Origin of the sequence: Bradyrhizobium sp. CER78 (genome assembly GCF_029846235.1) — a bacterium.
Lineage (GTDB): Bacteria > Pseudomonadota > Alphaproteobacteria > Rhizobiales > Xanthobacteraceae > Bradyrhizobium.
Map to the genome: position 1 here is coordinate 54499 of NZ_JARVWP010000007.1, position 55362 is coordinate 109860.

The window sequence follows — 55362 nt, forward strand, 5'->3', positions numbered from 1 at the left end:
TGCCGGCGACATCCTCGATCGGCACCGCGGGATCGACCCGGTGCTGATAGAACAGGTCGATCACATCGACGTTCAGCCGTTTCAGCGAGGCGTCCGCGACCGCCCTGATGTGCTCGGGCCGGCTGTTCAGCGAGCGGTGGCGCTCGGCCATGGTTCCAATGTCGAAACCGAATTTGGTGGCGATCACGACCTCGCTCCGGACCGGCGCCAGCGCCTCGCCGACGAGTTCCTCGTTGACGAAGGGGCCGTAAACCTCGGCGGTGTCGAAGAAAGTAACGCCGCGCTCGACGGCGGCGCGGAGCATGGCAATGCCCGCGGTCTTCTCCACCGCCGGACCGTAGGCGAAGCTCAAGCCCATACAGCCAAGGCCGATCGCCGAGACTTCGAGATTGCTGTGACCGAGTTTGCGTTTCTGCATGATGTCTCTCCGCATCGATGGCTGGATTTTCGTCGCAGCGGGATTTAGGGCGTGCACCGCCATGCCATTAGACGTAGAAATCGGGATGAACTTATGAACAGGGTTCATGAATGCCGCGGCCTGACGTCAATGACCTGATCGCCTTCCTCGCCGTCGCGCGCGAGCGCAGCTTCACCCGCGCCGCGGCGCGGCTCGGTGTGTCGCAATCGGCGCTCAGCCACACCATGCGCGCGCTGGAGGAACGGCTGGGCGTGCGGCTCTTGACCCGCACCACGCGCAGCGTCGCGCCGACCGAAGCCGGCGAACGGCTGCTGCATGGCATCGGTCCGCGCTTCGAGGAGATCGAGGCCGAGCTCGCCGCGCTGAGCGCGCTGCGCGAGAAGCCCGCCGGCACCATCCGCATCAACGCCGGCGAGCACGCCGCCGAGACGATCCTGTGGCCGGCGCTGGCCGAGTTCCTGCCGCGCTATCCCGACATCAAGGTGGAGATCACCGTCGACAACGGGCTCGCGAACATCGTCGCGGAGCGCTTCGATGCCGGCGTTCGCCTTGGCGAACAGCTTGCGAAGGACATGATCGCGGTGCGGATCGGTCCGGATTTCCGCATGGTCGTGGTCGGCGCGCCGTCCTACTTCAAGCGGCGCGAGCGCCCGAAACGGCCGCAGGATCTGACGCAGCATGCCTGCATCAACATCCGCTTGCCGACGCATGGCGGCATCTATGCCTGGGAGTTCGAGAGACGTGGCCGCCCGCTCAAGGTCCGCGTGGACGGACAATTGGTGTTCAACAGCACCACGTTGCGGATCAAGGCGGCGTTGGCCGGCCTGGGGCTCGCCTATATCGCCGAGGATCAGGTGCGCGCGCAGCTCGCCAAGGGACAATTGATCCAGGTGCTCGACGACTGGTGCGCGCCGTTTCCCGGCTATCACCTCTACTACCCGAGCCGCCGGCAATCCGCTCCGGCGTTCGCGCTGCTAGTCGACGCGCTGCGTTATCGCGGCTGATCGCGAATGCTTTAGATCGCGCCGACCGGCTCCGCGGCCGGTTTGTCCGGCTCCGCCTCCGCGGTCACGAATTTGAGTCCGAAGGTCTTGCCGCGGCGCCAGACCACCTCGCAGGGGTAGCGCTTGGCGTGATCGGCGAGCAGCGTCAGTGCAAGGCGGTCCTTCACCTCGAACTCGACCTCGGTGGTGATCTTGGCGCCGCCGGGCGAGATGTCGACCACGGCGCAGGCGTTCTCGGTCACGCCGTCGTCAACCGTGATCCACGCCGCACGGTTGTTGAGCTGGCGCCGCGGCTCGCGACTGACCTTGATCCGTGCTCCATTGCTCGCCATCGTCGTCGTCCTTGAAGACATTGGTCATTGAAAACTTGCAAGACCGCGCAGGTCGATCGACGCGCCCGGCACATAACCGCAGCGGCCACAATGCCGTCCCCCCCGTAAAGTCCGGCTTAGCGCGATCGCTTGAACTTTACCGGAATCTTGACCTGGCTTTTAGCAAACGGGGATTCTGCAATTCCCTCAGCGGGATACCGGCCGCATTGGCGTTCCGGACCTTGACACCGCGACCGCACTGTTGGTGAAGTGGCGGCCGTGGCTTCGGCCACATCCCTGCAACAAGAGCGCTTCAAGCCGCCATTTCCGACGGAAACGACCCATGCTGATCCCCCTCGCCGACGTGCCGCGCTGGTATGCCGAACGCAAACCCACGGATGCGATCGCCGTCAGTCACGGCGCGGATACGCTGACCTGGCATGAGCTCGAGCGCCGCGCCAATGCGCGGGCGCGGGCCTTTGCCGCCAAGGGCGTCAAGCCCGGCGACTTCGTCGCGATCGGGTTGCCGAACAGCAACGCGTTCTTCGAGACCACATTCGCGGTGTGGAAATGCGGCGCGACGCCGACCTCACTGTCATGGCGGCTGCCGCGCGGCGAGGCCGCCGCGGTGCTCGAAATCCTGAAGCCGTCGCTGGTGGTCGGCGGCGAGGCCGACTGGAACGCGCCGAATTCGCTGCCGGCGAATTTCGTGCCGGAGGGATTTTCCGGGGAGCCGCTCGATGCGCCGGTCGCGCGCTACTGGAAGGCGATGACGAGCGGCGGCTCGACTGGGCGGCCGAAGGTGATCCTCGATCACAACCCCGCGGTGATCGAAACCACAACGCCGCTGATGCTCGGGATTCCACATCAGGCCTCGCTGCTCAACCCGGGCCCGCTCTATCACAACGCGCCGTTCATCCTGTCGCACTCCGCGCTGTTCGGCGGCGGCAAGCTGACCGGCATGGTGAAGTTCGACGCCGAGGAAACGCTGCGGCTGATCGAGCGCGAACGTGTGCAATGGGTCAACTTCGTGCCGACGATGATGCACCGGATCTGGGCGCTGCCCGAGGAGGTGCGCAACCGCTACGACGTCTCCAGCCTGCAGATCGTGTTTCACATGGCAGCCCCGATGCCGCCCTGGCTGAAGGAGAAGTGGATCGAATGGCTCGGGCCGGAGCGGGTCTGGGAGCTCTATGGCGGCACCGAGCGGCAAGGCGCCTGCGTGATCTCGGGCGTCGAATGGATGGCGCATAAGGGCTCGGTCGGCAAGATCGGCGAGACCGCGAAGCTGCGCATCATCGGCGAGGACGGCAACGACGTCGCGCCCGGCGAGACCGGCGAGATCTATTTCCTGCCCAATGACGGCGCCGGCTCCACCTATCATTATCTCGGCGCAACGCCGAAGCGGCGGCCGGACGGTTGGGAATCGCTCGGCGATATCGGACGTCTGGATGAAGAGGGCTATCTCTATCTCGGCGACCGGCTCGCCGACATGGTGCTGCGCGGCGGCGCCAACATCTATCCGGCCGAGGTCGAGGCCGCGGTCAGCGAACATCCTGATGTGCGCTCCTGCGTCGTGGTCGGATTGCCCGATCCGGAATTCGGCCAGCGCGTGCATGCGATCCTCGAGCTCGCCGATGATGCCGATGCGCAGAAGATCGCCGACGGCATGGGCGATTTCCTGAAGGACCGGCTCAGCCGCTACAAGCACCCGGAAAGTTTCGAGCGCGTCGGCACCGCGCCGCGCGATGATTCCGGAAAGGTCCGCCGCACCATGCTGCGCGACGAGCGCGCCGCGTGGATCAAGGACAACCGCGCCTTCCGGATCATGCCGGCGCGCGCGAAGGCATGATCCGGAAAAGCGCGACGCGGTTTTCCCTCGCGACAAACCCGGAACGGGTTTGCGCGGAGATCATGCCCGAACAAGAAGCTAAGGCGCGATGACATATCTCATCGCACTCTAGAAGCGAATAGATTCATCTATCTTGCGAGGGGCCGGTCTGCACGCCAGATGAGCTGTGCAGGCCGCCGCGCAGGGTATATCATTCCATCTTCCCTGCCGGCAGAACCTCGGACTACCTTGAGGTTCCAGCGCGCCCTGCACGCCAGGAGATCCCAGATGACTTCCACGACCGAACCGAAAGTGCCGGCGGCCTTTCAGCCCCGCCCCGAAGATTATCGCTATGACCTCGATCGTGCGCTGATGAGCGTGGTTGGGCTGCATTCGATCATTCCGCCTGATGCTTTCAGCGCCGAGACGCTCGGCACCGAACGCGCGGGCAACGGCGTGCTGATCGACGACGGGCTCGTGCTGACGATCGGCTATCTGATCACCGAAGCCGCCACGGTGTGGTTGCATCTCGGCGACGGCCGCGCGGTCGAGGGTCACGCACTCGGCTTCGATTTCGAATCCGGCTTCGGCCTGGTGCAGGCGCTGGGCAAGCTCGACATCGATCCGCTGCGGATCGGCTCGTCCGCGGCAACGCAGGTCGGCGACAATGTCGTGCTCGGCGGTGCCGGCGGCCGCACGCGCTCGGTCGCAAGCCAGATCGCGGCGAAGCAGGAATTCGCGGGCTACTGGGAATATCTGCTCGACGAAGCGATCTTCACCTATCCGTCGCACCCGAACTGGGGCGGCACCGGACTGATCAACAATGCCGGCGAGCTGATCGGCATCGGATCATTGCAGCTCGAGCGTGAACGCTCGGGCCGCGCCGAGCACGTCAACATGATCGTGCCGATCGATCTGCTGAACCCGGTGCTGAGCGACCTGCGCAGGTTCGGCCGTGTCGACAAGCCGGCGCGGCCGTGGCTCGGCATGTACACGACCGAGATCGACAACCGCCTCGTGGTGGTCGGCGTGGCCAGCAAGGGTCCGGCGGCGCGCGCCGAGCTGAAGACCGGCGACGTGATCCTCGCGGTCGACGGCGACAAGGTAACGAGCCAGACCGGCTTCTACCGCAAGCTCTGGTCGCTCGGCGCGGCCGGCGTCGACGTGCCGCTGACGGTCTATCACGAGGGCGTCACCTTCGACGTCACGCTGACCTCGATCGACCGCATGAAGCTGCTGAAGGCGCCGCGGCTGCACTAAGCAAGAAAGAGGGGCAGTTGCGATGAGCGAGGCCGTGGTTGACGACATCGTGGCCGTGCTGCCGCCGCTGCTGCAGACGCTGGAATCGCTGTCCTTTGTCGCGCGCAACCTGAATCCGCCGGACTTCGATCGCGTGATGCAGATCGCGGGCGAGCCCGAGGAAGCACTGCAGGCCGTGCGCCCGCGGCTGGCCGATTGGCCGGAGAACTTCGCGCACATCAAGACTGCACTTGAGGCTGCGATCGAACCGGCGCTGGCCGGTTATGCGGGGCTGCGCGCGGTGCAGAACGGTGAAGGCGATCTCGTCAGCGTGTTCCGCGCGCTGCGCTATCTGCCGCGCGCGCAGGAAGCGCTCTATCCCTTGACCGAACTGCCGCCAGTCAGCGGCTTCTTCATCGCGCCCGACTTGCGCGAGGATGCCGGTCTGCAGGCAAAACTCGCGGCGACGCCGAACGACGACACCGGCATCTTCCATGAGCGAAACGAGCCGGGCAGCCGCGGCGGCTTCTCGATGTACGTGCCGGAATACTACACGCCAGATCGCACCTGGCCGCTGGTGATGGCGCTGCATGGCGGCAGCGGCAATGGCCGCGGCTTCCTGTGGAGCTGGCTGCGCGACGCGCGCAGCCGCGGCGCCATCCTGGTGGCGCCGACCGCAACCGGCCAGACCTGGGCGCTGATGGGCGACGACACCGACACGCCGAACCTCAACCGCATTCTCGACCAGGTGTGCGCGCGCTGGAATATCGACGGGACGCGGATGCTGCTGACCGGCATGAGCGACGGCGGCACGTTCAGCTATGTGACCGGGCTCGACGGCGCCTCGCGCTTCACGCATCTGGCCCCGGTCGCGGCGACGTTCCATCCGCTGATGGCCGAAATGGCCGATGCGGAGCGGCTGCGCGGCTTGCCGATCTTCATCACCCACGGCCGGCTCGACTGGATGTTCCCGGTGCAGACCGCGCGGCAGACCCAGGGCCTGCTGTCGGCCGCCGGCGCCAGGGTCGTCTATCGCGAGATCGACGATCTCAGCCACACCTATCCGCGCGAGATCAATGCGGAGATTTTTCAGTGGCTGAACGGCGAGTGAGCCCGCGGGGCTTAAGCGCGGCTCTCGCCCCGTCACCCTGAGGAGCGCGAAGCGCGTCTCGAAGGGTCGACGGCCGGACCGTAGCCGCGCGGCTGCATCGGGGCCGTGCACCCTTCGAGGCTCGCTCCGCTCGCGCCTCCAGCGACAAAGGCGAAGCCTTTGCGCAGGGATGACGGTGATGGACGGTGCGCGCGGCACTATCCTCGTCGTTGCCGTGGACAGAACGGCACAAGCTACTTATTCGCCCGCGGCTTGAGCAGGTCTGAAAAGCCGACCCGGTGCAGCATCTCGTTGCGGACGCGGTCGATTACGCCGAAGGCGACCTCGGCGCCGTCCTGGGTCGGATCGATGTGGACGCGGAACGGCCGCTTGCCGAACGGCGTCTCGATGACTTTGACGATCGCGTCCGCGACCAGCGACGCGTCGGCATCCTCGGGCACGATCGCCGCGAATGCCTTCATGATCTCCTCGCCGAAGCCGGCATAGGGACCGGCTTCATATTCGGCGACGCGCGCTTCGTCGGCAGGACGGCCGGAATGCGCGAAGTGGTTGGTGCCGCCGGTGAAGGCGCCGGGCACGATGATCGAGGTCTCGATGCCCCAGCGCGCCAGTTCGCGGGCATAGATCACGGCCATCGCGTCCATGCCGGCCTTCGCCGCGAAATACGGTGCGAGATAGGGCGGCGTGCCGCCGGCCGACGAGCTGCTCGACACCCAGACCACGAGCCCCCTGCCCTGCTTGCGCAGCTGCGGCAGCGCCGCGCGGTTGACGCGCTGGGTCGAAAGCACGTTGACGTCGTAGAGCTCGGCAAGCTGCTCTGGCGTGAACGCCTCCGCCGGGCCGAACACCATGTGGCCGGCATTGTGCATGACGACGTCGAGGCGGCCTTCCTCTGCAACAATCTGCGCAATGGCCTTGTCGACCGAAGCCTGCGAGCCGACGTCGAGCTCGAGCGAGCGCAGGTCGACCTTGTTGTCCCTCGCGAACTCCTCGATATCGGCGACCGCGGCGGCGTTGCGGCCGGTGGTGTGGCGCATCGAGGCGTAGACAATGTGGCCGGCCTTGGCGAGCGCGTTGGCGGTGAGGCGGCCGAAGCCGCTCGAGGCGCCGGTGATGACGATGACCTGTTTCATGACACGTGTCCTTGTGATGACGGATTGAACGGGAGCTGGGTTGAAGGCGCGAGGGGATCAGACCAGGCCGCCATTGGCGCGCAGGGTCTGGCCGTTGATCCAGGAGCCGTCGGGGCCGGCGAGGAACGACACGGCATTGGCGATGTCGTCCGGCGTGCCGAGCCGCTCCAGCGGGACCATCTTGGCGAAGCGCTCGATCAGCTCGTCCGACTTGCCGTTGAGGAACAGATCGGTCGCGGTCGGGCCCGGCGCCACGGCGTTCACGGTGATGCCGCGGCCGCGCAACTCCTTGGACAGGATCGCAGTCAGCGGCTCGATCGCCGCCTTGGTCGCGACGTAGATGCCGTAGGTTTCGAGCCTGGTGCCGACGACGCTGGTCGAGAAGTTGACGATGCGTCCGCCGTTGCGCAGCCGGCGTGCTGCCTCGCGCATGGTGTTGAAGCTGCCCTTCAGATTGACCGCGACCTGCTGGTCGAACGACGCATCGTCGCTGTCGGCGATCCTGCCGAGCTTCATGATGCCGGCATTGTTGACCAGCACGTCGACGCCGCCGAACGCCGCTTCCGCCGCGTCGAACATGCCGCGCACGGCGCTGGGATCGCTGACATCGGCTTTCGCCGTCAGCGCCCGGCCGCCGGCGGCCTCGATCCGGTCGGCCACCGCCTGGGCCGGCTTGGCATCGCCGGAATAGTTGATGACGACGGTGAAGCCATCCCTGGCGAGGCGCTCGGCAACTGCCGCGCCGATCCCGCGCGAGGCGCCCGTAATCAGAGCTACCTTGTTGGTTTGATTGGTCATTTTTGATCTCCCTTCAGTTGAGCGGCAATGGCCGCGTTCGATAGGAGGACGCTACGCCTTGGCATCAACCGGATAATCCGGCATCTTTTGGCATCACTATTCGCAGATTTCGGACAATAGATGGACCGCTTCGATGCGATGCGCGTGTTCACCCGGGTGGTCGAGCGGCGCAGCTTTTCGCTGGCCGCCGACGATCTTGGCCTGCCGCGCTCGACGGTGACGGACGCGGTGAAGGGGCTGGAGGCGCGGCTCGGCGTGCGGCTGCTCGAACGCACCACGCGCACGGTGCGCCCGACGCTCGATGGCGAGGCGCACTACCGGCGCTGCCTGTCGCTGATCTCCGATCTCGAAGACGCCGAAGGCGCGTTCGGCGGCGCGCGGCCGAAGGGGCTGCTGCGGCTCGAAGTGCAGGGCACCTTGGCGCGGCACTTCCTGCTGCCGAACCTGCCGGGCTTCCTCACCGAGTATCCCGACATCGAGATCAACATGAGCGAGAGCGATCGCTTCATCGATCTGATCCGCGAAGGCGTCGACTGCGTGCTGCGCTTCGGCAAGCTGCCTGACAGCGACATGATCGCGCGCCAGGTGACGATGCTGGAGCGATTGACCTGCGCTACGCCTGACTATTTCGCGCGCTTCGGCACGCCGACCGATCCGTTCGCGCTCGACGGCCATCGCATGATCGGCATCCGCTCGCTGACGACGGGACGCCTGCGGCCGATGGAGTTCGTGATCGACGGTGAACTCAAACAGTTTCCGCTGCCGGCGCCGATGTCGGTGACTGGGCCCGAGAGCTATCTGGCGAGCGCCAAGCTCGGCCTCGGCCTCGTGCAGGTGCCGCGCTTCCATGCCGAAACCGATCTCGCCAACGGCACGCTGGTGGCGGTGCTGCAGCAATGGCCGCCACCAATGGTGCCGGTCAACCTGCTCTATCCGCGCAACCGCCAGCTTTCACCGCGCGTCCGCGTGTTCATCGATTATGTCATGCGCGTGTTCGCGCGCAGTTGATCAGCCGCCGGAACCACTGCGAACCCAGCGACGTTATCCCTTCGACACCGGAGGGATTAAGCGATGCGGACGTTTTTTGGCATGATTTTAGGCGCGCTGCTGCTGATTTGCGGCGTCTATGTTTATGACTCGGTGCGAACATCGAGCGCGGCCAATGGCGAGGCGGCGCAAAACACGCGCACCATCGTCAATTGGGACGTCGCAGCCCACGACTGGAACCTGCTGAAGACGCGCACCCGCGAGCAGTGGGACAAGATCGCGTCGAAGTGACGGCTGACGTCACAGCCCGATCGCAGACGCCGCCAAGGCCGCGCCGAATCCGGCTCCCAGCGCGGCCCATTCCCTCGCCGTGATCGCCATGGTCACGAGCGCGACCAATGTCCCAACGAAGCCTGCCAGCCCGCCCGACAGGCAACCGCCGACAATGAATGCAATGAACAGATTGCCGGGCGCGAGCCGGAGAAAGCGCGCGGCAATGCCGTCGTCGCGCATCGATGCGGCGAGAACGTATCCGCCGGCGCGCATGACATAGCAGGTGACGCCGAGGATGCAGATGACGCCGAGTACCGTAAGGTCATGCATCCTTCGGCTCCATCATGCTCACCAGCGTGCCGCATCCACCTCCGATCAGCATCGACCAGCTCGGATCCACGAACCGGGCCACGAGAAGTGCTGCGACGGCCGAGGTCAGCCACGGCCAAAGCGATCTCACATTCTTCCACTGGCTGGGCAGCAGGGTCGCGATGAACATCGTCGGCAGCAATGCGGCGGCGAGCCTGAGCGGCTCGTTTGCCGTGAGCGGAGCGGCATAGGCAAGCGCGGTGCCGCCGACCCAGCCGATCGCCATCGGGATGCTCGATCCGAGCAGATAGCCTGCGTCAGGTCCGTTGCGGTCGGCGTCCGAGTTCGTCATCAGCCACGATGCATCCGCCAGCAGGAACAGCGTGGGCAGCATCTTCCGGGGTGCCAGTCCGCCAAACAGCTGGCGCAGATGGGCGCCCATCAGTAAGTATCGCGAATTCGTGGCGATGCAGGCAACGACCATGGCGACGACCGGCAACGGATGAGCCCACATGCTCAGCGTGATCGCTTGCGCCGTGGCGGAGTAGACCAGCAGACTGAACAGAATGGCGTGCTCTGCCCCCAGCCCGAGTCCCTTGTAGGTCAGTCCCATCACGAGGCCGGCGGCGCCATTGCTGAGCAGGAAGGGCAGCGCCGCGACCAGGCCGCGCCTGAAACCTGCGGCAGTCATCGTTGAGGCTGGCGGCGAGACGCTTGTAATGGTCATGACCATTAGATTAGACTTGGTGAGAGGCCGTGATGTCAAGAGATCCCGCGCGGGCAGCGACGCAGTTCTTCGGCGGACGGGTCTGCCTTGACTTCGCGAACACGCTGGACTGGCGCACCTCGAAAGATCCGCAGGAGCTGATTCCGGATTATGCGGCGCTGTTGTCCTGGAGCGAACGCCGCGGGACCTTGCCGCTTGCCGCGACCAGGAAGCTGAAGGCGCGTTCGGCAGGCAGCGAGGCCGCGGCTGCGATGCAGAAGGCATATGATTTGCGCCGCGACATCTGGACCATTTCGGACGCGCTGCGCGGCGGCCGCGGTGCGGACCTTCGTCTCGTCAATCGGATGCTCTCGGCGGCGCCGCGGCAACCCGACCTCGTGCGGCAGGATCGAGCATATCGCCACGCCTTCGCGGGGACCGACGTGACCGAGCCGTTATGGCCGGTGCTGTGGTCGCTGACGGCGCTGCTGGCGTCCGACGACGCCAGGCGGATCGGATGCTGCGAAGCTGATGGCTGCGGCTGGTTCTTTGTCGACGAGAGCCCGAACCGAACCCGCAGATGGTGCTCGAGCGAAGTCTGCGGCAATCGCGAGCGGGCGCGGCGCGCCTATGCCAAGCGCAAGGGCTCCGCGTAAGTGCGGGCTGAAGCGCGCTGAGATCAGGTTCGGCTGCATCCGCAAACTCGGTCCGCCCCCTCTCCCGCTTGCGGGGGAGGGCTGGGGTTGGGGTATCTCCGCAACCGAGATACTCCCTGTGTTGAGAGACCCCCACCCGGCGCTTCGCGCCGACCTCCCCCGCAAGCGGGAGAGGTGGACTGCGACCTTGGCTCACACTGATTCAATAATCTTGCTTTGGCGTACGCTAGTTCTGCTCGGTCTTGCGGCCCATATTGGCCTTGCGGGCGTCGGCGATCACCTGCTCGAACTGATCCATGCTGAGCACGCCCGGCACGCGATACTTGCCGACGATGAATGACGGCGTGCCGTTGAAGCCGAACGCCTGCGCCTGCTCGTCGTTGCGCGCGAGGATCGCGTCGATCGCCTTGGCGTTGGCGTCGAGATCCTTCTTCAGCCGGTCGATGTCGAGGCCGGCGCCCGCGAGCAGCTCGGCGATGCGCGGCTCGGTGATGCGCGAATTGACCGAGATCATCGCCTCATGCGCGGTGTCGAACTTGCCCTGGTACTTCGCCGCCAGCGCCATCCGCGCCGCGACCTTGGAGACCGGCCCGAGGATCGGCCAGTCCTTCAGCACCAGGCGGACCTTGCCGTCGTCCTGCACCACCTGGCGGAGCTCCGGCGCCAGCTTGCGGCAATACGGACAGTTGTAATCAAACCATTCGACGATCGTGATGTCGCCCTTGGCATTGCCGATGACAGGAATATCCGGATCGCGCAGCACCTGCTCCTCGGTCAGGACCTTGTCGTCCTCGGCGCGCGCGCCTCCCGCGGCCAGCAGCGCGATCCCGGCACCGATAAGGCCGAGCGCGTCGCGGCGGGTCGCGCCGGCATTGTCGAGCGGTGATTTCGTCAGATGGTTCATAGCTGGCTTCCGGAAGGGCTCCTCGCCCTTCTACGTTCAGGACACATTGATGTTACGCAGCAGCATATAGATCGCCACGACGATAATCACAGCCGCGAACACGATATTGAGCGCGCCGCGGCGTTCCGACAGGTGCCGGGCGCTCCTTGTACCCAGGAGGCCGCCCGCGATGCCGCCGGCGACGAATAGCCCCGCCAGGCCCCATGACACCAGCCCTGACCACGCATAGCTCAACGCCGTGGTCACGCCGAAAGCGCTGACCGCGACCAGCGAGGAACTGACCGCGTTCATGATCGGCATCCCGGTCGCCAGCATCAGGGCCGGCACGATCAGAAAGCCGCCGCCGATGCCGAAGAAGCCGGACATGGTTCCGGTGGCAAGCCCGAGACCGATGATCGCGGGCATGTTGGACATCGAGATCTTGACGTCGGTCAGCCCGACCCGCGCGCGGGTCTTCAGCATCAGGCCCGCGATCACAAGCATCACCACCGAGAACAGCGCCAGCAGCTTCTGCCCGTCCAGCATCTTGCCGAGGATCGAGCCGCCGAAGGCGCCGAACATGCCCGACAGCGCGAACACCAGCGCGCAGGACCACATCACGGTGCCGCCGCGGGCGTGGTTGGACAGGTTGATCGCGGCGTTGGCGGCGACCGCGATCGCCGAGGTGCCGATCGCGACATGCGGCTGGGGTACCCCGACCACATAGACCATCAGCGGCACGGCCAGGATCGACCCGCCGCCGCCCACCAGGCCCAGCGAAAAGCCGACCAGCATGCCCGATGCCAGCCCAAGCACGCTCTGGGTTGCGGAGAAGATCAAGGGGAACAGACTCGCGTTTGCGGCGGCAACCCTAGAAGGATTTACTGCCCAGCGCCATACCAATAGCACAAAACTGCCCTGCAAGGGGTGTCAGCGCAGCAGATATGTCACGGCCAGTGGCACCAGCAGCGAGGTGACCAGCGCGTTCAGGCTCATCGCGATGCCGGCAAAGACGCCGGCGACCTCGTCGACCTGGAAGGCGCGCGCGGTGCCGATGCCATGGGCGGCGATGCCGGCGGCAAAGCCACGACCGCGGAAGTCGGTAATCCCGGTGAAGTTCATCAGCGGCGTGACGATGATCGCCCCCATGATGCCGGTGAGGATCACCGACACCGCGGTCAGCGAGGGATCGGCATGCAGGGATTCGCTGATGCCCATCGCGACGCCGGCCGTCACCGATTTCGGCGCCAGCGACAGGATGATCTCGCGCGGCAGGCCGAAGGCCCGCGCCAGCAGCACCACCGAGACGATCGCCGTGAGCGAGCCGACCGCGAGCGCAACCAGCATCGGCAGGACCGCCGCGGCGACCCGCTTGCGGTTCTCGTAGAGCGGCACCGCGAGCGCGACCGTCGCCGGCCCGAGCAGGAAGTGCACGAACTGCGCACCGGCAAAATAGGTGGTGTAGGAGGTCCCCGTCAGCAGCAGGAACAGGCCGATGATCCACAGCGAATGCAGCACCGGATTGGCGAGCGGATGCCGCCTTGTCTTCAGCGACACCGCATCGGTCGCGGCATAGGTCACGAGCGTCACCGTCAGCCAGAGCAGCGGCGACTGCGAGAGATAGACCCAGAGCGAGAACGGATTGTCGTTCACGGCGTCTCGTCCTCGCGCGAGAAGAGACTGCTCGCCGCGACAAAGGTCGCGACCGTCGCCAGCAGTGTGACGATGACCGACACCGCGAGGATCACCAGGATCGCGATGCCGTGCTCGGCGAGCAGATCGAGCTTCTGCACCACGCCGACACCGGCCGGAATGAACAGCAGCGAGAGATTGGCCAGCATGCCGCGGCTTGCGCTCTCGACGCCGTCATTGCCGAGCGGCCCGCGCGCCAGCGCAGGATAGCGGTCGCGCGCAAGCAGCAGCAACAGCAGGAGCACGAGACCAACCACCGGGCCCGGCACCGGCACGGCGAGCGCGCGCACGGCGACCTCACCGACGAGCTGACAAAGCAGGATCAGGCTGAGGCTGGCGATCATGACAAGGCGCTCACGCGAAACATCCGCCTATCAGGTCGGTGCGACAGTGGCTTGTCAATGCACGGGACTCATACGCGTGCGCAGATGTTGGGCACCGCTGCTCTCGGATCCGTCATCCTGAGGAGCGCGAAGCGCGTCTCGAAGGATGCACGGCCCGGCTATTTCTGCGCGTTGCTCTCCGCTCGCCGAGAGCGTGGGGCCGTCGACCCTTCGAGACGCGCTGCGCGCTCCTCAGGGTGACGGGGACGAAGTTTCGCTCGACCCCACGCTACGACCGCCGCTGCAGCGCCATCAGTGTGCCGCTCATGGTCGCGACCAGCGTCTCAACGCCGTCCTGCACGGCGTAGGCACGGCCGTCGCAGACGGTCAGGGTGCGGCCGGGCTTCACCACGACGCCGCGGAACACGAACCGCTCGCCGCGGGCCGGCGCCAGCAGGTTGGTCTTGAACTCCACGGTGAGGATGTCGGAACCTTCGGGCATCAGCGTGAAAGCGGCGATCCCGCAGGCATTGTCGAGGCCCGCGGTGATGATTCCGGCATGTACAAAGCCGTTCTGCTGGCTGTACTCAGGCGCATAGGGCATCGCGAGATCGACTTCGCCCGGCTCGATGCGCGCGATCGAGATACCAAGCGTCTGCATCGCGCGCTGGCGCGCGAACGTTTCGGCTGCAACTGCGCGATAGTCGGGATTCTTCGGCTCGAAACGGGGCATGGCGGTCATGCGATCGCGGGTTCTGACGGGACGAGATGCGGCATCGCCGCGTAGCGGATCGCCGGCGCAAACGGCGCCGATCTGCGCGCGGCGCGGTCGATGTGCACGGCCGTGATCTCGCAGCTCGCGGCGACCTCGCCGGTCTCGGCGTTGCGCATCTCGTGCAGGATGCGGATCGACTTGTCGCGGAACTCGACCAGCCGGCTCTTGACCTCGACGAGGTCGCCGGCGAGCAGTTCGCGCTTGTAGGCGATGTTCTGCTGCACGGCGGCCATGCCGCGGCCGGACTCGCGCAGATAGGTGGGCGTCAGGCCGAGCCGCGCGAACATGTTCCAGCTCGCCTCGTCGAACTTGCCGACATACCACATGACGTTCATGTGGCCGATGTGGTCGCAGTGCCAGGGATAGACCGTGCCGCGGTAGGTCGCCTCGCCTTCCATTCTGCTCCTCCCCGATTGTGATACGGTAGCGTATCAAGCGCCAAGCGGGCTAGCAATACGGTACCGTATCACGCACGATCGGGACCCGCAGGGCCGCGTTAGCGCAAACTGCACAGCGGTTTTCCGAAAAGATCGTGCTCAAACAAGAGACTAATGCGCGATGCCCCGATCGCGCATTGGGATCCGCGGAGATCACATGACTGAGAGCAAGGGCGATGTCTGGGTCGCCGCCGGCTTTGCCGAACTCGCCCATAGCGGCGTCGACGGCGTGCGGGTCGAGGTGCTGGCGAAGAGTCTCGGCGTCACCAAGGGCGGCTTCTACCGCCGCTTCAAGGATCGCGCCGCGCTGCTCGAGGCCATGCTGACACGCTGGCGCGACGGCCGCATCGCGTCGATCGAGAAGCACACCGCGCTCGACGGTGCGAGCGCGCGTGAACGGCTGAAGGCGATCATCACGCTCTATTCGGAGCGCATGAACACCGAGGCGATGGCTGTCGAGCTCGCGATCCGGCAATGGGCGCGCACCGACGAGGCCGCGGCGACCGCTGCCGCGAGTGTCGATGCGGCGCGGCTGAAGCAGGTCGGCCAGCTCTATCGCGCCACGGGGCTGCCGACTGAAGAGGCCGATGCGCAGGCCTTCCTGTTCTACTGCTTCATCTTCGGCCAGAGCCTGCTGTTTCTCGAGCGCGGCCCGCGCAGGCGCGCGCAACTGCTGGCGCAATCGGCGGACAAGCTGCTTGCGGGAGGCCCGTAGAGCCTCGGCCAAAAGAAAGCGGCCGGCTTGCGCCGGCCGCCTCCTCGAAAACGCATCGCGAAAGGGCTCAGGCGCCCTTCAGGTGCTTGTTGCATTCGCTGTAGTAGCCGCCGCCCTTCTGGATCCACTTCATGCCGCCATTGCCGCCGGTGGTCTTGTTGGCGTTGTACTGGTCGAGGCAGCTGTGCATGCGCTGCTTGCCCTCAGTTTCCTTGGCGTATTTGGGATCGACCGCGTTCGGAAACACGGCGGGCCCTGCCGGCGCGGCGGGTGCTGCCGCGGGAGCGGCTTCCCGCTTGGCTTCCTTCGGCGCGGCCGGAGCAGGCGCGGCGGCAGCGGGCGGCGGCGCGGCGGGCGCCGCGGCCGGGGTCGCGTCGGCGCCGCATTGCGCCTTGCGGAAATCATTCCACTTCTGGCCGTTGAGGGTGCCGGCCGTCTTGGCCGCCTGGTACTTGGCGCTGCATTCCTGCGCGGTCAGGGCCTGCGCCGGCGCGCTCGCCGCAAAGGCTGCAAAGCCCGACACCGCAATCGCACACAACAATCTGGTCTGAATGGTCATCCCTGGTCTCCCGTCATCCCTGGTTTCCCGTTGGTTTCCCTTGGGGGGCATTGGCGTAAGACCATTATCCTAGCGCAACCCGGACTTGCGACAATGTGCGGGCGCGCTTGCGCATGAAAATATTGTGGCGGCGGGACCACCGCACGTTCATCCACGGTTCAGCATCGCCGCGCAACGTTTCGGCCTCCTTTCCTCAGAGGTGCCCCATGATGAAGATTTCCTCCCTTGCGACCGTGACCGCCCTTGCCTCCGCACTGCTGATCGGCGGCGCCTTCGCGCAGACCGCCGCGCCTGCCGCCAAGGACGCCGCTCCGAAGGCCGACGCCAAGATGGCGAAGGAAGCCAAGCCGCGTACCGCCGAGTCGCTGGAATGCTCGAAGGAAGCCGACGCCAAGGGCCTGCACGGCAAGGAGCGCAAGAAATTCCGCTCGGAGTGCAAGAAGGGCGCGGCGGGCGGCGGCGCCGCTGCGCCCGCGGGCACGAAGTAAAACCGCGAGCGCTGCCACCCTCCCCTGGAGGGGGAGGGTGGCACGCATTGAGCGCAGCGTAACGTGTGTCGGGGTGGGGTAATCTCTCAACACGGGCAGCTCCCGATAGGAGAGACCGTCACCCCACCCCGCCGCTCATTTCATTCGCGTCGACCCTCCCCCTCCAGGGGAGGGTGAAGGAAGATTCCCGAGAATTCGGGCGCAATGCTGCAATCGCGAGATGCATTTGTCGCGTCCGCGCGAATTTGCCATAAGGCGGCGTGACCTTGATCCGCGCTTCGATGGCAACGGCCATTCCCGACCGCAGCAAAGCTCTGAACGGGCTCGAGACTCTCGTCATCGGCGCCGGCGGCGGCCTGCTGTTTTTATGGGCGGGGTTGCCGGGCGGACTGATCTCGGGTGCGATGTGCGCGGTCGGGATCGCAGCATTGGCCGGCCGGCCGCTCGCGGTACCGCCGGTGCTGACGCAATCGGTACTGCTGCTGCTCGGTATCTCGCTCGGCTCGCTGATGTCGCAGCAATTGCTGCAGCATATGAGTTCCTATCCTCTCACTATCGCCCTGTTGGCGCTGGCGACGTTCTGCTCGACCTTCGGCTCGAGCCTCTATCTGCAGCGCGTGCATGGCTGGGACCAGACCTCGGCCTTCCTCGCCGGCAGCCCCGGCGCGCTCTCGCAGATCACGATCCTCGCCGCGGAGAAGGGCGCCGACGTCGCGGCGATCGCCGTGGTGCAGACGATGCGCGTCATCATCCTGACCGCGGCGCTGCCGCTGGTGCTGGCGCTGACCGGGGTGACGCACGCCGCACCGCCGCCATTGCCGACGACCGTCGCCTCGCCGTTCGGCCTGATCGCCCTGGTCGCCGGGTCGATCGGCGTCTCGCTGCTGCTGCGCTGGATCAAATTCCCCGCCAGCTGGATGTTCGGTGCGATGCTCGCCTCCAGCCTGCTGCATGGGTCGGGCCTGGTCGATGGCGGCCTGCCGCCGTGGCTCCGCAATATCGCGCTGGTCGGCATCGGCGCCATTATCGGCACCCGCTTCGCGCGGATGAAGACCTCGACCCTGCTCAGCCACGTCAATGCCGGGCTCGGCTCGTTTGCGATCGCCATCCTGATCTCGGCCGTGTTCGTCGCGGTGATCGCGTTCACCACCCACGTACGGCTCGCCGACGTCGTGGTCGCCTTCGCGCCCGGCGCGATGGACGCGATGCTGGCGCTGGCCCTGACGCTGCACATCGATCCGATCTTCGTCGGCGCCCATCACCTGTCGCGGTTCTTGTTCGTCACCATCTCGACGCCGGGCATCATCCATCTGTTCGGACGGCCGCAGGACGACGTCGACGATTAGATGGTACCCGTCATCCTGAGGTGCGAGCCCTTGCGAGCCTCGAAGGATGAACGGCCCGGTCGGTGGCCGTGCATGCTTCGAGACGGCCGCTATGCGGCCTCCTCAGCATGACGGATCACGGGAAGCCGTGCCTTTCGACCTCAAGCCTTCGCGGCCCGCATCACGCCCCAGCCGGCGATCGCGGCCATCAGCAGCGAGATCAGCACGTTGTAGCCGGCGAGCGAAATGCCGAGGAAGCGAAACTGCACTTCGTCGCAGCGGACCACCTTGACCTTGTCGAGCTGGTCCAGCAGCGAGCCGGCCTTGCCGAAATCCACCATCGGGCCGGTGCAATCGGTCGGCCCCGGCCAGAACCCCCATTCGACGCCGGCGTGATAGGCACCGAGGCCGGCATTGGCGAGCGCGGCGAGGCCGAGGATCGCAAGGCCCGCGAGCAGCACCGGGCGCGATGCGCCGCGGGCCGCCGCCAGCGCCACCACGGCGCCGAGCGGGACCGCAAGGTAATAGGCATAGCGCTGCTCGAGGCAGAGCGGACAGGGCATGATCTCCAGCACGAGCTGGAAGAACCAGGCGCCGGCCAGCGTCGCCGCAGCGATCACGGCGATCGCCAGGGCCGAGGTCAGCGCCGGATTGCCGGTGGCGGAAGCATCCGACGGATGGGCGGTGGCGGTCGTCACGGCGGTCCTCCTGCGAGCATCATCCGGCAGGGTCAGGCCCTGGCCCACACTCGACCCGGGTCGTATCGCGTGAAAATACCGCTGTCGAGGCGCGGGACAATCACATCCGCGCGGGTTGACCGTGACGGGCCGGCCGCTATAGTCCGCCGCGCTTCGCGACTCCGGCCCTTTCGGGCCTGGATCATCGCGAATGCCCCTGTGGCGGAACTGGTAGACGCGCTCGACTCAAAATCGAGTTCCGCAAGGAGTGCTGGTTCGATTCCGGCCAGGGGCACCACGCTTCGCCCTTGCGGGCTTCGCGTGGCGCAGCCACGACAAGGCTGCAAGGGCGAAACGTGTCCGGCGAAGCTTGAGCGACGCGAGAGCGAAGACGGACGGCCCCGAGGCTCAGCCAAAATCATTCCCCGATACAACTTCGCGTGGCGCAGCCGCCGGCGACGTGATCGCGTTCAACCGAAGTGATGCCGCGATCCGCTTCAAGCAGGACCGGAGGGCGCGACCTTTGTTCTCGGCTCAGCCGTGCCGCATCCTCATGATCTCGTGCCGCGCCCCGATGTCTGCTTGGCCTCCATGCCGGCGCCGCCACGGCGTCCTTGCATAAATAGCCGCACAATTGAATATTCGTTGCATTGCTTGCATTGATCAAGGCTGTGCCGATGAATGCCAAACTCGAGCCGCGCCGATTGCACTATTTCATGGAGGTCCTCAATAGCGGCTCCGTGCGCGGCGCCGCCGGCGCCCTCGGTATGGATGCCTCGGCGGTCAGCCGGGCGCTGAGCCTGCTCGAGCAGGAATATGGTGCGCGCCTGCTCGAAAGGCGGGGCCGCGGCGTTGCGCCGACCGACGCAGGCCAACTGCTGGCTGCCTACCTGCACCGGCAGCAGAGCGAACGGCAGGCACTGCTCGCGCAGATGGACAGCATCCGCAAGGTCGAGACGGGCCATATCGACGTCGTGACGGGTGAAGGCTATGTCGACTGGCTGGCCAAGACCAGCCTGTGCCGCTTCATGCAAGCCCACCCGAAGATCACGATCAGCCTCGACATCGGGAGCACCGACGAGATTGTCCAGCAGGTCGTGAGCGAGCGCGCCCATATCGGCGTCCTGTTCAATCCGCCCCGCGATGATCGGCTGTGCTCGCATCATTCGCAGCCGCATCCGATCAAGGCAATGGTGCCGCGCGGGCATCCGCTGATCCAGCTCGGTCGGCCGCTCAGGCTCGCCGACCTCGCGCCATATCCGGGAGCCGCGATGCATCCGAACTACGGCCTGCGCCAGCACGTCCAGGCCGCCGAAATCAGCGAAGGCGTCCGCCTCAACTTCGCGTTCACGACGGCCTCATTCGACGCGCTTGCCCATTACGTGACCGCGGGCCTTGGCTATGCGCTGGTCTCGCGCCTCGCAATGACGGAGGCGGATGCCGCAAAGGTCACGGCGCTGCCGTTGAAGAATGCCCTGCTGCATCGCGGCCGCACCCATGTGGTCTCGCGCCAGGGACGCACGTTGCCGCCCGCCGCGATGAAGCTGCTGCGGATGATGGTCGGCGAGATGCGCGCACCGGCAAGCGGCGCGCGATAAACCGGCAAACGCGCACCTGCAAAATCTAGTCGCGACGCGTCGTTGCGGGGAACCAGATCGCAACCTGCGGCGCCGGACGAAACGGCTTCCAGGTGCCGGGCGGTTGGGCGAGGCGATCGGCAATCACCCAAAGCGCCGGTGCGTGAAAGCCAAGCCCGATATGCGTCGTGTTCACCTCGATGTTTTCGCGCTGCTCGCCGTCCGGCTCCAAACAGGCGCGCCATGCCACCACGCCGTCGGTGCGGGTGTAGATCGATGTCGCCGGCACCGGAATCGGTTGCGCCAGGCGGCTGATCCGCGCGAGTGTCGGCGGTTCGTATTTTTGTCCGGTCAGAAGCCGCCAGATCGCGCGGACATTGCTCGCGCCCGGTGCCGCGAACGGACTGCCGAGCGTGATGACCGTGCGCACCGACGCAGGAGTCTGCCGTGCGACCTCGCGGGCAATGATGCCGCCGCGGCTCCAACCAACCAGGCTGACCTTCGAACCACTCTGCTGTTCGAGCTCGACGACGCGCGCCGCCACCGCGGACACATCCGCATCTGGCGCTCGCACATTGCGGCCGCGGCCCCATCCATGGACCTGGTAGCCGAGAAACTCGAGGAAAGAGCGAATCGCGAGCGTCGACCGGTCATCGGCGCCCAATCCCGGCAGGACCATCACCGGGTGCGATTGCCCTCGCGGTGCGGTCGCCAGCAGCGGAGCCGCGACGGCAAGCAGCGCGGGAATGTCGAGCAAGCCGCGCCCCTCGGCGGCAAGCAAAGCGAGCGAGGGTGGTTTGACGGTCTGTTCCTCAGGTCCCATGACTAACGTCCGTTGTTGATTGGCCAGAACTGCGCTCCGTGCCGGGGATGCAGGCCAACAGGCCGTCCTCAGCCCGGTGTTGCGGCCTTTCCAAACACGCCACCGATCGCCCGCAACAGCCAGCTCGGCTGGTACTTGATCCATTGGACCGCGATCTCGTTGGCAAGTCCCGCGACATGGACCGGCTTTCCCGCCATGCACGCCCGAAAGCCTTCCAGCGCGACGGTCTTCGCATCCATGATCATCATGCTCGGCATGTTGCCGAGATTTGTGCCATGGACCATTCCGGTGTCCGTCACGCCGGGGCACAGCGTCGTCAGTGTGATCTTGCTGCCGCTCAATTCCTGGGACAATGCCTCGCCGAACGAGAGCACATAAGCTTTGGACGCGGCATAGACCGCAAGGTTCGGCACCGGCATGAACGCCGCAACCGAGGCAACGTTCAGGATCCTCCCGCTGTTACGCTCGAGCATCGGCTCGAGGAAGAGGCGGGTCAACGCTGTCATGGCCACGATATTCACCTGCAGCAGCCGCAACTGGTCCTCGAGGCCGATCGTGCTGAAGCGTCCTTCGAACAACAGACCGGCATTATTCACCAGAAGGTCGATCCGCACGCCGGCGTCCTTCAGCGAATCGAACACTGCGTGCGGCGCCAGCGGTTCGCTCAGATCGGCGGCGACGATGGTCACCCTGGTGCCGTGATCGGCCTTGAGCTCGCGGGCAATGTCCTGCAGCTTGTCGCGGCTGCGCGCCAGCAGGACGAGGCTAAAGCGGTTAGCCGCGAGCACGCGCGCAAGCTCGAGCCCGATACCGCCCGACGCGCCGGTCACCAGCGCGCACTGACCCTCATTTCCGCTCATCGACATAAGGTTATCCTTTCGCTGCCAGGACAGATCTGCGCGATCGGCGGAGGACGCGGGCGAGAATCTTGCCGCGCACCAGACGGCGGTGGTCGCGATGGACCGGATCGGCTGGCGTGCCGGCGCTCCTTCGATCCACGGCATATTTGCAGGAGAATCGCTCGATCGCCCGCAACAGCGCCTGAGCTTGCTCGAATTGATCGGCCGTTTCCTTCACCTCGCCCAGCGACTTGCGCAGAGGCTCAAGCACCTCGATCCGGACGACATGGCCGGACGGTCCGGATCGCTGGTCGAGACTTCGCGTGGCCGGCATCACATCCCCGATCAAGCTTGCGCGATCGCCCTGAAGACGTCCGAGGCCACAACCTCGACCGGCTGCAGCCCATCGACGCTCCTGAGCAGGTTCCGCGAGCGATAATAGTCGACCAGCGGCGCCGTCTGTTCGTTGTAGGCGTCGATGCGTGCCTTGAGCGTTTCATGATTGTCGTCGGCGCGCGCCGCGGCGCCCTGCTCGCGCGTTTCGCGGGCCCTTCGCTCGATCCGATCCAGCAACACCGTTTCATCCGCCTTGAGCTCAACGACATGATCGAGCGTAAGGCCCTCGGTATCGAGCAAGTCGTCGAAGCTGACCGCCTGAGCAATCGTCCGCGGGAAGCCGTCGAGCACAAAACCGCGCTCGGTGTCCGGTTGCGAGATGCGTTCGATCACCGCGGCGATGACGAGCTGATCCGGAACGAGCCCGCCGTTCGCCATCGTCTCCCTGACTTTCCGTCCGATGCAGGTTTCCGCATCGACTGCGGCGCGCAGCATATCTCCGGTGGAGAGATGCGGGATGCCGTACTCCTCAACGAGGCGCCGCGCCTGCGTACCCTTGCCTGCGCCAGGCGGCCCCAGCAGAACAATCCTCATCGCTCGCGTCCTGATACTCATATCCTCGCCAACAACATTGCGACGGCCTCCAGCAGCGGGTGACTCGTCCCCGCCCGCTGCCCGAGCCTCGCCGGAGCTCTTGTCACGCCATCGCCAATCGCGCACTCGGCGCAGGCCGCACCGACAGCAGCAACAGCAATCCGGACAGCAGGTAGAGCGCCATCACGAAGTACATGCTGTAGATGTTGTCGCCGGTGCTGCGCACGATCAGGCCGTTGATCGTGGGACTGATCGCCGGACCGAGGTTTCCGAGGCTGCTGATCAGCGCAAGCCCGCCGGCGGCGGCGCCGGTGGAGAGATATTCGCTGGTCAATGCGAAGAACAGCGGCGTCGCCGACGCAATTCCGATCACGGCAAAGGACAGTGCAAGGATCGATCCGACCAGGTTCCCCTGGAGCAGCGTCGTGATGAGCAGGCCGAGAGCAGCGATGCCGACGCAGGCGGCATAATGCCATCGCCGCTCGTGCCATTTGTCCGAATGGCGGCCGATCAGGATCATGCCAATCACTCCTGCGGCATTCGGGATTGCGGCATATACGCCGACGAGGAACAGATCCTTGACGCCCCAGCTCTGGATCAGGGTCGGCAGCCAGAACACCATCGTGTAGGTCGCGCCGAGCAGCAGCAGATAGACGAACGACAGCACATAGACCTTGGGGTCCTTCAGCATCTGCCCGAACGTCCCCGAGGGCTCGCTCTCGACATCCTTCTCATCGTGCTGGAAGGATTCGGCGAGCAGGGCTTTCTCATCCTTCGACAGCCAGGCGGCCTGTTCGGGCTTGTCCTCAAGCAGGACATAGACAAGGACACCGAGGATCAGCGCCGGCAGTCCCTGCACAAGGAACAGCCACTGCCAGCCATGAAGGCCGACGGCACCGTCGAAGTACTTCAGGATCGAGCCACATAGCGGACCGGCGATCACGGATACGATGGTTGTCGCCGACATGAAGGTCGCGATCACCTGTCCCCGTCGCACCGAGGGATACCAGTAGGTAAAATAGAGAATGACGCCGGGAAAGAATCCGGCCTCGAACACACCGAGCAGGAACCGCACCAGATAGAACTGGAACGGCGTCGACACGAACATCATCGCTGTTGCCGCCAGCCCCCACAGCAGCATGATCCTCAATAGCGTCTTGCGCGCGCCGATCCTCTCCAGGAGCAGGTTGCTCGGCACCTCGAACAGGAAATAGCCGACAAAGAAGATACCCGCGCCAAGGCCGTACACCGCCTCGTCGAACGGCAGGGTCTGCTTCATCTGCAGTTGCGCATAGCCGATATTGATGCGGTCGAGATAGGCGATCATGTAGGCGATCAGCAACAGCGGTATCAGGCGCCAATCGATCTTCGAGAACAGCGATCTATGCGCCGGGCTCTCCAGGACAGACAGCGATCCCTTGCTCGCAGCGGACGGGTGCATTGCGGTTTCCTCCAATGTTCTTCAATTTCGAGAGCCGACGGCGATCCGGCCGCGCCGCGAGCGCCTGGGACGTGATTGCCCAACCCACCGGGCTTGCTAGCTGGCTCGGCTCGCCTTGTCGTTGGCGGCAACCGGCGCTGTCTCATCGGGTTGAATGACCGTTACCAAAGCTGCCGCCGCCGATTTGACCTTCGATTGATCGGCACCCGGCGTCTTCAACTCGACGATCTCGACCTGCGGCAGAGCCTCGATCTCGCGCAACGCCGCCCGCAGATGCTCGATCATCTCGTAGGACTCGTCCTGCGACAGCACCCGTCGGCACGCGGTCAGGCCGAACTCGAGCAGACCGGCATAGCTGTGCACCGTGATGTTCAACGCGCTGCCGTGATAGGGGATCGAGACCGGGAAATAGTGCACCATCCGGGCGCCCGCCATGTAGAGATGCTGCCCCGGACCCGGCACGTTGGAGATCAGCACGTTGCCCGCCGCCGGCAGGCGGCTTGCAAGATTGGAGCGGCCAAGCAGTGAAGCGAGCCCGGTCATCAGCCACGGCGAACCCGTGATCGGCACATCGACACCGAGCACCGGCTTGAGCTCGCGCACCACCGCCTTGGCTGCCTCGGACGAAGCATGGATCGCCTTGAAGCGGGTCGGCAGATCGTCGATGTCGGTCGCCAGGTCAACGCGCACCGCCGAGACCTGGTTGTTCATCGCCTTGTCGCCCTCGGCGCGCAGGCTGACCGGTACCATCGCGATCAACGCTTCCTTGGGCAGCAGACCGCGCTCGGTGAGGAAGCGTTGCAACGCGATGCTGCACATCGCCATGACGATGGTATTGACCGTGCCGCCGACGCGCCTGCCCAGGGCCTTGATGTCGGCGAGCGGCAACGTCATGGTGCTGTAGGAGCGCTGATTGGTGATGGAATCGTTGAACACCGTCTTCGGCGCCAGGCCGAGACTGAGCGAGCGTTCCCCCTTCTCCGAGCGCTGACTGGCCATCACGCTTGCAGCGGTGCCGAGCGCCTTGGCAGCCGTCGGAAGCAGTTCCGCGAGCTTGCGATACTGCTGGGCCGCGTTGTTGGCCGCCGCCTGCAACAGCTCGGTCACACCGAGCTGATATTGCGCGGCGGCACGCTTGCGCCGCGGTGGCGGCACTTCGCGCATCGTGGGCGTGACGTCATAAAGCACCTTGGCGAGCTCGACGCCGGCTTTGCCGTCGACCCCGCTGTGATGGGCCTTGGTGTAGAATGCGACCTGCCCGTTCTCGAGGCCGTCGATGACATACATCTCCCAGAGCGGACGGCTGCGGTCGAGCAGCGAGGCGTGCAACCGCGCGACGAGCTGCTCGAGCTGTGCCATCGTGCCCGGGCGCCGCAAGGTGACGGTGCGGACGTGATAATCGAGTTCGATATCGTCATCCTCGATCCAGACCGGCTCGGCGAGCTGGAACGGCATCTGGGCCAGCTTGCGGTTCAGCAATGCCGAGAGATGCAGCCGCTTGCCGAGCATCTCCTTGACGTCCTCGTAGTAGTCGCCCTGGTAGCCCTCGGGAAGATCGAAGATCATCAGGCTGCCGACATGCATCGGCGTTTCCGGTGTTTCGAGATGCAGGAACGATGCATCCATGCTGCTGAGTTGGTCCATGCTTTCCTCCCGTGGCGCTGTGACGGCAATCGCCGCACCTGACGACCAGTGCCCAAGCCTTGCGGGCCGCGGTCATCGCATTTCTGTCAGGGCCCGATACCGGCGAACGGAGTCCGAGGTTGGGGCTTGCTCCCTCGGCCGCTTCCTGCATCGGCCGGCTCACGCAGGCGATCTCATGCCTGCGCCTGGGCCTTGCGCTCCTCCTCGTCGTAAAGCTCCTTCTTCGAAAGCTTTCCGACCGCGGTCTTCGGCAGCTCGGCGCGGATCTCGAGCGCGTGCACCATCTCGTGCTTGCCGAGCTTGTCCTTTAGAAACGCCTGCAGCTCTTCGAGCTTGAACGGCTTGGCATCCGCCTTCAGCTTGACGAAGGCCTTCGGCGACTGGCCGCGATACTCGTCGCGGATGCCGATCACGGCGACCTCCTCGACCGCCGGATATTTGTAGATCGCCTCTTCGAGGACACGCGGATAGACGTTGAATCCGCTGCACAGGAGCATGTCCTTGGTGCGGTCCACGATGAAGATGAAGCCGTCTTCATCCATGTAGCCGACATCGCCGGTGCGCAGAAACCCGTCGGATGTCGTGACCTCGGCAGTCGCGTCCGGCTTATTCCAGTAGCCCTTCATCACATTGGGGCCGGTGATGCAGATCTCGCCGCGCTCGCCGAGCGGGACGTAGCTGCTGCTGTTGTCGACATCGAGGAACTTGATCACGATTCCGGGCATCGGCATGCCGCAGGAGCCGGCCTTGCGCGTCGCTCCCGGCTGCGCCGGCGTGAAGGTTCCACTCGGCGAGGTCTCGGTCATGCCCCAGCCCTCGCTCAGGCTGCAGCCGGTGATGGACGCGAATTGCTGCGCCACCTCGAGCGGCAGCGGCGCGCCGCCGGACCCGCAATATTTGAGCGTGCGCAGGCTGTGCTTCGGTGTCTCAGGGTGGTTGATCAGCGCGGTGAACATCGTCGGCACCCCGCAGAAGACGCTGACCGATTTCGTCGAGATTTCTTCGAGCGCGGCCTTCGGGTCGAAGCGGACATGCTGGATGATCTCAGCGCCCATCAGGACGCCGAACAGCACATTCACGGACAACGCATAGATGTGGAACGGTGGCAGGACGGCCAAGAAACGCTCCTGCCCATCCACCAGCACCGGCGGCGAGCCCGCCGTTGTGGCCCGGTACTGCTGGCACGCACTGGTCAGATTGGCGTGCGTGAGCATCGCGCCTTTCGGCAGCCCCGTGGTGCCGCCGGTATATTGCAGAACGGCGATCGTCTCGCGCGGATCGGCAATCGGATAGGTCTCGCAGGCACCGTCATTGTGGATCAGCTGGCCAAAGCTGACGTGGTGATCATCCCAGTTGACTTCGCTCAGTTGCTTGGCCGCCTTCATCTCGTTGATGACGGCGTCGGGATCGGCCGTGATCTCGCCAAGCGAACCGACCACGAGTTTCTTCAATCTCGTCTTGCCGAGCATCGCCGCCATCTGCGGGTAGAGCGCAGCCATGTCGAGGGTGATCAGGATATCCGTGCGGCTGTCCTCGATCTTGTGTTCGAGCACCTTGGCGGCGTCGAGCGGCGAGTAATTGACCGCCGTGCCGCCGGCCTTGAGGATGCCGAAGAACGCAATGATGTAGTGCGGCGTGTTGGGCAGATAGAGGCCGACATGGACGCCCGGCTTCACGCCGAGCAGCTGCAGGCCCTTGGCCACGCGATCGGTGAGCCGCCCGAGCTCGGCGTAACTGATCCGCTTGCCCATGAAATCGATGGCAGGACGCATCGGCCATTTGGCAACGGCCTCGTCGAGAATCCCTTGCACAGGTCCGGGAGCGATCTCGATATCCCAGTGCACGCCGTCGGGATAGGATCGGATCCAGGGCATGTCGTTCATGAGATCTCTCCCTCTATGGTCTCTGAGGTCAGACGGCCGTGACGCCGCCGTCGACCGCAATGGTCTGGCCGGTGATGAATGCACACGCATCGGAGGCAAGCAGCGCGGCGACGCCCTTGAGATCTTCGGGACCGCCCTCGCGGTTCATCGGCGCCATGTGTGCGGTCGCACTCTGATCGAGTTGCGCGGTCATCTTGGTCGGGAAATAGCCCGGCGCGATCGCATTGACGTTGATGCCGAGCGGTGCCCATTCATTTGCCAGCGTGCGGGTCAGGTTGACGACCGCGCCCTTGCTGGCGTTGTAGGCCAGCGTCGGCGTGCCTTCCGGATAGCAGCCGGTCAGTCCCTGGATCGAGGCAATGTTAATCACCTTGCCGCGCCGCCGCGGCACCATGCAGCGGCGGCCGACCTCCTGCGTGGCGATGAAGATCGCGGTCACGTTCAGGTTGATCACCTTGTTCCAGCCGTCGAGCGTGTGCTCGATCGTCGGGGCGCCCCATGAAGTGCCGGCATTGTTGACCAGGATGTCGATCGGTCCGAGCGCGGCCACGACCTGCTCGACCATCGGCGGGATCGTCTCCAGCCTGCCCATGTCGCAAACCACCGGCAGCGCCTCGATCCCCAGTCCTTTCAGGTGCGCGGCCGCGGTCTCGAGCTCGTCGTGCTTGCGAGCGGTGATCGCGACCTTTGCGCCGAGCTCGCCCAGCACCTCGGCGATCTGAAGACCAAGGCCTCTCGATCCGCCCGTCACGAGCGCGACGCGGCCGGTCAGGTCCTGCAACTTGGCGAGACTCATGGCTTCCTCCGGTGGGTTGGCTCCTCGCGCGCGCAGCGCTACTTCGGCTGCAGCAACTTCTGAAGGTTCGCGAAATTCTCCTGCATGCGGTCCTGCATGACTTTCCAGGCGTTATTGCGCGCCTGCGCCTCCAGCTGCGACAGCTCGCGGAAGTTCGCGACCGCCTTCTCGACCTGCTGCTTGGCGTTCTCCGCCTGCTTGGTCATGGCTTCGCCGCTGGCGAAGTCCTTCATCCCCGCCTGCCACTGCGCGAGCGTTTCCTGCAGGATCTCGTTGCGTCGGCTGACCATCGCCTGGATGCCTTCGTAGGCCTGCCGGTTCGCTTCCGCCAACGCCTCCATGTCCTTGCGTTGCCACTCGATCAGCGCGGCGATGTCGATCCCGGGCAGCGTGAACCTCTCGGCCATTTTCTTCAGGTCCCCGAGCCACGGCATCGCGCCCATGCTCATTGCGTCGGATTGGCTGTCATCGGTCCCCATCGATGTCCTCCTTCTGGTATTTGGCTGATGGCGGCGAAAACGCCGTCCAGTGGACTGCGCGTCAGGCCGCGGACGGCGACCGAAACAGAGTGAGACTGTCCTCGGCGCGATCCGGATCGGGGTACACCAGGCCGCGGAGACCGCTGCGGTCGAATGGCGACCATTCCCCCTCTTGCAGCGCGAGCCGATCGGCGATCGCATAGAGCACGGCTGGATTGTGTCCGAGCCCGCAATGACTGCCTTCGACCTCGATGTTCTGCGTCCGGTCGGCATGCTGCTCGCGGCAGCCCCACCACGAGACGATGCCGTCGGTGCGCGAGTAGATCGCCGTGCTCGGCACCGGCGGCGGCAGCTTCATCGTATCCCGATCGGGCCAGTCATCGACACGGCGTTCGCTCAGGACTTCATACAGACGCCACGCATTGCTCGCCTTCGGCTCGTTGGCGAACGGGCTGCCGAGTGTGATCACCTGACGCACCAGCTCGGGCGTGCGCCGTGCAATCTCGCGCGCGAAGACCCCGCCAAGGCTCCATCCGATCAGGCTGACCTTGCGCTGGTATCGCTCGGCGAGCTCGGCCAACCTTGCGTCCATGGCGGCCTCGACACCCGGTCGCGGTCCGCGATTGGGCCCGAGCTTCCAGCCGTGCACCGCATAGCCTTGCGCCTTCAGGTAGGCGCGCAACGGTCGCGTGGAGATATCGCTGGCGGAGAGCCCCGGCAGTACGAGCACCGGATGTCCATCGCCGCGCGGTGCGCGCCGAAGCAGCGGATAGCTTGCGAAGAAGGCCTGCAGCTCCCAGATCCCGCGCATCTCGAGCGCGAGCAGAAGTTGCGACGGCGGCGCGGAACGATCGACGGCCGTATTCATGTCAGAATGTCCCCTCCCGGATCGCGTGGAATGTCCCCCACAACCCGTCATTTTTGATCGCTGTCACGCTTTGCGAGCGGCTCCATACCAATCCGACCGCGCAGCCGTGCATTCTTTTGGTCTCAAAACGCTATCGGGCAGGTCAGATGGGTAAAAGGTGCAATTGGCCCGCTTGAGCGGTTAGTTTGGGACATCCGCCAATGATTCCTGCACGCGTGCTGCAACGCTCGTTGCCGGGCCGTTGCGGAAGTCCGACGGGCTTTTGCCGGTCCAGCGCACGAAGGCGTGGCGGAAATTCGCCGCGTCGCTGTAGCCAAGCCGCGCGGCGATCTCGTCATTGGTCATTTGGGTGTTGCGCAGATAGCCGACCGCGAGCTGCATCCGGACCTCGGAGACGACCTGCCGGTAGGTCTTCTGCTGCAGCTGCAGCCTGCGGCGGAATGTCCGCGGATGAATCGCGAACTCCGCCGCCATTGCCTCGATGCTCGGAAAGCGGCCGGGATGTTCGAGAAGCCGTTGCCGGATGTCGGCGGCGAGGCCATCGTCATGCCCGATCCGAGCAAGATGCTGATGGCAGATTCGGCCCGCCATTGCCCTGGTCATCTCGTCGGGGCGGGCCGCCGGATGGTCGATCCAGGCCGTGTCGAACTCCAGCACGTTCTTGCACTGGCCGAACGCGACCGGACACTGAAAGATGCGATCGTAGGTTTTGGCGTGGGGCGGCGTCGTGTAGGCAGCGCTGAGCTTCGAGAAGCGGAACGAGCCGCCATAGATGTCGCGGCTCAGCGTCTGATAGGCCGCAAAGGCGAACTCAAGCGCGAATCGATAGACGTCATGAGCGGGATCGCGAGAGAGCAGAGGGTCGAACAGGCAGCTCGCGGTATCGTCCTTGCGGGTAAAGTCGATGTCGGCGACTGTACCCAGGACGCGGCCGTACTTGGCGGCGAAGTCAATGACTTCGGCGCGGGTCGGGCTGCTCAGCATGGCATAACCATACATGCCGTAGGCCAGGACATGCATTCGTGCGCCGGCACGAAACGCGATCGCCGGATCCCGCGACAACCGCATCGCATTGCGAAACACGGTCTCGACCTGCCGATAGGAGACGCGCACTGACGAATCCCTGAGATCGGCACTCGTCAGATTGGCGCCGCCGAGCGTGCGCGGCGCCGAGATCCCGTCCTCGGACAGGACATCCACCACCGCAGCGATCCGTTGCGGCGAATAGAGACACTGCAGGAGATTTGGTGACGGGTGATACACGAGCTTCCTTGTCCGCCTTCGGCGTCTGCTTGCCAGCCCCGCAATCCGGTTCCTCGCTACCTGCTGGGAGGCTAGTGAGCCGGACCGGGCAGCGGAAGGTTCGATTGGTCGTGTTTGAAGGTGAATTCCGGACAGAACCGGCCAAAAGAAAGACCGCCGAGGGAGGGCGGTCCAAGTAGGGAGAACGCGATCGCGAGCGCAATCACGGCCCCGAGCATAAGCGCGCTATCGCTGCACAAAAGGTTCGATTGAGCCAATTTGGCGGTGAACTACGGACAGAGCTCCCCTGGATATGCTGGGGTTACAGTCCCTCGTCACTTCGAAACTCGGAGGGATTCCTGCCGGTCCAGCGCAGGAAGGCGTGGCGGAAATTGGCCGCGTCGCTGTAGCCCAGCCGGCTCGCGATCTCCTCATTGGTCATGCGTGTCTTGCGCAGATACTCGATCGCAAGCCGCATGCGCACCTCCGCAAGCAGATCGCGATATGAAGTGCCCTCCGCCTCGAGCCTGCGCCGCAGCGCCCGGGGATAGATGTCGAGCTGCTCGGCGATCGCCTCGATGCTTGGATAGCGACCCGGCTGCTCGATCAATAGCCGGCGGATATCTGCGGCGACACCGCCGGCGCGATTGACCTCACCGAGTATCTCCTCGCACATCTCCCGCGCCATGGCATGGGTTCGCGGATCTGCCAGCGTCCGCGGACCGTCATTGCGTGCGTATTCGTATCCGCAATGAAGTTGATTGAAGAGCACCGGACATTGGAAAAGGCTCTGATACGCTGCGGTGGACGGCGGCGGCGCATAGTCGAGCAGCACGCGCGAAAACCCGAAGCTCGGACCGGAGCGGTCGCGAATGGTGGTCAGATGCGCGGCGAGCGCGAACTCCACCGCGAAGCGATGCACGCTCTCGGTCGGATTCGGCCAGTGCATGGGCTGGAAGGTTCCCACCACCCTCTCACCACTATAGGAGAGGCCAAAATCGCAGAACGGGCCCACCACGCGGATGTACCGCGCCGCGAAGTTACGCGCCTCCGCGTGCGTTGCGCTGCTCAGCAGCGCGTATCCGTACATGCCATAGGCGGTGACATGCATTCGCGCGCCCGAGTGCAGCGCAATAGCGGGGTCCCCTGCCAGCCGCAGCGCATTGCGGATCACCGTGTCGAGCTGCCGATACGATATTCGCGTCGTATGGGACTCGAGCTGGGCGATGCCAAGCCTGGTCCCCTCGAGGACCGTCGATGGATCAATGCCTTGCTCGCCAAGCTCGGCCGCAATAGCCGCGATCGAATGCGGCGGGAAGATGCGCTGCGAAAAACCGGCTGACGTTCGACTTGGCGGTTCGCTGGCCTGCGGATCTTGCCTGGTCATGACGACCGCTTGCCCCCTGGCATTCCGCACGCTCCTCCCCTGCTGTTAATCGACCAGTCTGAGCGTAAGCCCGATCGCGTGCGCGACGCAATGATCCCATAGCGCGGGCCGTACGCGCCGCAGTCCGCGTCCGGAAGTCACCCGGCCAGCGGTCCAATCGCACCTTTCTCCGTTTCGCAAGATCGCTAGGCTCGCGATGCCTTGCGCGACAACCGGCATGCAGCCGGAGGCGCGCATTGACCAAGCGTTATCAAGGGAGGAGCGGATGCGACGGGAAGACGTTCTCAAGCAGCTGACGACGCCGATCGGCGCACCGGCATTTCCCCGCGGACCGTTTCGCTTCAACAACCGCGAATACCTCAATATCCTGTATCGCACCGATATCGACGCGTTGCGCGCCGTAGTCCCCGAGCCGCTGGAGATCGACGATCCGCTGGTCCGCTGGGAGATCATGCGGATGCCCGACACCTCGGGTCTCGGCGACTACACCGAATGCGGCCAGGCGGTCCAGGTGCGCTTTGGCGACGAGAAGGGTGAGTACCTTCACGCGATGTATCTCGACAATTTGCCGGCGCTGGCGTCCGGCCGCGAAATCAGCGGCTACCCAAAGGTGATCGGCAAGCCGAGGCTCTACGTCGATTCCGACACGCTGGTGGGCACGATGGATTACGGCACGCTGCGGGTTGCGACCGCGACAATGGGCTACAAGCACCGTGCGCTGGACCTCGAGAAGGCAAAGGCCGAGATCTGCGTGCCGACCTTCATGCTGAAAATCCTGTGGACCTATGACAGCCCGAAGCCGGCGGGCGAGCCACGCATCTGCGAGCTGCTGCGCTCCGAGATCACCGACATCACCGTCAAGGGCGCATGGACCGGCCCGGCGCGGCTCGAGCTGTTCGCCCACGCATTGGCACCGATGGCCGACTTTCCGGTACGCGAGATCGTCGCGTGCAGCCACATCATGACCGACCTGACGCTGTCCCGCGCCAAGCGCTGCCACAACTATCTCGATCAGCCGCGCTGAGCGGGCGCGCCGGAGGAAACCATGCCATCATCCGCAGATCGTGCCGTCGTGCTCAACCGGTATCGCAATGTGTGCGTGATCGGAGCCGGCGTCATCGGATCCTCTTGGGCAGCGCTGTTTCTCGCGCACGGGCTCAACGTCGTGATCAACGACCCGCAGCCCGACATCGAGGCTGTCGTCAAGGCCGCGCTGATCAAGATCGCACCGACGCTGCTGAAGCTTGGTCTGCCGCATGAGGGGTTGGAGCGCAACCTGCGCTTCGAGCCGGACCTGGCGCGCGCCGTCGCCGGTGCCGACCTGGTGCAGGAGAACGGTCCGGAGAAACCCGAATGGAAACAGCAGCTCTGGGCGCGGATCGAGGCTGCGGTACCGAAACATGCGCTGTTGCTGTCATCCAGCTCGGCGCGGCCCGCCACAGAGCAGGCACAAGAGATGAAGGATGCAAGTCGGCTGCTGGTCGGCCACCCCTTCAATCCGCCGCATCTCATTCCATTGGTCGAGGTCGTTCCCGGCGACCGAACCGATCCGGCAGCGACCGCCGACGCCGTGGCGTTCTATGAGGCGCTCGGCAAGGTGCCGCGCGTGCTCAAGAAGGAGATCCAGGGTTTTGTCGCCAACCGGCTGCAGCGCGCGATCATGCGCGAGGCCTGCTATCTGGTGCAGGAGGGCGTCGTCACGGTCGACGAGTTGGACGATATCGTCACCAGCTCGATCGGCCTGCGCTGGGCGGTGAACGGGCCATTCAGCTCGTTCCACATGGGCGGCGGACCGAACGGGCTCGAATCGTTCTTCCAGCACCTCGGCAAGAACATGGCCGCGTCGTTCAAGGTGATTCCGCAAGTCGACCTCGACGAGGCGCTGCAGCGCCGGATCATCGACCAGGCTGCAGCGTCGTTCGGCAGGACGCCGATTCCGCAGATGGAGCGCGCACGCGACGACACCCAGGTGGCGCTGCTGCATGTGCTGGCGGCACGCAACGGAAGGGATCGCACATAACCGGCTCGCCTCGGGCGGCATGCAATCGCAGGCCCAAGGGGTGCTGTTTCGAGACAAGGTCATCCGGTCGGCGACACCCGACGAGCCTGGAATGATTCCAAAGCAATCGAGCGGAGACGGACTCATATGAGCATCTTCGAGGGTTTGAAGGTCATCGACTGCGGCAGCTTCATCGCCGCCCCGACCGCAGCAACGCTGTTGGGAGATTTCGGCGCCGACGTGATCAAGATCGAACCGCCCGGCGCAGGCGACGCGTTCCGTCAGGTGCCTAAACTGCCGGGCATGCCGAGATCCGACCAGCCCTATGGCTGGCTGCTCGATAACCGCAACAAGCGCGGCCTCGCGCTCGATCTGTCAAAACCCGAAGGCCAGGCGGTGCTGCACCGCCTCGCCTCGACCGCGGACGTGTTCATCACCAATTATCCTCTCGCCGTCCGCAAGAAGCTTTCGATCGGCTACGAGCGGCTCGCCGCGATGAACGATCGGCTGATCTACGCATCCTTCACCGGATATGGCGAAACCGGCGACGAGGCAGGAAAGCCGGGCTTCGATGTCACTGCCTACTGGGCGCGCTCAGGCCTGATGGACATGGTGCGGAGCGACGCCAGCACGCCGCCTGCACGGGCGCTCGCCGGCATGGGCGACCATCCGTCCGGCGTTTCGCTGTTCGCGGCGGTCGCGGTAGCGCTGTATCAGCGCGAGCGTACCGGCCGCGGCACCCAGGTCGGCTCCTCGTTGCTGGCGAACGGCGTCTGGTCGAACGGCATCATGGCGCAAGCGGCGCTGTGCGGGGCGACCTTCACGCCACGACCGCCGCGCGAGAACCTGTTCAATGCGCTCGGCTGTTACTACCGCTGTCGCGACGGCCGCTGGCTGCTGCTCGCGATCGTCAACGAGCAGCGCGACTTTCCGACCGTCGCGAAATGCCTCGGCCTCGACCACCTGCTCACTGATCCACGCTTTGCCAAGCAGACCGACCGGTTCGCCCGCTCGGCGGAACTGATCGCGCTGTTCGACGCGGCCTTCGCGACGCGCGACCGCGACGAGTGGCGCGCGCGGCTCGATGAGGCAGGCATCGTCTTCGAATGCGTTGCCGAGATGGGCGACCTGTCCGCCGACCGGCAAATGCTGGCAGCAGGCGTGCTGGTGCCGTTCGAGAACGACGCAATGTTGACCATCGACAGCCCGTTCTTTGTCGACGGCGCGACCAAGGTGAAGCCGCGCAAGGCACCCGCGGTCGGCGAACACAGCACAGAGATATTGCGGGAAGCCGGCTACGATGACGCGGCCATCGCCGGAATGCGCGACAGCAAGATCCTTGCATGACACGCTGACCGTCAGGCGATGCCTGACAGGTTCATGGCGCGCGCGAAAAGGCCGCGCCCTCGGTTGAGGAGCGCGGCCAGTCTCGAGGCGCCCGAACCGGGGGGCACCACAGCGGCGGTGCGGCGCAGCTGAGGTTCGGAAGGCACCTCGGAGAGGAATCAGCTAGAGCCTGAGGTGCGCCAGTGCCGGCCGATGGATCGTGTTACCGCGAGTCGCCCCACACATCTCAACCCCTTGACCAACCATTGCGTTTCCGGTCGATGGCCAGTCTATGCACGGAGTTCGTCTGCGAGGAGGTTCGACGAGGCCAGTTCAGAGGTGACTTATGGACACAGCCCGCGATGACGAACGATCAAGCGTCGTGCCGCCCTGCCCCGCGGCCTTCACATCGGCGAAGAAACCCGGAAATCGGATGGGCTCTTGCCGGTCCAGCGGATAAAGGCATGCCGGAAGTTGGCGGCGTCGCTATAGCCCAGCCGGCTCGCGATTTCCTCGTTGGTCATCGCGGTCTTGCGCAGGTATTCGATCGCAAGCCGCGTCCGCACCTCCGCGAGGAGCTCGCGATACGATGTGTCCTCGGCCTCGAGCCTTCGCCGCAGCGCCCGGGGATGCATCGAAAGCCTCTCGGCGATCGCCTCGATGTTCGGATACCTGCCGGGCTGCTCGATCAGCACGCGCCGGACGTCCACCGCGATCCCGCCCGCCTGGTTGACTTCGGACAACACCTGCTCGCACATCTCGCGCGCCATCCCGTGGGTGCGGGAGTCCGCCAGCGCCACCGGTCCATCGGCTTGCGACAACTCGTATCTGTATTCATTGCCCCGCTGCTGAAACAGAACCGGGCAGTCGAAGATCGCCTGATAGGCAGCAGCATGCGCCGGTTCGCCATAGGCAACGGAAATCCGCGAAAAGCGGAACGATTCGCCCGCCAGATCCTTCATGGTCGTCAAGTGCGACGACAGCGCAAACTCGGCCGCGAAGCGATGCACGTCCTGTGTTGGATTCGGCCAATGCAGCGGCTCGAACGCGCAGACGACGGCTGCGCCGTCATACGAATATTTCGCGTCGCAAAGCGGGCCGACGACCCGGAGATATCGATTGGCGAAGGTCCGCACATCGTCATAGGTCGCGCTGCTCAGCAATGCATACCCGTACATTCCGTGCGCTGTCACACGCATCCGCTGTCCGGCGCGAAGCGCAAGCGTCGGGTCGTTCGACAGCCGCAGCGCATTGCGAACCACAATGTCGATCTGCCGGTAGGAGATACGCGTCGTGTGCGCTTCGAGCTTGTCATCGGTCAGGCCCGTGCCTGCCAGCGCCACGGACGATCGGACGTCCAGCCTGCCAAGCTCGGCAATGATGGCCGCAATCAACTGCGCCGAATAGACATATTGGTCGAAATCCGGCGGCAATTGACATGCGGGCACGGCGTCTCGCGGGCGCCCTCCAGCGCTCATGGTCGTCCTCCTCCTGATGTAGATTCTAGCTCCAAATCGAAATCATTCGCAATGCTGGCGGCAGCCAACGGGCCTCCGCTATCCCCAACATCGGGGGAGCGCGCGCACAGGGCGATGCCCGCGGCTCGAGCTCGTTCTCGGATGCTCCGCCGCAGTCGTGGTTCGCGTCAGCACTCCACGACGTTCACCGCAAGACCGCCCAACGACGTTTCCTTGTATTTGGACTTCATGTCTTCGCCGGTTTGCAGCATCGTCTTGATGACGGCATCGAGTGAGACATAGTGCTTGCCGTCGCCGCGCAACGCCATTCGCGCGGCGTTGATCGCCTTGATGGCACCCATCGCGTTGCGCTCGATACAGGGGATCTGCACCAGTCCGCCAACGGGATCGCAGGTGAGACCGAGATTGTGCTCCATGCCGATCTCGGCCCCGTTCTCGACCTGTGCCGGCGTACCGCCGAGCACGGCCGTCAGGCCGCCCGCGGCCATCGAACAAGCGACGCCGACCTCGCCCTGGCAGCCAACTTCTGCGCCGGAGATCGAGGCGTTCGCCTTGTAGAGCATGCCGATCGCGGCCGCGGTGAGCAGAAAGGTGATGACGCCATCGTCGGTCACGCCGGGACTGAACTTGACGTAATAGTGCAGCACAGCCGGGATCACGCCGGCGGCGCCATTGGTCGGCGCGGTCACGATCCGTCCGCGCGCTGCATTCTCCTCGTTGACCGCCATCGCGAAGGCGTTGACCCAATCCATCGCAGCGAGCGGATCGACGCCCTCGGTATCGCTGTTTCGGACCGATAATTCGCGATAGAGCGCCGGCGCACGACGGCGAATGTTCAGCGGGCCAGGCAACGGTTCGGCCGCGCCCGCATTGTCGATCCCGAAGCCGCGGTCGACGCATTGCTTCATCGCATCCCAGATATTCAGGAGACCGGCCCGGACCTCGGCCTCGGTCCGATAGACGCATTCGTTGGCGAGCATCATTTCGGCGATCGAGCGGCCACTCTCCTGCGCGCGCGCCACCAGCTCGGCGCCCGTGCCGAACGGATATGGCCAGATCGAAGGCGCGCCGTCGGCACCTTCAGGCGCATCGTCAAAGCCGCGCTCGATCACGAACCCGCCGCCAATCGAAAAGTAATAGCGCTCCGCCAGCAGCGTATCGTCGGCCGCGAACGCCGCGAGGCGGATCCCGTTGGGATGTTCCGGCAGCGCACTGTCGGGCTTGAACACGATGTCGCGTCCGCGCCGGAACGCGACCGGATGAACATCGAGCAGCCGCAACTCGCCGGAGCGCCGAATGTCGGCAAGCCGCGGTGCTACCTGGGCCGGATCGACCGTATCGGGCTTTTCGCCGAGCAGGCCGAGGATCACGCCGAGGTCGGTCGCATGCCCTCGTCCGGTGGCGCCCAGCGATCCATAGAGATCGGCGCGGACCTGCACCGTTCTCCTCAGAAGGCCATCGCGCTCGAGCGCACGGACGAATTGTCCGGCCGCGCGCATCGGCCCCACCGTATGCGAACTCGAGGGGCCGATGCCGATCTTGAAGATGTCGAAAACCGAAAGCATCAGGCAGCAGGCAGTTGTTGCTTCACCAGTTCGACCCAATACGCGGCGCCGAGCGGCAGGATGGCGTCATTGAAATCATAGTATGGATTGTGCAGCGGCGGATCGTTGGCGGTTTCGCCTGCGCCGATGCAGATATAGGCGCCCGGGCGCTCCTGCAGCATGAAGGCAAAGTCCTCAGATCCCATCGCTGGCTTGATGTCGGTTTGCACCTGTTCGGCGCCGACGAGGATTGCGGCCGCCGCAGCCGCGGCATCGGTTTCCGCGGGCGTGTTGATCACGCCCGGATAGCCGCGCATGTAGCTCAGATCGATCTTTGCGCCATGGGTTTGCGCAACGCCGGCGCAGACCTGCTTCATGGCTGCCTCGACATGATCCTGCACCTCTGCGTCCAGCGTCCGCACCGTGCCGCGCAATGTAACGGTTTCGGGCACCACGTTCCAGGTGTCGCCGCCATGGATCTGGGTGACGCTCACGACCGCTGCGTCCATCGCGCCGATCCGGCGGCTCACGATACCTTGCAGCGCGGAGACGAGATCGGCCGACACCAGGATGGAATCGATGCCTTTCTCAGGCGTCGCGGCGTGGCAACCGCTCCCGGTCACCACGATCTCGAACGTATCGAGGAAGGCCGTCGCAATGCCGGTCCTGATCGCGAATTTTCCACGCGGGATGTTCGGAATGTTGTGCATGCCGTAGACCGCGTCGGCCGGAAAGAGCTTGAACAGACCCTCCTCGACCATCTTCCTGCCGCCCCCTTCATTCTCCTCGGCGGGCTGGAAAACGAAATGGACGGTGCCGCGGAACGGCCGGTGACGGGCGAGATGAACGGCGGCGCCGAGCAGCATCGTGGTGTGGCCGTCGTGGCCGCAGCCGTGCATCTTGCCGGCACGGGTCGACTTGTACGCGCGGTCCCCCAGTTCCTGGAGATCAAGCGCGTCCATGTCGGCTCGCAGCGCGATCGTCGGCCCCTCGCCGTTCTTCAACGTTCCGACCACGCCCGTTCCGGCGAGGCCGCGATGGACCGGGATCTGCATCTCCATCAACGCATCGGCCACGAGTTGGGCGGTGCGGTGCTCTTCGAACGCGGTTTCCGGGTTGGCATGGATGTCATGACGCCAATCCCGCATCCGAGCACAGATATCGTCGGCGATTCCAAATTCCTTTGACATACGTAGGTCTACCTGTCGGTTGCTTAGCGATGGAAGAATTCGGCGATCAATGTCGCGCCGAGGAACGTGCCTGCGGCGGCCGTCAGCGAGACCACCACGATACGCCAGCTCAGCTTCCTGAAGATCGGAAGGTCCTTGGCCACCGAGAAGCCGGCGAGCGTCAGCACGGGGGTCGTGAAAGCCAGGAAGTTCAGCTTGTCGACCGAGCCAATCATCGCTTTGGAGAACGGCAGCAGGCCGGGGATGCCGAGCACGGTGGTGACCACGACCAGGATGAGAATGTGCGGCACCTTGGTCAACAGCCGGGCAAGAACGTCGACCAGCAGCACGACGGCGAGCACGACCAGGAGACCTGCCCCCGATTGCAGCAGCGGTACCTTGTAGGTGAGGGAATTGCCGATCAGGACGCCGCCTGCGACGGTGATCCAGGCGAGCAGTGAGTCCGAGAAACCGAACGTGCCGTGCTTTGTCTCGCCGACGCTTGCGATCGACGGCCCGAGGTCTCCCAACTTGGCGTTCGAGAACCGGCCGAGCACGGGCTCCAGCCTGTCATAGAGCCAGGAACACACCGGCAGCGAGAAGAACAAGGCGAAATAGAACCCGAGGACGGCGGTCATCAGGTTCGCCGCCGAAGCGATCGCAATCAGCTCCTTCGCCATCTCTGGAGGGTTGTGGCCGTTGATGGTGCCGATCGCGGCCGCCATCATGCTGCCCGAGCCAACCCCTGCGCCCATCGCAAGCGAGCGCGGGTCGAAGATGTGCAGGCTGGCGACAAAACCGGCCAGCAGCGCGATGAACAGCGCGCCGAGCACGGTGCCGGTGATGTATTCGGCCAGCACGCCGCGCCCCTCTGCCGAGTTCATCCCGTACTTCTCGCCGATGATCACCAGATTGCCTTCGCGGCCGATCGAGAAGGTCGCGCCGACCGCCTCGCGCTTGACGCCGAGCAAGAGCGCGATCGGCAGGCCGAGGACCAGCGTGCCGAAGGTATGTCCAAGTTCCTGGAAGAGCAGCGCCCAGCCGGCCTTCTGCACCTCCGGAAGCGCACCGCCGACCGTGAATGCCATCTTGACCACGAAGAGCAGCAGGCCTGCGTTGAGCAGTTGTCCCGCATAGGTCTGCAGGCCAGGCCCGATCCGCGCGGCCGCTGGCAGATAACGCGCTGAAAGGCCCCACGCGGCGGCGATCAGCAGCGCCCACACCATCGGTTGAAGCAGCACCGTGCCGGGCCCGATCTGAAACTGGACGATCCCGATCGTCTCGGCGACGGCAACGATGATCAGAACGGCAACGAACAATGTGAGCTTGCCGGAGCTTGCGGAATCGACCGCCTGAGCGGACTGGTCTGCGGACGGAGAAGAGGTCGACGTCATAGTGCTGGACACCTCAGGGAAATGATTGCGAGACAATGCGGCGAACGGTGAACCAACTTGCCTGCCCAGCATCGGGGAGAACGCATGTTGCATCAATGATCGAGGCGTCCAAATTCTGTTGCATTTTTTGCAACACTGGGGAACGCCGTTCCGGCCCGCGCAAGCCGCCGCGTGGATGATCATTCGGATGCAGCAGAGCCATCCAGTGCGGGAGCGCACTTGCCGCGAATTAGCCGCGCCGCCCGGTCTTGCCGTCACAAACGCGACCTGCGCCGGTATTGCTACGCGATTTCTCCGGCAGCGGCCTGGTGCTAGTCGATCGCGCTGGATGAGCCATTCGGCTCGAGCTTCTGCACCTCCGACACGTTGACACCGAGCACCACGATGTCGTGCGTCTTGCCCTGCAGGTCCTTCACCTGATCGCGCAATAGCGCCTCGACGCGGAAGCCGAGCGCCTCGAAGATCGCGATCGCCCGGGTCTGGTCCGACGTCATCTGCACGGTCAGGCGCTCGAGGCCCATCGACAGCGCGAGGTCGAAAGCCTCATTGGAAAGCGCCCGCCCGATGCCGGTCCCGCGCACATGCGAGGCAATCACGGTCCTGATCTCACCGACATGGGCCGACCACGACATTGGGTCCCGCACGATCGCACCGCACCCGACCACCGCATCATCCTTGACCGCGAGCAGGCTGACGATCGAGCCGCGTTCGATCTCCTTGATCCACGCCAAGAGCACCTTCTGCTCGCTGATATTCCTCGGCAGGAATAGCATGTCGTGCACGGCAAGCGCCTTGGCGAATTTGAGGGTGGCGGCCTCGTCGGCAGCTCCCATCAACCGGAACTCGACATCTCCACTCTCGAAGTTGACGCGACGTGGATAGGATCGCATCTTGGTATTCCTCATGCAGACGGCTCGCTCAATCAAAGGTTCGCACTTCGCCGCAACCGCCCTTGCGGGGGCAGCGCGTTTCTCTCGCCTGTCCTGCACGCGAGAGCCGGATCACGCAAGCCGGGCGTGCGCCGATGTCCGAATATAACCCCTGAAGCAGCCAGTTTGCACCTTTCCCAGCTGGCATGAGCACAAGAGCCTTTCGACAATGACCAATACAAGCGCGCCCAAGGACAACGAGGAACGACCGCTGCACGAAATACTCCGGCAGCATGCCCGTGAGCGGCCGGCGAAACCGGCCTGCATCTGGTACGGCCGTGCCGTCACGTTCCTCGAACTCGACCGCGCCAGCGATGCATTCGCGGCGCGCCTGCAACAGCTCGGCGTCGCCAAGGGCGAGCCGGTCGCGCTGTTCATGAACAACTGTCCACAGTACATGATGGCGCAGTACGGCATCCAGAAGATCGGCGCCATCGCCTCGCCTTGCGGCGCGCTGAACAAGGAGCACGAACTCGCCTATCAGCTCGACGATCTCGGCGCGCGCGTGATCGTCGCGGCCGAACCGCTGCTGCCGATCGTGCGGCAGGTCCGCGACAAGACCAGGCTCGAGCATGTGTTCGTCGTCCGCTACACCGATCTGCTGCCCGAGCGGCCGCAGATCGGCGTTCCGGACGAACTGCAGGGATCGGCGCCCGAGCCCGTCGATACAGCGGGCGATACCGAAGAATTCCTTGCCGTCACAACAAGCGGTGCACGGCCAAGCGCCGTCGCGATCGACATGAACGACACGGCGCTGATGATCTACACCTCGGGCAGCACGGGCCGGCCCAAGGGAGCGATGCTGTCCTATCGCAACGTCATCTACAAGACGGCGGCGACCGTGAACTGCAACGGGATCGGCACCGATGACGTGCTGCTCTCGATCGCTCCGCTCTATCACATCGCGGGCATGGTGATGGGCGTGAACGCGCCGGTCTACGCGGGCGCGACGTCTGTGCTGTTGTACCGGTTCGATCCGCTCGTGACGGCGCAGGCGATCGACCGTCACCAGGTGAGCTGGTGGTACAGCGTGGCGCCGATGAATGTCGCGATCACGCAGCTCCCGAACATTTCCGACTTCAGATTGAGCAGCCTTCGCGTCAATCCGGTGACCAGTTTCGGCATCGACTGGACCGAAGCGCTTGCCAGGCAATGGCAGACCGTCGCGTCGAACTGCGAAAGCTTCGAAGCCGCGTACGGCCTGACCGAGACACATACGGTCGACACTTTCATGCCGCGCACGGCGGTGCGCTGGGGCACGCATGGCAAGCCGGTGCCCGGCAACGAGATCCGGATCGTCGATCCGGATACGGGCACAGACACGCCGGCCGGCGTCCCGGGCGAGATCGTGATCCGAGGCCCGGGCGTGTTCAAGGGCTACCGCAATCGTCCCGATGCGACGGCGGAAGCGCTGCGCAACGGCTGGCTCCACACCGGCGACATGGGCCGCCTCGATGCCGACGGCTACCTGACCTTCATGGGGCGCTTCAAGGAGATGATCAAGGTCTCCGGCTACAGCGTCTTCCCGGAAGAGGTCGAATCGATCCTGAACAAGCACCCGTCGGTAGCGGCATCGGCAGTGATCGGCATGCCCGACGCAACGAAGGGCGAGGTGGTGAAGGCCTTCATCGTCCTGGCCCCGCATACCGAACTGGACTCGGCGCAGCTCGTGGCATGGGCGCGCCAGAACATGGCGCCTTACAAAGTGCCGCGGGACGTCAGCTTCGTCACGGAATTGCCGCGCTCACCGGCCGGCAAGCTGTTGCGGCGACTGCTCAAGGACTGACTCTGCAGCGAAGTTGCCCCGGACAGTGGACGGTGCCGCCTGGAAATCCCGGTCGGCCGGTGTCCGAAAATCACCGTCAAGTCGGTCCGACAGCACCTCTTCGGGAATCGATGCCCATGTTGGACATCTCATTTTGTCCCCGGCGATTCACCGACAAGAAGCAAATTGCAGACTGCCACATGTTAAGTCACGACGACGAACGCTCTCGCACCAAGTACCAGCGACGCATGAAACGGATGATCGAAGCACTACGAGGCGAACTGACGCTGCAAGGTATCATCGGTCAGGGGACCACCACGGACTTGCGGGTGGATATCGTCGGCCTTGCCGAAACGGCACTCATGGTGTGCGACTTCGACGGGATCGCGGACTGATACGCCTATCCGAACAAAGCCAGACCTTCGTTTGCGCGCCCCCGCCTAAGGGGGTCTTCAAAGAACTGATCGAGCTTTGCACGACAATGCTGGTAGTTGCATTGGCAGAGGGCCGCGACCTTCGACTAAAATCCGGTAAAATCAACTACTTACCCTCGAAGTTCAATGCCGGCCGGGACACCACGCGAAGCTTGAGCGACGCGAGAGCGAAGACGGGCGGCCCGAGCCTCATCCGGCATCGTTCGATTTTCCTGGCTCGGGCATAATCTTCATTTCGGCATTCACGGCCATTCGCCCGCTTTTGCTGCTATACGGCGGTAGCCGTGTTGGTAGATTGCAATGCGGTTGGTGTTGCAATTTTTGGAAGCGCGTGAAGACGTCGGATGCCCGAAACAGGTGACCCCCAAAAATCCAATTCGACCGCGTCTCAGCCCGTGTTCGCGCAGGCTCTTGCGCTGCATCAGCGGGGGCAGTTGGCGGCGGCAGAGAAGATCTACGAGGACATTCTCCGACAGCAGCCAAGCAACTTCGATGCGCTGCATCTGTTGGGCCTGATTTCCGCGCAGACCGGCCGCAGCGAGCGCGGCATTGACCTGATCCGGCGAGCCATCAGGCTCAACGACAACGTCGCGGACGCGCACAACAATTTGGGCAATGCGCTGCGCGACTTGCGGCGCTTCGACGAAGCGCTCGCGAGCTTCGACAGGGCGACCGCGCTCAAGCAAGACCTTTCCCCGGCGCTCTACAATCGCGGACTTACGCTCGCAGACCTCGGCCGCCACGAGGAGGCGCTCGCAAGCTACGATCGCGTGATCGCGCTGGTGCCCAACCATGCAGATGCCTATCGAAACAGGGGCGCCGCGCTGAGAAAGCTCGGGCGTCTCGAGGCGGCCCTGGCGAGCCTGGACAGGGCGATTGCGCTCAAGCCCAACGATACCGGTGCACACAACGATCGCGGCAACGTGCTCAATGACCTCGAAAGGTTCGATGATGCGCTCGCCAGCTACGACCGGGCGCCGGGAATTGCCGGCGCGTGCTACAACCGCGGCAACGTGCTGATCAAACTGGACCGTCTCGAAGAGGCCGTTGCAAGTTACGACAAGGCGATCGCACTGCGGCCCGACTATGGCGAAGCCTACAACAACCGCGGCACGGCGCTGCTCAAGCTCAGGGATCATGAGGCGGCGCTCGCCAGCATCGACAAGGCGATCCAGCACAAGGGCGACGATGCGGCCGCCTATGCCAACCGCGGCAAGGTCCTGTCCATGCTGGCGCGCTACCAGGAGGCACTCACTGCCTATGACAAGGCCGTCGCGCTGCAGCCGGACCAGGCCGACATCGAAGGCTATCGCCTGCACGCCAAATCGCACATTTGCGACTGGAGTAACTTCGACGCCGAGTGCGACCAACTGATCGATTCGATCAGGAATCGGGACGCGACGGCGGCGCCCTTTTTGTTTTGTAGCGTGCCTTCATCGGCCGCCGACCAACTGCTATGCGCCACGCGATGGACCGCGAAGAACCATCCGCCGTCTGAAAGCCCGCGCTGGCGGGGCGAGCGCTACCATCACGATCGAATTCGCATCGGCTATTTCTCGTCGGATTTCTGCAACCACGCGACGTCGCATTTGATGGCAGGACTGTTCGAGTGCCACGACCGGTCGAAATTCGAGACGGTGGCAATCTCATGGTCGCCCAAAGACCCTACGGAGATGCGTCGACGGCTTGAGGCGTCGTTCGATCGATTTGTCGAGGTCGGGGACATGAACGACGATGCGGTCGCCGACCTGATCAGACGATTGGAAATCGACATCCTGGTCGATCTGAAAGGCTTCACCGGGGGATCCCGCACCAGGGTGCTTGGCCGCCGGCCTGCCCCGGTCCAGGTCAGTTATCTGGGCTACCCGGGAACACTCGGTGCCCCGTTCATCGACTACATCATCGCCGATCGTACCGTGATCCCGGACCACCATCGCGAATTCTACAGCGAAAAGGTGGTCGCTCTGCCCGACAGCTATCAGGCCAACGACGACAAGCGCGCCATTGCCGAACGTGTGTTCACACGCGGCGAGGTGGGGCTGGCCCCGACCGGCTTCGTGTTTTGTTGCTTCAACAACAACTACAAGATCAACCCGCAGATGTTCGATCGGTGGATGAGGATTCTCGGCCGCGTCGAGGGCAGCATGTTGTGGCTGCTCGAAGCCAGCGCCGAGTCTGCCGCAAATCTGCGAAAGGAAGCGGTCGCGCGAGGCGTCGCTGCGGAGCGCCTTGTGTTCGCACAGCGTGCGCCGTTGCCCGACCATCTCGCACGCCATCGCCTCGCCGACCTGTTCCTCGACAACACTCCCTACAACGCCCACACGACCGCCAGCGATGCACTCTGGACCGGCCTGCCGGTGCTCACCATTCTCGGCGACACGTTTGCCAGTCGGGTCGGCGCGAGTTTGCTCCATGCGACCGGCCTGCCCGAGCTGATTGCGGAATCGCCGGAAGCTTACGAGCACATGGCGGTCGATCTTGCGACCCATCCTTCGAAGCTCGCGGCGCTCAGAATGAGGCTGGCGGCCAACCGGCTGACGACACCGTTGTTCGATACCAAACGCTTCACCCGACATATCGAGGCCGCCTACACCGCGATGCATGAGCGTCACAGGGCGGGCCTTGCGCCGGACCATATCGACGTCCCGGCGTGATCGCTGCGGCGTCGCCAACTTTCGCGGGCTGCCGTGGGTTCGACGGTCGTTCGCGCGAACCGCTAATGCCAATACCCAAAGCTGCTTCATCGGCCCGCCGAGCAAGACCCTGATAGTGATACCGTCACGCGCTCTTGGCGACCGGCGCGACCACCGGCTTGGCGTCGCCGAACATCGCCGGATCGATCGTCAACTGAAAGCGCTTGAAGCGCCAGCCCTGGCCCGTCCGCTTCACGATGCAATCGCCGCCCGCGGTGGCGATTGCAACCGGCCCGGTCGCGATGTTCATCTTGGTGATGTAGAAGCGATAACGTGCCCCCTCCTCGTGGGCATCGACGACGTGGTTGGTAAGGAAATGCCGTACGCCGTCTTCCTTGCCGGCCGCGATGTGCTTGGTGATGAATTCCTTCACTGCGGCGGGACCGACGAACTCGCCGTAGGGGGCGACGAAGACGCCGTCGTCGGCAAAGCCGGAGGCGAACCCGCCGGCATCCTCGCTGTCGAGCCCGATATAGGTGCGCGCGGTGAGTTCCTGGATGTCGATCTTGTCTTCGGTCGTGATGGTCATCGATAGTCTCCCTTGGGTTTAAGTATTTGAATGAACGGATTCAGGCGGACGCAATGTGCCGCCGCAGCAGCGCGTTGAAGGGCTCGCCAACCTTCTGGACTGCGTGACCAGCACCTTGCAGGCAGTGGCATTCGACGTTGAACAGGTCAGCGAGCCGCCCGCTGATGCCGTCAAACGCTTCGCTCCAGCCGCCGGTGACGACGAGCTTCGGGAAGCGCGCGTCGGCGACCGCGCCGACCGGCACATCGACGCTCCAGGGACGCTCGGTGACGAGGACGCCGGCCGCAGCGTTAACCGGCGGGGGAAGCGGATCGGGCATCGGCATGTTCATCTCGAGCGCCGCCAGGAAACCGGTCACGAAGGCGTGGCGCTTCGTCCGATCGGCGGTGGCCCAATGCTTGCGCATCGCCTCCGCCACGCGGCGCACCGGGGCGAGATCGGACGCCAGCGCAAAGGCCGGCGGCTCAATCACCGTGAGCGAACGCACGAGGTCCGGACGCCGGCCCGCGGCGTTCATCGCAACCATCCCTCCCATCGACGTGCCGACCAGATGCGCGCCGTCGCCGAGCAACTCGATGACATCAGCGGCGTCGCGAAGGACATCCACCGCATCGATCGGCGCGGTGTCGCCGTAGCCGCGGCGGGTCATGACTGCAAGGGCGAAGGTGTCGGCCAGCGGTTTCTGCTCGCCGAATGCGGCGGCGCCGACGCCAAGGCTGCCGTGGACAAGGACGATCCGGTCCCCTCCACCACCCCAATTTTCAACTGCATAGGACATCAATGGTCTCCAATTTTCGATGGCGCGATGTGCGGTCGCACGGCCGCGCAGCGCGGTGTCGAGCGCTGCGCGGACGCGAATGCTGCTATTTGCGAAACGATGTACGCGTTGGCGCGGGGGCCGGCGCATCGGGCGCCCACAGCCGGTAGCTCAGGTTGGCGAACACCGTGAAACCGCGCGAGACGGTCGCGCTGTCGATGCCGGGCACTGCCGTCCCTCCGGAAACGTTGGCCGACAGCTCGTGCGTCGCCCACACGCTCAACGCGGCGGGACCGAAATTGTATCCGACCAGCGCGCCGGCGGCCCAGATGTCGTAACGCTTGAGATTGACCGCCCCGCCATAGAATGCGCTGGACCTGTCGTCGCTGACCTGTCCGACGTAGTAGCCGACCGGACCGAACGTCCAGTTGCCGATGGTTTTGGTCACGGTGAATTCGGCATGCAGCACGTTGCCGCTGGTGTAGCCGGTCACCGAGCTCGCGGTGTTGATTTCCTCGAACAGGTTGGCGGTGAGATTCCAACCGTCCTTGAAATAGGAGACGACGAGGTTCGGCTGGAAGGTCCACCAGGGCGCGCCGACATTTCCAAGCCCGTTCGGGCCTGAGGTGGTGCCGGTCGGCATCCACATGCCGAAACCCGACTTGACGTACACACCGCTGTCGCCGAGCTTCCAGCTCAGCTCCGCCGGCGCCAGGAACGTATTGTGCATGCCGAGCGGATTGACGTTCACCGGCGAGCCGACGTCGAGCATCATGAACGGCTGCACGATCACCGCATCGTAGGTTGCGCCGAATACCGTCCATCCGGGCACCCAGAGCAATCCTGCGGCCCCGGCCGCGATGTGAACGGAGGTCTTGCCGCCGCCTGCGGCGGTGGGCGCGCCCGGACCGACGATCGATCCCGAATAGGCCACCGCCTGATCGAACATGTAGAGGCCGGCCGGCGGCGTGATCGCGGCATTTCCAAGTACAAGGCCCGGCTTCTGCGCCGAGCCGATATAGCCGGCCTCGAACGCAGCGGCCTGCGTGCAAGCCATCGCCAGGCCGACCGTCAATCCTGTGGTAAATATGCCGTTAGAAAACATGTCCCCTCCGATCCGATGCCTCCTGCTCTCATCACCGGATGGCGGCGGCAGGTTTCGTTGGCTGGAATGTTCGACAGAGGGCGGCGCGGCGCTATCGCGCGCGCGAGGACGGTTATCAGAATCGCGAAAATTTTGGTGGACGCGCGGCGCTACGAGCGGCGCTTTGCCAGCACGACGGACGGCTTCTCGCCGAACCGTTCCTTGAACCGCGCCGAGAAATCGCCGAGGTGAAAGAAGCCGCATTGCAGCGCGACGTCGGTCACCGCGACACTGCCGGGTTCGGATGACAACAGAATGGCGTGCACCCGGTCGAGCCGCTGCGCGCGCAGCCATCGGCCTGGCGACGTCCCGAGATCGCGCTGGAATCCGGCCTGGAGGCTGCGCAGACTGAGCCCGCAGTGCCGTGCGACCTGCCCTAGGCTGACCACGTCGGCGATGTGCTGGCGCATATAGTCCATCGCCTTGCGCACCTGCGCCGACGGCGCTGCCCCGTTCGCCGCAGCGATCGGGCCGCTGAAATTGTTCGGCTGCGCCATCAGCAGCGATTCGATGATCAGTTCCTCGAGCCGCACCAGCATCTTCGGATGCGCCAATGCCTCACTGAACATCGACAGGCTGGCGGCAGCCTCGAGCAGCTTGTGCCAGAACGCCGGGACGCCGCGCAACGCGAGATCGAAATGAACCGGCATCGCCTTGTCGAGGCCGAGAAGGTTCGCGCAGGCCACCTCGACCCGCCGGCGGTCGAGCCGCAGCAGGATCTGGTCGAACGTGCCATCGATGTCGAGGCGAAATTCCCGGTATGGCCCTACGATCGTGCCGTGGCCCGGTGTCACCTCGGCAACCGCCGTGCCATAGCGAAACTGCGCGCTGCCCTGCACCGGCAGCGTGACGAGGAAATTCCCTTCCTCCGACAATTCGGGCACCACCGTGACATCGCCGCCATAGCGCAGCCGGTTGAGCGAAATCGGCCCTATTGGCAGATGATGCAAGCGCGCGGCGAGCTTCGCGCGCCGCCCTCGCATAGCCAGGTCGTGCGGCCGGAGCATCCTGCTGCATCCGTCGACGACTTCGTCAAGGTCACTGCTCGCAAGAACGAGGTGCTTGGCGTCGAACAGACGACCTGCGATGAACGAGGTCGACACGGCCATCACTGCTGCTCCTCTCCAATCGTCGGCGACACCTTAACATCGCAACCATAGCGCAATCGGCTGATTGGCGCACGATATCACGGCTTTCGGCAACATGGTTCTGCCGCATCGCAAAACCCGCTATTGGCCACCGCCGCAGAAGCGCCCTGCTTCGGCGCTCATGCCCGATATCGACAATCGGCAAGCTCCAGCTTCACACGCGCTTTTGCACGACCTATTCGCTCAAACAGATGCGGCGGTCGAGAGTCCTAAACGGTATCCGAATGGCCTCGCAGCATCGTCTCGACACAGGACGCGATCTCCAGCAAGCGCCGGTCGGCATTCCTGCGGCCGATCAGCATCAGGCCGACGGGAAGACCATCGATCGGTATCGGCAACGAGATCGACGGACAATCGAGCAGATTGGCGACCCGTGGATTGCGAAGCACCAGACCATTGGCCCGATGAAACGCACTGTCCTCCTCGACCGACGACAGCAGCGGCGCGCGGATTGGCGTCGTCGGCAGGATGAAAACCTCATCATTGCCGAAGGACTGCTCGAAGGATCGGATGGCCGTTTCCCGCAGCCGTACCATGCGCACATAGTCGATGCCGAGGATGCCGGCGCCCGCCTCGATACGAACGCGGGTTTTCGGATCGATGCCATCCAGGCTCGATAGGCCGAGACCGCGCAGCGTCGCGCCAACCTCGATCGACGGAAAGGTACCGATCCCGTCGATCTCTGCGACATTGTCGAGCGCAGCCTCGATCGACCCATCCGCGATCTGCAAGCCACCTGATCGAAGCCGCTCGACGGCACTCTCAAACGCGCCGAGCACCTCCGGTTCGCAACCGTGAAACAGGCGACCGCGAGCGATAGTGAGCCGAAACGTATAGGGAGAGGCGAGCTGCGGCCGCGACACCACGTCGCCACCCGAAAGCACCTGATCGGCCACGAAGCAGTCCGCAACGCTTGAAGCAATCGGACCGATGGTATCGAGGCTCGACGACAGCGAGAACGCGCCGGCAGTCGGCACGAAGCCGCTCGTCGGCTTGAAGCCGATTGCACCCGACAGCGCCGCCGGAATTCGGATCGACCCTCCGGTGTCGCTGCCGATGGCGATGTCGGCCATGCCGTCGACGACCGAGACGACAGCCCCAGATGAGGATCCTCCCGGAGCGCGCCGACGGTCGCGGGGGTTGCCCGGCACCCCATCGTTCGGGTTGGTGCCGAGCGCCGAGAAGGCAAACTCGGTCATTTGCGTCTTGCCGATGATCACGGCTCCCGCCGCGCGCAAACGCTTCACAGCCAGCGCGTCTTCAGCGGCGGGAGGCAAAGCGCGCAGGACGGCGGAACCCGAGCTCGTCACGGTGCCGGCGACGTCGAACAGAGCCTTGACCGAGACAATACGACCGTCGAGCGGGCCGCGCGTCGTCCCGGCAGCGGCTCGCCGATCGGCGGCTTCGGCCTCGCACCGGGCACTCTCCTCGAACAGGGCGGTGAAGGTATTCGCTGCGTCAGATGATCGCGCGCGCGTCAGTGCGGCTTCCAATCGCGCCGCGGCGGTGCCTTGAGAGTGGTCGTTAGCTGACGTCATTGGTCGACGCTCCTCACCGGACGTTGGTGCTCAAGAGACGACCGGAAGCACGTCGATATCGTAGCCGTGGGTCAGGGAGCGCTTGAGAACCGGGTCGCTCAGCTCCATTTCGAAGCGCGTTCCGGGACGAATTCCACCGATCGCCCCCGGCGTCCCACAGAACATCAAGGTCCCGGCGGCAAGGATGTCGGCGTTCGCGTAGCGGCGAATCAGATCGCGCGGCGTTCTCAGCGAGGAGACCGGGCTCTCCTGATAGAGCACCCGTCTGCCGTCGATCGTCGCCCACGCGCGAAGCACCAGTTCGTCCCAGTGCGGCTCGACATCGGCGTAGGACCAGAGCTGCCGGCCGACCGGCTTGCCGCAGAGCTGCTTCGAAAGTGCGATACCGGCGGCTTCCGCTTTGCGATCGGTATGATCGGATCCGATTCCGATCCAGAGTCCGTCGGCCATGGCGACCACGACGGGCTCGACCTCACCGGAACTGTCCGGACCGAGCACGGTCAAGCGATCCGCCTGCGTCAGCGTCTGGGCTGCGACACGGTAGTAGAGCGGCGTCGTCGACGGGCGCGGGATTCCGAGCGCCGCGAGCTCCTCGATATGGTGCTCGATCGCCGCCGCGTTTCTGCCCGCCCAGCCTGCGATCACGAGCGATTCGATTTCGACGCCGACGTGATAGGTCCGATCCTTCGCGATACGGTCAAACTTCATGAACATGGGCTTTGTCATCCTTGGTAGACGGAACGAGAATCTCGCCACGCTCGATCTGCAACGTGCGATCGGCGACGCGGTCGAGCAGGGCCGGCGAGGATTCCGTGATCAGCAGGGCGAGCTCCGGCCGGTGCTTGCGCAGCTCACCGAGCGTCCGTGCATAATCGAGCGCAAGGGCCGGCGCCAGCCCCTGGAAGGGTTCGTCGAGCAACAGGACCTTGCGCGCCACCATCAGTGCACGGCCGAGCGCAACCATCTTGCCCTGCCCGCCGGACACGCCGCCCGCAGGCCGGGACCGCATCGCATGCAGTTCGGGCAGCAACGTATAGATCTCCTCCAGCCTGTGAACGATTTCCGGCTTGGCGAGGTTCAGCGCCAGTGCCGGAAGGCGGATGTTCTCCTCGACGCTTAACTCCGGTACCAGCCGGCGATCTTCCGGCGCATATCCGATGCCGGACCGGGCGCGCGTGTAGGCCGGCCGGCTGCCGAGATCGTCGGCATCGAGGTGGATCGAGCCCTCGTCGTGCGCGATCAGCCCCATGATCGCGCGAAGCGTCGTCGTCTTGCCGGCGCCATTGCGGCCGATCAACACCGTCGTCTTGCGCGCGATGATTTCGCAGCTGACCTTGCGCAGCACGCGAACGCCCTCGATCGAGACGCTGACCTTGTCGAGCCTGAGCATTAGGCCACTCCCACGACGCGTTCGCGGACTTGCGCGTTGCCGAACACCTCGTCGGGCCGCCCTTCGGCCATGATATTCCCGGCATTCCACACCAGGACGCGGCTTGCATAACGTGCAACCACGTCCATGTCGTGCTCGACGAAAAGCGCGGTGATGCGGCGCTGGCGCAGCGCGCTCATCAGGGCTTCCATCAGCGGGAAGCGCTCCAGCGCACTCACGCCGCTGGTCGGCTCGTCCAGCAGCAGGAGCCGCGGCTTGAGCGCCAGGGCAACCGCGATGTCGAGCAGCTTGCGATGACCTTCAGGCAAGGTGCTGCTGATCCGGCCGGCATCGCCGTCGAGCCCGACCAGTTCGAGCAAGGCCATTGCCTCGTCGCGCCGCTTCGCCGTTTCAAGCGGCCGGACCGCGCTCCACAGTCCGTCTTTCGCGGCAAGCGCCAGCATCATGTTGTCGATCACGCGCTGCGCGGAGAACAGCTGCGGGATCTGAAAGGCGCGCGCGACGCCGCGTCGCGCAATGGCGCGCGGCGACAGCCGGGTGATATCGTTGCCGTCGAGCAGAACGCTGCCTGAAACCGGGCGGATATAACCCGTGCAGATGTTGAGCAGCGTCGTCTTGCCCGATCCGTTCGGACCGATGATCGCGAGGAATTCACCGTCGTGGATCGCGATGCTTGCCCCGTCGGCGGCCTTGACCCCGTTGAATGCGACGCAGAGGTTCTTGGCCTCCAGGATAGGACGCCTCATGGGCTCGACGCCTCCTTGCGCGCGAATAGTCCATAGATGCCCTGCGGCATGAACATGATCACGATGATCAGAGCCATGCCCACGATCAGATTCCAGGCATCGGTCACGGTGACGGCTGCGCTGTGCAGCAGCTCGAGGAACAAGGCGCCGATGAACGCGCCCGGCACGCCACCGATGCCGCCAAGCACGGCGATCAGGACGAGATGGCCGGATGCCGTCCAGAACGCGAAGTCGGGAACCACGCGACCGATCGCAAAGGCCGAGATCGCGCCGCCGAGCCCGGCGAGAGCCGCCGATATCACATAGGCGATCAACAGCACCGCCCAGACCGGAATGCCCAGATATTCGAGCCTGATCTCATTGGTGTGGACGGCCGACAGCGCATGGCCCAACGGACTGTCGAGATAGCGCTGGACGGCGAGACCGACGAGCACCATCAGCGCCAGGCTGAGATAGAACAGCACGCTCTTGAACACCGGCTCGGCAAAGATGATGCCGAACACCGCCGGAATCGGAACGGGCATGCCGTCCGTTCCGCCCGTGACCCCGTAGAGCTTGGCGCACAGCGCGTAGAACACCATGGAGACCGCGAGGTTCAACATCGCGAAGAAGATCGCGCGATACCGGACGAGGAACGCGCCGGCGATCGCGCCGGTCAGCGCGGCGACCAGCACCGAGAGCAGCAGGAGCAATCCAAGATCGTTGATGCCGGCATGGGCCAGGAAGGCGACGCCGTAGGCGCTGGCCGCGAAGAACATCGCATGGCCGATCGAGATCAGCCCGGCCCGCAGCAGCACCGCGACACCGAGCGCCGCAAAGC

The 55362-nt window shown here is 64.8% G+C and carries 59 protein-coding genes and 1 tRNA gene (2 of these 60 cut by a window edge); 19 read left to right on the forward strand and 41 right to left on the reverse strand.

The window, feature by feature from the left end:
• A protein-coding gene (locus QDT69_RS16765) for an aldo/keto reductase (RefSeq protein WP_279707583.1) crosses the window boundary here: on the reverse strand, positions 1 to 418 show its start. 575 nt of this gene lie to the left of the window's left edge; the window shows 418 of its 993 coding nt (coding positions 1-418); its start codon is at positions 416 to 418; its stop codon lies beyond the left edge, outside the window.
• Positions 419 to 528: 110 nt separating this feature from the next.
• Here QDT69_RS16765 and QDT69_RS16770 point away from each other — a divergent pair, with 110 nt between their 5' ends.
• Positions 529 to 1422, forward strand: coding sequence for a LysR family transcriptional regulator (locus QDT69_RS16770; RefSeq protein ID WP_279707584.1), 894 nt, complete (start codon positions 529 to 531; stop codon positions 1420 to 1422).
• An 11-nt stretch (positions 1423 to 1433) separates the two neighbouring features.
• Here the strand turns inward: QDT69_RS16770 and QDT69_RS16775 are convergent, their stop codons facing one another.
• Entirely contained in the window at positions 1434 to 1754 is a 321-nt protein-coding gene (locus QDT69_RS16775) for a PilZ domain-containing protein (protein WP_279707585.1), read from the reverse strand.
• Positions 1755 to 2076: 322 nt separating this feature from the next.
• Here QDT69_RS16775 and QDT69_RS16780 point away from each other — a divergent pair, with 322 nt between their 5' ends.
• The 3 genes from QDT69_RS16780 to QDT69_RS16790 all read left to right on the forward strand — a co-directional run bounded on the left by QDT69_RS16780 (position 2077) and on the right by QDT69_RS16790 (position 5914).
• On the forward strand, positions 2077 to 3585 hold the full coding sequence (locus QDT69_RS16780) for an AMP-binding protein (protein ID WP_279707586.1): 1509 nt from the start codon (positions 2077 to 2079) through the stop codon (positions 3583 to 3585).
• Between the two features lie 267 nt (positions 3586 to 3852).
• Complete coding sequence (locus QDT69_RS16785; protein WP_279707587.1) at positions 3853 to 4824, forward strand: S1C family serine protease; 972 nt, start codon at positions 3853 to 3855, stop codon at positions 4822 to 4824.
• A 22-nt stretch (positions 4825 to 4846) separates the two neighbouring features.
• A complete protein-coding gene (locus QDT69_RS16790; RefSeq protein ID WP_279707588.1) occupies positions 4847 to 5914 on the forward strand; it encodes a phospholipase in 1068 nt (355 codons plus the stop codon).
• 233 nt (positions 5915 to 6147) lie between these two features.
• Here the strand turns inward: QDT69_RS16790 and QDT69_RS16795 are convergent, their stop codons facing one another.
• Complete coding sequence (locus QDT69_RS16795; RefSeq protein ID WP_279707590.1) at positions 6148 to 7047, reverse strand: SDR family oxidoreductase; 900 nt, start codon at positions 7045 to 7047, stop codon at positions 6148 to 6150.
• Positions 7048 to 7104: 57 nt separating this feature from the next.
• Positions 7105 to 7845, reverse strand: coding sequence for an SDR family oxidoreductase (locus QDT69_RS16800; RefSeq protein WP_279707591.1), 741 nt, complete (start codon positions 7843 to 7845; stop codon positions 7105 to 7107).
• 120 nt (positions 7846 to 7965) lie between these two features.
• Between QDT69_RS16800 and QDT69_RS16805 the strand changes: the two genes are divergently transcribed.
• Positions 7966 to 8853: a LysR family transcriptional regulator gene (locus QDT69_RS16805; RefSeq protein WP_279707592.1), complete on the forward strand. Its 888-nt coding sequence runs from the start codon at positions 7966 to 7968 to the stop codon at positions 8851 to 8853.
• A 63-nt stretch (positions 8854 to 8916) separates the two neighbouring features.
• Positions 8917 to 9123, forward strand: coding sequence for a hypothetical protein (locus QDT69_RS16810; protein WP_279707593.1), 207 nt, complete (start codon positions 8917 to 8919; stop codon positions 9121 to 9123).
• Between the two features lie 9 nt (positions 9124 to 9132).
• Here the strand turns inward: QDT69_RS16810 and QDT69_RS16815 are convergent, their stop codons facing one another.
• Both QDT69_RS16815 and QDT69_RS16820 read right to left on the reverse strand, forming a co-directional pair.
• On the reverse strand, positions 9133 to 9435 hold the full coding sequence (locus QDT69_RS16815; RefSeq protein WP_279707594.1) for an AzlD domain-containing protein: 303 nt from the start codon (positions 9433 to 9435) through the stop codon (positions 9133 to 9135).
• On the reverse strand, positions 9428 to 10105 hold the full coding sequence (locus tag QDT69_RS16820) for an AzlC family ABC transporter permease (protein ID WP_279707595.1): 678 nt from the start codon (positions 10103 to 10105) through the stop codon (positions 9428 to 9430). Before QDT69_RS16820 ends, QDT69_RS16815 begins: the two co-directional genes overlap by 8 nt.
• Positions 10106 to 10173: 68 nt before the next feature.
• Between QDT69_RS16820 and QDT69_RS16825 the strand changes: the two genes are divergently transcribed.
• Complete coding sequence (locus QDT69_RS16825) at positions 10174 to 10776, forward strand: ABATE domain-containing protein (RefSeq protein ID WP_279707596.1); 603 nt, start codon at positions 10174 to 10176, stop codon at positions 10774 to 10776.
• Positions 10777 to 11002: 226 nt separating this feature from the next.
• Here the strand turns inward: QDT69_RS16825 and QDT69_RS16830 are convergent, their stop codons facing one another.
• The 6 genes from QDT69_RS16830 to QDT69_RS16855 all read right to left on the reverse strand — a co-directional run bounded on the left by QDT69_RS16830 (position 11003) and on the right by QDT69_RS16855 (position 14847).
• Positions 11003 to 11680: a DsbA family protein gene (locus QDT69_RS16830; RefSeq protein ID WP_279707597.1), complete on the reverse strand. Its 678-nt coding sequence runs from the start codon at positions 11678 to 11680 to the stop codon at positions 11003 to 11005.
• A gap of 36 nt (positions 11681 to 11716) precedes the next feature.
• Complete coding sequence (locus tag QDT69_RS16835) at positions 11717 to 12496, reverse strand: sulfite exporter TauE/SafE family protein (protein ID WP_279707893.1); 780 nt, start codon at positions 12494 to 12496, stop codon at positions 11717 to 11719.
• A 93-nt stretch (positions 12497 to 12589) separates the two neighbouring features.
• Complete coding sequence (locus tag QDT69_RS16840) at positions 12590 to 13312, reverse strand: LrgB family protein (RefSeq protein WP_146989328.1); 723 nt, start codon at positions 13310 to 13312, stop codon at positions 12590 to 12592.
• Positions 13309 to 13695 (reverse strand): CidA/LrgA family protein, encoded by a 387-nt coding sequence (locus QDT69_RS16845; protein WP_279707598.1) that lies wholly within the window; start codon positions 13693 to 13695, stop codon positions 13309 to 13311. Before QDT69_RS16845 ends, QDT69_RS16840 begins: the two co-directional genes overlap by 4 nt.
• Before the next feature lie 268 nt (positions 13696 to 13963).
• Complete coding sequence (locus tag QDT69_RS16850) at positions 13964 to 14407, reverse strand: PaaI family thioesterase (RefSeq protein ID WP_279707894.1); 444 nt, start codon at positions 14405 to 14407, stop codon at positions 13964 to 13966.
• A gap of 5 nt (positions 14408 to 14412) precedes the next feature.
• Complete coding sequence (locus QDT69_RS16855; RefSeq protein WP_279707599.1) at positions 14413 to 14847, reverse strand: acyl-CoA thioesterase; 435 nt, start codon at positions 14845 to 14847, stop codon at positions 14413 to 14415.
• A 196-nt stretch (positions 14848 to 15043) separates the two neighbouring features.
• On the opposite strand from QDT69_RS16855, the gene QDT69_RS16860 reads away from it, so the two are divergent.
• Positions 15044 to 15601, forward strand: coding sequence for a TetR/AcrR family transcriptional regulator (locus QDT69_RS16860; protein ID WP_279707600.1), 558 nt, complete (start codon positions 15044 to 15046; stop codon positions 15599 to 15601).
• Positions 15602 to 15668: 67 nt separating this feature from the next.
• Here QDT69_RS16860 and QDT69_RS16865 read toward each other — a convergent pair whose 3' ends face one another.
• Complete coding sequence (locus QDT69_RS16865; protein ID WP_279707601.1) at positions 15669 to 16160, reverse strand: hypothetical protein; 492 nt, start codon at positions 16158 to 16160, stop codon at positions 15669 to 15671.
• A gap of 206 nt (positions 16161 to 16366) precedes the next feature.
• On the opposite strand from QDT69_RS16865, the gene QDT69_RS16870 reads away from it, so the two are divergent.
• Positions 16367 to 16648: a PsiF family protein gene (locus tag QDT69_RS16870; protein ID WP_279707602.1), complete on the forward strand. Its 282-nt coding sequence runs from the start codon at positions 16367 to 16369 to the stop codon at positions 16646 to 16648.
• Between the two features lie 281 nt (positions 16649 to 16929).
• On the forward strand, positions 16930 to 17994 hold the full coding sequence (locus QDT69_RS16875; RefSeq protein ID WP_279707603.1) for an AbrB family transcriptional regulator: 1065 nt from the start codon (positions 16930 to 16932) through the stop codon (positions 17992 to 17994).
• Between the two features lie 140 nt (positions 17995 to 18134).
• Here QDT69_RS16875 and QDT69_RS16880 read toward each other — a convergent pair whose 3' ends face one another.
• Complete coding sequence (locus tag QDT69_RS16880; protein WP_279707604.1) at positions 18135 to 18671, reverse strand: disulfide bond formation protein B; 537 nt, start codon at positions 18669 to 18671, stop codon at positions 18135 to 18137.
• A gap of 192 nt (positions 18672 to 18863) precedes the next feature.
• On the opposite strand from QDT69_RS16880, the gene QDT69_RS16885 reads away from it, so the two are divergent.
• Both QDT69_RS16885 and QDT69_RS16890 read left to right on the forward strand, forming a co-directional pair.
• Positions 18864 to 18948 (forward strand) — tRNA-Leu (locus tag QDT69_RS16885).
• Between the two features lie 379 nt (positions 18949 to 19327).
• Entirely contained in the window at positions 19328 to 20248 is a 921-nt protein-coding gene (locus QDT69_RS16890) for a LysR family transcriptional regulator (protein ID WP_279707605.1), read from the forward strand.
• A 25-nt stretch (positions 20249 to 20273) separates the two neighbouring features.
• Here the strand turns inward: QDT69_RS16890 and QDT69_RS16895 are convergent, their stop codons facing one another.
• The 12 genes from QDT69_RS16895 to QDT69_RS16950 all read right to left on the reverse strand — a co-directional run bounded on the left by QDT69_RS16895 (position 20274) and on the right by QDT69_RS16950 (position 32439).
• Positions 20274 to 21050, reverse strand: a complete 777-nt coding sequence (locus tag QDT69_RS16895; RefSeq protein ID WP_279707606.1) for an alpha/beta fold hydrolase — start codon at positions 21048 to 21050, stop codon at positions 20274 to 20276.
• A gap of 68 nt (positions 21051 to 21118) precedes the next feature.
• Positions 21119 to 21916, reverse strand: coding sequence for an SDR family oxidoreductase (locus QDT69_RS16900; RefSeq protein ID WP_279707607.1), 798 nt, complete (start codon positions 21914 to 21916; stop codon positions 21119 to 21121).
• Between the two features lie 4 nt (positions 21917 to 21920).
• Positions 21921 to 22223 carry a hypothetical protein gene (locus QDT69_RS16905; RefSeq protein ID WP_279707608.1) on the reverse strand — a complete coding sequence of 101 codons (303 nt, stop codon included), beginning with the start codon at positions 22221 to 22223 and terminating at the stop codon, positions 21921 to 21923.
• A gap of 11 nt (positions 22224 to 22234) precedes the next feature.
• A complete protein-coding gene (locus QDT69_RS16910; protein WP_050419424.1) occupies positions 22235 to 22819 on the reverse strand; it encodes an adenylate kinase in 585 nt (194 codons plus the stop codon).
• 103 nt (positions 22820 to 22922) lie between these two features.
• Complete coding sequence (locus QDT69_RS16915; RefSeq protein ID WP_279707609.1) at positions 22923 to 24260, reverse strand: MFS transporter; 1338 nt, start codon at positions 24258 to 24260, stop codon at positions 22923 to 22925.
• A gap of 96 nt (positions 24261 to 24356) precedes the next feature.
• Positions 24357 to 25904 (reverse strand): wax ester/triacylglycerol synthase family O-acyltransferase, encoded by a 1548-nt coding sequence (locus QDT69_RS16920; protein WP_279707610.1) that lies wholly within the window; start codon positions 25902 to 25904, stop codon positions 24357 to 24359.
• Between the two features lie 173 nt (positions 25905 to 26077).
• Positions 26078 to 27787 carry a long-chain fatty acid--CoA ligase gene (locus tag QDT69_RS16925; RefSeq protein ID WP_279707611.1) on the reverse strand — a complete coding sequence of 570 codons (1710 nt, stop codon included), beginning with the start codon at positions 27785 to 27787 and terminating at the stop codon, positions 26078 to 26080.
• Between the two features lie 28 nt (positions 27788 to 27815).
• Positions 27816 to 28583 (reverse strand): SDR family oxidoreductase, encoded by a 768-nt coding sequence (locus tag QDT69_RS16930; protein WP_279707612.1) that lies wholly within the window; start codon positions 28581 to 28583, stop codon positions 27816 to 27818.
• 38 nt (positions 28584 to 28621) lie between these two features.
• Positions 28622 to 29026 (reverse strand): phasin family protein, encoded by a 405-nt coding sequence (locus QDT69_RS16935; protein WP_279707613.1) that lies wholly within the window; start codon positions 29024 to 29026, stop codon positions 28622 to 28624.
• Between the two features lie 97 nt (positions 29027 to 29123).
• Positions 29124 to 29930, reverse strand: coding sequence for an alpha/beta hydrolase (locus QDT69_RS16940; RefSeq protein ID WP_279707614.1), 807 nt, complete (start codon positions 29928 to 29930; stop codon positions 29124 to 29126).
• Between the two features lie 180 nt (positions 29931 to 30110).
• On the reverse strand, positions 30111 to 31133 hold the full coding sequence (locus QDT69_RS16945; RefSeq protein ID WP_279707615.1) for an AraC family transcriptional regulator: 1023 nt from the start codon (positions 31131 to 31133) through the stop codon (positions 30111 to 30113).
• A 361-nt stretch (positions 31134 to 31494) separates the two neighbouring features.
• On the reverse strand, positions 31495 to 32439 hold the full coding sequence (locus QDT69_RS16950; RefSeq protein ID WP_279707895.1) for an AraC family transcriptional regulator: 945 nt from the start codon (positions 32437 to 32439) through the stop codon (positions 31495 to 31497).
• Here QDT69_RS16950 and QDT69_RS16955 point away from each other — a divergent pair.
• The 4 genes from QDT69_RS16955 (at position 32380) to QDT69_RS16970 (ending at position 35905) form a co-directional block, all read left to right on the forward strand.
• Complete coding sequence (locus tag QDT69_RS16955) at positions 32380 to 32514, forward strand: hypothetical protein (protein ID WP_279707915.1); 135 nt, start codon at positions 32380 to 32382, stop codon at positions 32512 to 32514. The genes QDT69_RS16950 and QDT69_RS16955 overlap by 60 nt on opposite strands.
• 310 nt (positions 32515 to 32824) lie before the next feature.
• Positions 32825 to 33583: an acetoacetate decarboxylase gene (locus tag QDT69_RS16960; protein ID WP_279707616.1), complete on the forward strand. Its 759-nt coding sequence runs from the start codon at positions 32825 to 32827 to the stop codon at positions 33581 to 33583.
• A gap of 21 nt (positions 33584 to 33604) precedes the next feature.
• On the forward strand, positions 33605 to 34579 hold the full coding sequence (locus QDT69_RS16965; protein WP_279707617.1) for a 3-hydroxyacyl-CoA dehydrogenase NAD-binding domain-containing protein: 975 nt from the start codon (positions 33605 to 33607) through the stop codon (positions 34577 to 34579).
• A 126-nt stretch (positions 34580 to 34705) separates the two neighbouring features.
• A complete protein-coding gene (locus QDT69_RS16970) occupies positions 34706 to 35905 on the forward strand; it encodes a CoA transferase (RefSeq protein WP_279707618.1) in 1200 nt (399 codons plus the stop codon).
• A 383-nt stretch (positions 35906 to 36288) separates the two neighbouring features.
• Here the strand turns inward: QDT69_RS16970 and QDT69_RS16975 are convergent, their stop codons facing one another.
• The 5 genes from QDT69_RS16975 to QDT69_RS16995 all read right to left on the reverse strand — a co-directional run bounded on the left by QDT69_RS16975 (position 36289) and on the right by QDT69_RS16995 (position 42359).
• Positions 36289 to 37362, reverse strand: coding sequence for an AraC family transcriptional regulator (locus QDT69_RS16975; RefSeq protein WP_279707619.1), 1074 nt, complete (start codon positions 37360 to 37362; stop codon positions 36289 to 36291).
• A 167-nt stretch (positions 37363 to 37529) separates the two neighbouring features.
• A complete protein-coding gene (locus tag QDT69_RS16980) occupies positions 37530 to 38930 on the reverse strand; it encodes an L-serine ammonia-lyase (protein WP_347952048.1) in 1401 nt (466 codons plus the stop codon).
• Positions 38927 to 40054 (reverse strand): M20 family metallopeptidase, encoded by a 1128-nt coding sequence (locus QDT69_RS16985; RefSeq protein WP_279707621.1) that lies wholly within the window; start codon positions 40052 to 40054, stop codon positions 38927 to 38929. Before QDT69_RS16985 ends, QDT69_RS16980 begins: the two co-directional genes overlap by 4 nt.
• Before the next feature lie 65 nt (positions 40055 to 40119).
• Positions 40120 to 41469 carry a DUF3100 domain-containing protein gene (locus QDT69_RS16990; RefSeq protein ID WP_279707622.1) on the reverse strand — a complete coding sequence of 450 codons (1350 nt, stop codon included), beginning with the start codon at positions 41467 to 41469 and terminating at the stop codon, positions 40120 to 40122.
• Between the two features lie 311 nt (positions 41470 to 41780).
• On the reverse strand, positions 41781 to 42359 hold the full coding sequence (locus QDT69_RS16995; RefSeq protein WP_279707623.1) for a GNAT family N-acetyltransferase: 579 nt from the start codon (positions 42357 to 42359) through the stop codon (positions 41781 to 41783).
• A gap of 208 nt (positions 42360 to 42567) precedes the next feature.
• Between QDT69_RS16995 and QDT69_RS17000 the strand changes: the two genes are divergently transcribed.
• Both QDT69_RS17000 and QDT69_RS17005 read left to right on the forward strand, forming a co-directional pair.
• Positions 42568 to 44184 (forward strand): AMP-binding protein, encoded by a 1617-nt coding sequence (locus tag QDT69_RS17000; RefSeq protein ID WP_279707624.1) that lies wholly within the window; start codon positions 42568 to 42570, stop codon positions 44182 to 44184.
• Positions 44185 to 44300: 116 nt separating this feature from the next.
• Positions 44301 to 44558 (forward strand): hypothetical protein, encoded by a 258-nt coding sequence (locus QDT69_RS17005; RefSeq protein ID WP_279707625.1) that lies wholly within the window; start codon positions 44301 to 44303, stop codon positions 44556 to 44558.
• A 281-nt stretch (positions 44559 to 44839) separates the two neighbouring features.
• Here QDT69_RS17005 and QDT69_RS17010 read toward each other — a convergent pair whose 3' ends face one another.
• A complete protein-coding gene (locus tag QDT69_RS17010) occupies positions 44840 to 45340 on the reverse strand; it encodes a hypothetical protein (protein ID WP_279707916.1) in 501 nt (166 codons plus the stop codon).
• Here QDT69_RS17010 and QDT69_RS17015 point away from each other — a divergent pair.
• On the forward strand, positions 45227 to 47251 hold the full coding sequence (locus QDT69_RS17015; protein ID WP_279707896.1) for a glycosyltransferase family 41 protein: 2025 nt from the start codon (positions 45227 to 45229) through the stop codon (positions 47249 to 47251). The two genes, QDT69_RS17010 and QDT69_RS17015, sit on opposite strands and share 114 nt — an antisense overlap.
• A 124-nt stretch (positions 47252 to 47375) precedes the next feature.
• On the opposite strand, the gene QDT69_RS17020 is transcribed toward QDT69_RS17015, so the two are convergent.
• The 9 genes from QDT69_RS17020 to QDT69_RS17060 all read right to left on the reverse strand — a co-directional run.
• Positions 47376 to 47819 carry a nuclear transport factor 2 family protein gene (locus QDT69_RS17020; RefSeq protein ID WP_050419411.1) on the reverse strand — a complete coding sequence of 148 codons (444 nt, stop codon included), beginning with the start codon at positions 47817 to 47819 and terminating at the stop codon, positions 47376 to 47378.
• Between the two features lie 40 nt (positions 47820 to 47859).
• Positions 47860 to 48597, reverse strand: a complete 738-nt coding sequence (locus tag QDT69_RS17025) for an alpha/beta fold hydrolase (RefSeq protein WP_279707897.1) — start codon at positions 48595 to 48597, stop codon at positions 47860 to 47862.
• Between the two features lie 85 nt (positions 48598 to 48682).
• A complete protein-coding gene (locus QDT69_RS17030; RefSeq protein ID WP_279707626.1) occupies positions 48683 to 49681 on the reverse strand; it encodes a transporter in 999 nt (332 codons plus the stop codon).
• A 149-nt stretch (positions 49682 to 49830) separates the two neighbouring features.
• Positions 49831 to 50829 carry an AraC family transcriptional regulator gene (locus QDT69_RS17035; protein ID WP_279707627.1) on the reverse strand — a complete coding sequence of 333 codons (999 nt, stop codon included), beginning with the start codon at positions 50827 to 50829 and terminating at the stop codon, positions 49831 to 49833.
• Positions 50830 to 51077: 248 nt separating this feature from the next.
• Positions 51078 to 52406, reverse strand: a complete 1329-nt coding sequence (locus QDT69_RS17040) for an amidase family protein (RefSeq protein WP_279707628.1) — start codon at positions 52404 to 52406, stop codon at positions 51078 to 51080.
• A 30-nt stretch (positions 52407 to 52436) separates the two neighbouring features.
• On the reverse strand, positions 52437 to 53120 hold the full coding sequence (locus tag QDT69_RS17045; protein WP_279707629.1) for a DUF2848 domain-containing protein: 684 nt from the start codon (positions 53118 to 53120) through the stop codon (positions 52437 to 52439).
• On the reverse strand, positions 53104 to 53796 hold the full coding sequence (locus QDT69_RS17050) for an ATP-binding cassette domain-containing protein (protein WP_279707630.1): 693 nt from the start codon (positions 53794 to 53796) through the stop codon (positions 53104 to 53106). The genes QDT69_RS17045 and QDT69_RS17050 overlap by 17 nt, the downstream gene beginning before the upstream one ends.
• Entirely contained in the window at positions 53796 to 54542 is a 747-nt protein-coding gene (locus QDT69_RS17055) for an ATP-binding cassette domain-containing protein (protein WP_279707631.1), read from the reverse strand. Before QDT69_RS17055 ends, QDT69_RS17050 begins: the two co-directional genes overlap by 1 nt.
• Positions 54539 to 55362, reverse strand: partial view of a branched-chain amino acid ABC transporter permease gene (locus QDT69_RS17060; RefSeq protein WP_279707632.1) — the 3' portion only. 100 nt of this gene lie beyond the right edge of the window; 824 of the gene's 924 nt are visible here — the last part of the coding sequence; the start codon falls outside the window, past its right edge; its stop codon occupies positions 54539 to 54541. Before QDT69_RS17060 ends, QDT69_RS17055 begins: the two co-directional genes overlap by 4 nt.

Excerpts from the sequence above, each read along its gene's own strand:
- QDT69_RS16770 (WP_279707584.1), top strand. The coding sequence starts at position 529 with ATGCCGCGGCCTGACGTCAATGACCTGATCGCCTTCCTCGCCGTCGCG.
- QDT69_RS16775 (WP_279707585.1), bottom strand. The coding sequence starts at position 1,754 with ATGGCGAGCAATGGAGCACGGATCAAGGTCAGTCGCGAGCCGCGGCGC.
- QDT69_RS16780 (WP_279707586.1), top strand. The coding sequence starts at position 2,077 with ATGCTGATCCCCCTCGCCGACGTGCCGCGCTGGTATGCCGAACGCAAA.
- QDT69_RS16785 (WP_279707587.1), top strand. The coding sequence starts at position 3,853 with ATGACTTCCACGACCGAACCGAAAGTGCCGGCGGCCTTTCAGCCCCGC.
- QDT69_RS16790 (WP_279707588.1), top strand. The coding sequence starts at position 4,847 with ATGAGCGAGGCCGTGGTTGACGACATCGTGGCCGTGCTGCCGCCGCTG.
- QDT69_RS16795 (WP_279707590.1), bottom strand. The coding sequence starts at position 7,047 with ATGAAACAGGTCATCGTCATCACCGGCGCCTCGAGCGGCTTCGGCCGC.
- QDT69_RS16800 (WP_279707591.1), bottom strand. The coding sequence starts at position 7,845 with ATGACCAATCAAACCAACAAGGTAGCTCTGATTACGGGCGCCTCGCGC.
- QDT69_RS16805 (WP_279707592.1), top strand. The coding sequence starts at position 7,966 with ATGGACCGCTTCGATGCGATGCGCGTGTTCACCCGGGTGGTCGAGCGG.
- QDT69_RS16810 (WP_279707593.1), top strand. The coding sequence starts at position 8,917 with ATGCGGACGTTTTTTGGCATGATTTTAGGCGCGCTGCTGCTGATTTGC.
- QDT69_RS16815 (WP_279707594.1), bottom strand. The coding sequence starts at position 9,435 with ATGCATGACCTTACGGTACTCGGCGTCATCTGCATCCTCGGCGTCACC.
- QDT69_RS16820 (WP_279707595.1), bottom strand. The coding sequence starts at position 10,105 with ATGACTGCCGCAGGTTTCAGGCGCGGCCTGGTCGCGGCGCTGCCCTTC.
- QDT69_RS16825 (WP_279707596.1), top strand. The coding sequence starts at position 10,174 with ATGTCAAGAGATCCCGCGCGGGCAGCGACGCAGTTCTTCGGCGGACGG.
- QDT69_RS16830 (WP_279707597.1), bottom strand. The coding sequence starts at position 11,680 with ATGAACCATCTGACGAAATCACCGCTCGACAATGCCGGCGCGACCCGC.
- QDT69_RS16845 (WP_279707598.1), bottom strand. The coding sequence starts at position 13,695 with ATGATCGCCAGCCTCAGCCTGATCCTGCTTTGTCAGCTCGTCGGTGAG.
- QDT69_RS16850 (WP_279707894.1), bottom strand. The coding sequence starts at position 14,407 with ATGCCCCGTTTCGAGCCGAAGAATCCCGACTATCGCGCAGTTGCAGCC.
- QDT69_RS16855 (WP_279707599.1), bottom strand. The coding sequence starts at position 14,847 with ATGGAAGGCGAGGCGACCTACCGCGGCACGGTCTATCCCTGGCACTGC.
- QDT69_RS16860 (WP_279707600.1), top strand. The coding sequence starts at position 15,044 with ATGACTGAGAGCAAGGGCGATGTCTGGGTCGCCGCCGGCTTTGCCGAA.
- QDT69_RS16865 (WP_279707601.1), bottom strand. The coding sequence starts at position 16,160 with ATGACCATTCAGACCAGATTGTTGTGTGCGATTGCGGTGTCGGGCTTT.
- QDT69_RS16870 (WP_279707602.1), top strand. The coding sequence starts at position 16,367 with ATGATGAAGATTTCCTCCCTTGCGACCGTGACCGCCCTTGCCTCCGCA.
- QDT69_RS16875 (WP_279707603.1), top strand. The coding sequence starts at position 16,930 with ATGGCAACGGCCATTCCCGACCGCAGCAAAGCTCTGAACGGGCTCGAG.
- QDT69_RS16890 (WP_279707605.1), top strand. The coding sequence starts at position 19,328 with ATGAATGCCAAACTCGAGCCGCGCCGATTGCACTATTTCATGGAGGTC.
- QDT69_RS16895 (WP_279707606.1), bottom strand. The coding sequence starts at position 21,050 with ATGGGACCTGAGGAACAGACCGTCAAACCACCCTCGCTCGCTTTGCTT.
- QDT69_RS16900 (WP_279707607.1), bottom strand. The coding sequence starts at position 21,916 with ATGTCGATGAGCGGAAATGAGGGTCAGTGCGCGCTGGTGACCGGCGCG.
- QDT69_RS16905 (WP_279707608.1), bottom strand. The coding sequence starts at position 22,223 with ATGCCGGCCACGCGAAGTCTCGACCAGCGATCCGGACCGTCCGGCCAT.
- QDT69_RS16910 (WP_050419424.1), bottom strand. The coding sequence starts at position 22,819 with ATGAGGATTGTTCTGCTGGGGCCGCCTGGCGCAGGCAAGGGTACGCAG.
- QDT69_RS16915 (WP_279707609.1), bottom strand. The coding sequence starts at position 24,260 with ATGCACCCGTCCGCTGCGAGCAAGGGATCGCTGTCTGTCCTGGAGAGC.
- QDT69_RS16920 (WP_279707610.1), bottom strand. The coding sequence starts at position 25,904 with ATGGACCAACTCAGCAGCATGGATGCATCGTTCCTGCATCTCGAAACA.
- QDT69_RS16925 (WP_279707611.1), bottom strand. The coding sequence starts at position 27,787 with ATGAACGACATGCCCTGGATCCGATCCTATCCCGACGGCGTGCACTGG.
- QDT69_RS16930 (WP_279707612.1), bottom strand. The coding sequence starts at position 28,583 with ATGAGTCTCGCCAAGTTGCAGGACCTGACCGGCCGCGTCGCGCTCGTG.
- QDT69_RS16935 (WP_279707613.1), bottom strand. The coding sequence starts at position 29,026 with ATGGGCGCGATGCCGTGGCTCGGGGACCTGAAGAAAATGGCCGAGAGG.
- QDT69_RS16940 (WP_279707614.1), bottom strand. The coding sequence starts at position 29,930 with ATGAATACGGCCGTCGATCGTTCCGCGCCGCCGTCGCAACTTCTGCTC.
- QDT69_RS16955 (WP_279707915.1), top strand. The coding sequence starts at position 32,380 with ATGGGACTCGAGCTGGGCGATGCCAAGCCTGGTCCCCTCGAGGACCGT.
- QDT69_RS16960 (WP_279707616.1), top strand. The coding sequence starts at position 32,825 with ATGCGACGGGAAGACGTTCTCAAGCAGCTGACGACGCCGATCGGCGCA.
- QDT69_RS16965 (WP_279707617.1), top strand. The coding sequence starts at position 33,605 with ATGCCATCATCCGCAGATCGTGCCGTCGTGCTCAACCGGTATCGCAAT.
- QDT69_RS16970 (WP_279707618.1), top strand. The coding sequence starts at position 34,706 with ATGAGCATCTTCGAGGGTTTGAAGGTCATCGACTGCGGCAGCTTCATC.
- QDT69_RS16975 (WP_279707619.1), bottom strand. The coding sequence starts at position 37,362 with ATGAGCGCTGGAGGGCGCCCGCGAGACGCCGTGCCCGCATGTCAATTG.
- QDT69_RS16985 (WP_279707621.1), bottom strand. The coding sequence starts at position 40,054 with ATGCGGGATTGGCGTCATGACATCCATGCCAACCCGGAAACCGCGTTC.
- QDT69_RS16990 (WP_279707622.1), bottom strand. The coding sequence starts at position 41,469 with ATGACGTCGACCTCTTCTCCGTCCGCAGACCAGTCCGCTCAGGCGGTC.
- QDT69_RS16995 (WP_279707623.1), bottom strand. The coding sequence starts at position 42,359 with ATGCGATCCTATCCACGTCGCGTCAACTTCGAGAGTGGAGATGTCGAG.
- QDT69_RS17000 (WP_279707624.1), top strand. The coding sequence starts at position 42,568 with ATGACCAATACAAGCGCGCCCAAGGACAACGAGGAACGACCGCTGCAC.
- QDT69_RS17005 (WP_279707625.1), top strand. The coding sequence starts at position 44,301 with ATGTTGGACATCTCATTTTGTCCCCGGCGATTCACCGACAAGAAGCAA.
- QDT69_RS17020 (WP_050419411.1), bottom strand. The coding sequence starts at position 47,819 with ATGACCATCACGACCGAAGACAAGATCGACATCCAGGAACTCACCGCG.
- QDT69_RS17025 (WP_279707897.1), bottom strand. The coding sequence starts at position 48,597 with ATGTCCTATGCAGTTGAAAATTGGGGTGGTGGAGGGGACCGGATCGTC.
- QDT69_RS17030 (WP_279707626.1), bottom strand. The coding sequence starts at position 49,681 with ATGTTTTCTAACGGCATATTTACCACAGGATTGACGGTCGGCCTGGCG.
- QDT69_RS17035 (WP_279707627.1), bottom strand. The coding sequence starts at position 50,829 with ATGGCCGTGTCGACCTCGTTCATCGCAGGTCGTCTGTTCGACGCCAAG.
- QDT69_RS17040 (WP_279707628.1), bottom strand. The coding sequence starts at position 52,406 with ATGACGTCAGCTAACGACCACTCTCAAGGCACCGCCGCGGCGCGATTG.
- QDT69_RS17045 (WP_279707629.1), bottom strand. The coding sequence starts at position 53,120 with ATGTTCATGAAGTTTGACCGTATCGCGAAGGATCGGACCTATCACGTC.
- QDT69_RS17050 (WP_279707630.1), bottom strand. The coding sequence starts at position 53,796 with ATGCTCAGGCTCGACAAGGTCAGCGTCTCGATCGAGGGCGTTCGCGTG.
- QDT69_RS17055 (WP_279707631.1), bottom strand. The coding sequence starts at position 54,542 with ATGAGGCGTCCTATCCTGGAGGCCAAGAACCTCTGCGTCGCATTCAAC.